Raw genomic sequence first — 57,671 nt, forward strand, 5'->3', positions numbered from 1 at the left:
GCCGTCGGTGGTGCTGGCGCCGGGGACGTCCAGGCAGCGGCCCGACCCGGTGCCCTTGATCTGTCCGGAACCCGGAGGGGGCGTGGAGGAACCGCCGTTGAGGGCGTTGAGGACTGCGGTGTAGGCGGGCTTCTTGCTGCCGTTGTTGTTGAACAGCAGGGGCGTGTGCTGCGGTCGCCAGGAGTCGGAGTCGCGCACACCCCAGACGGTGATGCCCAGGCAGCGCGGGACGGCCAGACAGTCGTTGGTCACGGCGGCGTAGGTCGAGGCCGAGGCGCCCTGGATGTCGAGTTCGGTGATGGCGACGTCGACGCCGAGGGCGGCGAAGTTCTGGAGAGTGGTGCGGAAGTTGCTGTTGTAGGGACTGTCGTTGTTGAAGTGCGCCTGGAAGCCGACGCAGTCGATCGGAACGCCGCGCTGCTTGAAGTCCCGGACCATGGCGTACATGGCCTGGGTCTTGGCCCACGTCCAGTTCTCGACGTTGTAGTCGTTGTAGCAGAGCTTGGCGGCCGGGTCGGCGGCGCGGGCGGTGCGGAACGCGACCTCGATCCAGTCGTTGCCGGTGCGTTGCAGGTTGGAGTCGCGCCGGGCTCCCGAACTGCCGTCGGCGAAAGCCTCGTTCACGACGTCCCATTGGGCGATCTTGCCTTTGTAGTGGCCCATCACGCCGTTGATGTGGCCGATCATCGCCTGGCGCAGCGCGCTGCCGCTGAGAGCCTGCATCCAGCCGGGCTGCTGGGAGTGCCAGGCCAGGGTGTGGCCGCGCACCTGCTTGCCGTTCTGCACCGCCCAGTTGTAGACGCGGTCACCGGCGGTGAAGTTGAACTGGCCCCGCTGCGGTTCGGTGGCGTCGATCTTCATCTCGTTCTCGGCCGTCACCGAGTTGAACTCACGGCCCGCGATCGACGTGTACGCCGAGTCGCCCAGCCTGCCCGAGGCGATGGCGGTGCCGAAGTAGCGGCCGCTCTGCGCCGCCGCTGCGCCGAGTGTGTTCTCGGCGGCGTGTGCGGCCGGCGGCACGATCAGTGCGGCGACCACACCGAGGGCGCCGACGACCAGCAGCAACAGCAGGCTGCGGATCTTCCGGCGAATGGCCGGTCCGGGAAGGGCGTACGAGCCCATGGCTCTGCCTCCAAAGTAGAGATGAGGGGGGACCGCCACGCGGCGTCGCGTATCTCTCCACCTGCGCGACGAGTGCTTCGGGTGCGCTGATCGGTCGTGCAGCTGTGCGTGGATCTGCCGTGCAACGCAGATTGCCCAGGTCGACGCGGTTCGACATTTCGAACCATGACCGGTATCTAGACACGGATGATTGAGGGATTGACGATGCATCGTCAATACTTCCGACAGAGGAAGTTTCGGTTTCCACTCCGAAGGTTTCGGCATCCCGGCGATCCCGCCGACCGCCGCATCAACCACTCCGGCGGGCGCGATATGTGGCCAGATCGGCAGCAGCCCTTGACCAGAGGGCCTCACATTCCTAGCTTGTGGCGGCGAAGCTTCCGGGAATTCCGCGAAATGTTTCGAGCTTCCCTGCCTCCCGGCAGGCGCTCTGCGGTTCATCGGGCTCACCCCCACCCCCGAAGGAGTGCCCTCTGATGTGGTTTCGCCAGACGTCCCCGGTCCGCCCAAGACGGTTACTCGCCGTCCTCGCACCCTTGCTGCTCGTGACCACCTTCCTCGGCGCCCAGCCCGCCGACGCGGCCACGGTGGACCCCAACTCCTCGTACGTGCTGGTCAACCGCAACAGCGGCAAGGCCCTGGACGTCCACAACATGGCGACCGGCGACGGCGCCCGCATCACCCAGTGGACCAGGAACGACCAGGCCCAGCAGCAGTGGCAGTTCGTCGATGCCGGCGGCGGCTACTACCGCATCAAGTCCCGCCACTCCGGCAAGGTCCTGGACATCCACAACTGGTCCACCGCGAACGGCGGTTCGATCGTCCAGTGGGCCGACCTGAACGCCACCAACCAGCAGTGGCGGCTGGCCGACAGCTCTGACGGCCACGTGCGGCTCATCTCGCGCCACAGCAACAAGGCCCTCGAAGTGCAGGGCGCCTCCACCGCCGACAACGCGAACATCGTCCAGTACGACGACTGGGGCGGCACCAACCAGCAGTGGCAGCTCGTCAAGGTCGGCGCCGACAACCCCGGCCCGTGCGGTCTTCCGTCGACATACCGCTGGACATCGACGGGCGCGCTGGCGCAGCCCAAGCCGGGGTGGGCCTCGCTCAAGGACTTCACCGTCGTCCCCTACAACGGCAAGCAGCTCGTCTATGCGACGACGCACGGCGCCGCGGGAACGGGAAGGGCCTGGGGCTCGATGAACTTCACCCCGTTCACCAACTGGTCGGAGATGGCCTCGGCCGGCCAGAACACGATGTCGAATTCCACGGTCGCGCCCACGCTCTTCTACTTCGCGCCGAAGAACATCTGGGTGCTCGCCTACCAGTGGGGCAGGACCGCCTTCGTCTACCGGACGTCGAGCGACCCCACCAACCCGAATGGCTGGTCGTCCGAGCAGCCGCTCTTCTCCGGAAGCATCGCCGACTCCGGAACCGGACCCATCGACCAGACGCTCATCGCCGACGGGACGAATATGTACCTGTTCTTCGCCGGCGACAACGGCAAGATCTACCGGGCCAGTATGCCGATCGGGAACTTCCCGGGCAGCTTCGGCTCGAACTCGACCGTGATCATGAGCGACACGAGGGAGAACCTGTTCGAAGCCCCTCAGGTCTACAAGCTCCAGGGCCAGAACCGCTACCTCATGATCGTCGAGGCGATCGGCTCGCAGGGCCGCTACTTCCGCTCGTTCACGGCCACCGGTCTGAACGGCTCGTGGACGCCCCAGGCCGCGACCGAGAGCAATCCCTTCGCCGGCAAGGCCAACAGTGGCGCCACCTGGACCAACGACATCAGCCATGGCGAACTGATCCGCACCAGCGCCGATCAGACCATGACCGTCGATCCCTGCAATCTGCAGTTGCTCTACCAGGGGCGCAGCCCCAACTCCGGTGGCGAGTACGGTTTCTGGCCCTACCGTCCGGGTCTGCTGACACTGCGGCGCTGACGGTGTGACGCGGCTGCGCGTCGTGTCTCAGCTCCGACCGAGGGCCTCCCACGCCCGGGAGGCCCTCGGTGTGTCCCCTGACCCGCAGCGGCATCCGGTGCCCATGAACGCCGGACCGGCTCGCCCGGGGCGACCGGATACAGTGCACGGGAGGGCAGCCCGGTCAGGGAGGACCAATCGTGACCGACACGAGCGACACCCGGCCGACCGAGGGTGAAACGCAAGCTCCGCGGCAGAGTCGACTGCACCGCCTGATGCGTTACCTCCCCCTGGTCGCTCCCTTCCTGCTGTGGGCCGTGCCGTGCTGGGTGATCGTGCACACCGGCCAGCACTGGCCGCTGCCCGTCACGCTGGCCGGCACCGCCCTGTTCGTCCTCGGCCTCGTCACCATGCCGCTCGCGATGGCGCGCGGCCACGGGCGGCGCCGGCAGGACCGGGCGGCGATCATCGGTGACACTCTGCTGGGCACCAGCTGGGTCCTGTTCACCTGGTCCGTTCTGCTCGGCGTCCTGTTGCGGCCCGCCCTGACCATGGCCGATGTCGGCGACAGTCAGGACCGGGCCCGAATCGTCACCTGGGCCGTCCTCGCCGTAACCGCCGTACTGCTCGCCTGGGGGTACGCCGAGGCCCGCCGGGTGCCGCGCGTGCGCCGACTCGACGTGCGCCTCCCGCGGCTGGGTGCCGGGTTGGACGGGCTGCGCGTCGTCCTCATCACCGACACCCACTACGGCCCACTCGATCGCGCTCGCTGGTCGGCACGGGTGTGCGAGACGGTGAACACCCTGGAAGCCGACCTGGTCTGCCACACCGGCGACATCGCGGACGGCACGGCCGAACGCCGTCGCGCCCAGGCCGCACCACTCGGAACCGTGCGGGCCACCCGGGCCCGGGTCTACGTCACCGGCAACCACGAGTACTACAGCGAGGCCCAGGGCTGGATCGACCTGATGGACGAGTTGGGCTGGGAGCCGCTGCGCAACCGCCATCTGCTGCTCGACCGGGGAGGCGACACCCTCGTGGTCGCCGGAGTGGATGACGTCACCGCCGCGTCCTCCGGCCTGGCGGGGCACCGCGCCGACCTGGCCCGCGCCTTGACCGGAGCCGACCCCCACCTGCCCGTCCTGCTCCTGGCACACCAGCCCAAGTTCATCGACCGGGCAGCAGCCGCCGGCATCGACCTCCAGCTCTCCGGCCACACCCACGGCGGCCAGATCTGGCCCTTCCACCACCTGGTCCGCCTCGACCAGCCCGCCCTCGCCGGCCTCAGCCACCACGGCTCCCGCACTCTCCTCTACACCAGCCGCGGCACCGGCTTCTGGGGCCCGCCGTTCCGTCTCTTCGCCCCCAGCGAGATCACCCTGCTCGTACTCCGCTCCCCGCACCCGCCCAGCTCGGCCTAGCGGTTGGCGCCTGCACCGTGCGCAAGGCCCCGCCCGGCTCAGGAAAGGAACCGGACCCGCGCCGGGCTGACGGTTGTGACCCCGGTGCACAACCGCACGTGAAGGGGACTCCCGTTCGACGGACGCATTTCCGATCGGACGGGAAACCACGGGAGACAAGATGCGGATTCCCGTGATTCCCGGCCTCGATCTTCATTCATCTGCTTGGATTCATTATCGGTTGGCGAGCGTTCAGGGGCTGCTCTGCGCTCACTCGGTTATGCAAGGAGCAGGATTTGCCGCTACCTGTGATCGTCGGTGCCGTCGTGTTGTCGGGAGCGATCGGGACGGCTCTCACGATCCGTCAGCTCAAACGCCCAGCGAAGATCATCCTGCTCGGTGAAGGCATGAGCGGCAAGACCACGCTGCTCAACACCTGGCAGGGCAAGTGGGACGAGCCGGTGCACCGGACCCATCCAGCGGGCGAGTTCATCGGAAAGATCCGGCTGGACACGGGGAAGAAGGTTCTCTGGATCGACAAGCCGCTCACGTTCAGGAACGTCAAGGACTTCAGCGGGATGGACGAAATCCTGGACGCCTCGCGAGACGGCGTGGAGGCAGCCCAATACATCCTCTACCTCATCAAGGCACCGCAGCTCGAATCCGATGAGGAAAACCCCGGAGCGTCCGAGGCTTATGAACGGCTCATCGCTGACGCCGCTCGTATCAAGAGATACAGCACAAAGATCAAAAAGGTCATCCTCGTGATCACCTTTACCGACAAGGACTCCCGATACGAACTCCTGGGGCAAGCCGCCTATCTGACTCGTGTACGCGGCCAGCTCAGTGACCTCATCAGCCTGCTGAGCATGCGCAACAAGACCAAGGTGGTGGCCGGCAGCCTCGCCACACGTGAATCCGCCGAGGCTCTCGCGGGCGAAGTCGTCCAGGCGATGCTATGAGTGTCCACCTGCAACTGGTGTACGCGGAGTACGAGAGCGGCGAGCCGCCCTTCGTCTGGCTCAAAGGGACGCGCCGGCGGTCCGAAGAGAAGCGAACGGCGATCCAGTGGATCGGCACGGTCTGCCGGCGGGGGCGAGAGCGCCGGGGCGAGCCCGGCCTGGTGGTCCGCTACCGGGAATGGCTGTTGATCCAGACGACAGTCGGACTGGGCCACGACGGCAACGGGCCTCAGGGCGTCGTCTGCATCGTCAAAGGTCCCGACTCCGCGGTCGACTGGGAGTCAGCGGTCACAGAACGGATCACCGAGGTACTGCTCGACGGCGGGATCACTGTGGATCGTGAGGAGTTCCGCTCCGTTCTCGCATGGGCCGCCAGATCGAGGGTCGACGGCACGAAGCAGGCTCTGAAGACCATGCTGGGGGGCCAATTGGAGGCCGCCAGGACCAGAATGACGCGTAGCGACAAGAAGACAGATGGGGAACATGCGGATTCCGGATGAACTGGCCGATCGGCTGCTGACCGTATCGCTGGAGGATTTCGTTCGCATCTCCGACGATGATCCGGAGCGGCTGCGCGATCATCGCATCACGATCGTGCCGGTTCCGCTGTTCGGTCGTTGGAGGCGCTTCCCCGAGCTGCGGGAGACCGTCCTGCACCCCGATCTGGCTTATGTGCGCGACCGCGATTCCGCCCACCGGTACGTGGCGGCGGACAACGCGATCCAGGGTACGGCGTTGCGGAAGTGCCGGCTCGCACTCAAGGTGTGCAAGGAACTCGGGGCCACATCGCTGCACGTCATGGAGTCCCGGGCGGACTCGGGGAAGTTCAGCGTCGACAACGAGTACACCGCTCAGGCCCGGGCCAGCCGCAGCGGGGAGGCCCGGAAGAAGCCGCCGGGCGCCGGCCTGTCGGTGGAGGAACAGAGTTCGGTCAATCTCGCCGCCCATCTGCGTCACGATCTGAAGCTGACCATCGAGGCGGAAGGCAACTGGCCGGGCCATGTGCCTTCGGTCGCAGGAGCCCTTGAGGTCCTGGATGGATATGACCCGAGCGACGTCGAAGACCTGCGCATCTTCATCGAGCAGCGGGACGGGGCGCACAACGTGTCCACGAGCCTGTCGCTCGTGGTCAACCTACTCAGCGAGCTGCATCGCGATTTCGATCTGTTCTGCAAGACCGCCGCCGGTCTCGAGGCTACGCTCGGACGCCGGCACGCGACGGCTGAAGCGAGTATGAGCAACACCTTCAAGATCCAGTTCGAGAGAACGAGAATGGTTTCACTCGCCCTCAAAGTCGAGTTCTGAACGCGAAGTTTCTCGCCGGCGCGCCCCGGCAGGGTCGCGCGGACCGACGGCGTGCGGCTCCCGGGTCTGCCGGGACCGGGAATGAGCCCGGCCCGGCAGACCCGCCGTGCCCTACCTTCGGTGTCCGACGGTGACGATCCCCTGCGTCTTCGCGCCGGTCCTGTTGTCGTAGACGACATCCCCGGTGGACTTCTTCCAGATCCTGATGCGGAAGGTGTCCGGGCCGTCGGTGGCGGTGACTCGGAAGGCGTAGCCGCTCTTGCCGCCGACCGTGCCGCTGCCCTGGTACACGGCCCGGGAGTCGTTCACCACGAGCCAGTCGGAGCCGGTGGAGCGGAAGGTGAGCTTGGCCGGGCCGAAGACGAACGTGGCCTTGCCGGCGGGGACGGTGGCTCCCTTCCGGTACTGGGCGGCCAAGGTGAACGCCGCCTTCCCGGTCAGCCCCGGCCGGGCCGGGTAGGCACCGGCCGGCGAGGTGATCGTGCCGGCGCCGGCCACGGGACCGGCGCTCCGGTCGTACACGATCAGTTCCGGGAGTGTGGTCGTGTCCGTGCCGCCGTCGTCGTCGGTGACCGTGACGACCGGGCGGTGGATGCCCGCGTCGTCGTAGACGTGTGCGGCCCGGCAGCCGGAGTCGGTGACCGTGCCGGTCGTCGGCCGACTGCCGTCCTTCCAGTCGACCTCGCAGGTGTGGCGGTCGCTCGTGCCCGGGTCGTCGAAGGACGCGGTGACGACGGCGGCTTTGCCCACCGAGAGGGGCGAGCCCGGGCCCTTGGCGGAGGTGATCGACGGGGCGGCGTTGGACACCTCGACGGTCGCGGTGTCGCTGCCGCGTCCGCCGGTCAGGGTGACCTGGAAGGTGCTGTCGTCGGTGCAGGTGAGGGTCGTGCGGGCCGCGGCAGGGTCCTCGACGGTGCACGGGGCGCCGTCCTGGACGGTCCACTTCGGGCTGCCCGCCCCGGAGACGGTGCCGGCGAGGGTGATCGCCTCGCCCTCGGCGCCGGTGGCGTCCGGCCCGGCGTGGACGACGGTGACCGGGTCGATGCCGCCCAGGGTCGGAACGACCTTCTCGATCAGGCCGTCGGAGCCGAACTCCAGCTTGTCGATGGTGGTTTCGCGGTGGGTGCCGTCACCGCCGGGGATGGCGAAGCGGTGGTAGGCGATGTACCAGTCGTCGGTGTTCGGGACGTGCACGACGGAGTGGTGCCCGGGGCCCTTGATGCCCAGGGACAGGTCCTTCTCCAGGATCACCCCCTGCTTGGTCCACGGGCCGGTGGGCGAGGGGCCGGTCGCGTAGGCGACGCGGTAGTTCTCGTCCCGGGTGTCGTTCTCCGACCACATGAAGTAGTAGGTGCCCTTGCGCTTGATGAGGAAGGTGCCCTCGTTGTAGCCGCTGGGGGTGATGTCCTCGACCTGCGCGGTGTCGATGGAGGTCATGTCGTCGCCCAGCGGGACGACGTAGGCGCGGCCGTTGCCCCAGTAGAGGTACTGCTTGCCGTCGTCGTCGGTGAAGACCGCCGGGTCGATCATCTGGCCGCGGAAGTCACCGGCCTTGAGCAGGGGCTTGCCCAGGGCGTCCTTGAACGGCCCGGTGGGCGAGTCGGAGACGGCCACGCCGATGTTGGCGTCGGCGCAGAAGTAAAAGTAGTACTTACCGTCCTTCTCCGTCATCGCGGGGGCCCAGGCCCTGCTGTCCGCCCAGTCGACGTCCGGGCCCAGGTCGAGGATGACGCCGTGGTCCTTCCAGTGGACCAGGTCCTTCGAGGAGTAGGCCTTGAACTGCGTGCCGCTCCAGCCCTCGAAGCCGTCGGTCGTCGGGTAGATGTAGAAGGTGTCGCCGAAGCGCACGATGTTCGGGTCGGCGTTCAGACCCGGCAGGACCGGGGTCTTCATGATCAGCGCCGAGACCTTCCAGGTGCGCTTCTTGCCGTCCGAGCCGGTGACCTCGTACGTCACCGGCTCGGTGAAGTCGCGCACGCTGCCGGAGGCGGGGCTGATCGTCGCGCCCTCGGCGAGCGTGAACTCCGGTGCCAGCGTGGTGAGGTCGGTGTCCGCCTTCATGGGCAGGGTGATCGTGCCGGCCGCGTTGTCGACGAGCGCGTCGACCTTGAGCGCCGGGTGCGTCACCTTGGCGATGCCCGCGGTGTTGCCGCTGAGCCGCATGACCTCGGTGCCCGTGAGGGCACGGTCGTAGATGCGGAAGTCGTCGACCTCGCCGCCGAAGTAGGGGTCGGCCGCGTACAGGGAGCGACCGATGTAGCCGCTGTGGTCCTTGGCCGCGTCGTACAGCTCGGACGGCTTGATGGTGGTCGTCGTGCGGGCCGCCTCGATGCCGTCCGCGTAGAGGACCATCGTGCCGGTGGCGCCGTCGAGCGTCACCGTGACGTGCCGCCACTGGCCGGGCGTGAGCTGCGAGCCGGCCGTGAGCTTCGACTCCGCCGACCAACTCGCCTTCGTGATGGCCGAGTAGAGGCTGGACCCGCCGTTGGACGGGGTGGCGAACAGGTACTTGTCGCTGTCGGGACCGAGCCCGAACAGCCACTGGAAGCTGCTGCCGCCCTTCCACTTGGCGTACGTCGACACCGTCACGCTGCCGGCGTTCTTCAGCACGCCGTTGGGGATCCTCACGTACGGCGAATCGGAGCCGCCGGACATCTTGAACGAGCCGCCCTCGACACCGGTGCCGAAGTCGGGCGTGCGGACGTACGTGCCGTGGTAACCGTGCCCGCTGGAGTCACGGGCGATGCTGCCGCCGGTCTCGTCGAAGTCGTAGTGCAGCAGCAGGTCAGCCGGGACGTCCGGCCCCTCGTCGGACACGGTGACCTCGGCCCGTACCGGGATCGCCGCGCCCCCCGGCAGACTGCCGGTGACGGTGAAAGTGCCGGGCTGGGCGTACTTCGAGGCCGGCACGTCCTCCCAGTCGACGGAGACGGGCCGCTTGGCGCCGTCGGCGTACTCGGCGATCACCGTGGCCGGCAGGACCGGCGCGTCGCCGACCCGGGTCTTCACCGACACGTCCTCGACGCTCTTCACGATCTGGTCGGGCTGGTAGGCGCGCAGCAGCCGGTCGTACTCGGCCTGGGTGACCGGCAGCACGGTGCCATGGCGGGGCTTGGCGGGCAGGTCGTAGCCGGTGGAGGGGGTCCAGGTGCCGGAGTCGAGGTCGGTCGTCTCGAAGGGGATGTAGCCGCGGCCGCCGAACTCGTCGAGGAACGCGTACCACTTCTCCTCGGTGTTGGACTTGAACACCAGCGGTCCCTCGGCGGCGTTCATCGCGCCCTTGCCGATGCCCTCGGCGACCGGCGTCCAGGACGGGTCGAGGATCGAGTCGCTCTTCTCCTGGAAGATGAACTTGCTGTTGGGGGTGGAGGAGCTGTTGTTCCGCTCGTCCTTGGACAGCCGGTAGTAGGTGCCGTCGTGCCGGATCATCGTGGAGTCGATGACCGAGTAGCCGCGGTCGATCCAGACCTTGGGCTCGCTGAAGGTGTAGAAGTCACGGGTGGTGGCGTACATCATGCGGTTGTACGTGTCGCCGGAGTGGTCGGCGTTGTCGTACAACTTCGACGCCCAGAAGACGACGTACTCGCCGCGCTCGGCGTCGTAGAACGCCTCCGGCGCCCAGGTGTTGCCCGCGCTGTCGGGCGAGACCCTCACCAGGCGCTGGTTCGTCCAGTGCACCAGGTCGGTGGACTCCCAGACCATGATGGACTTGCTGCCGGTGCGCTGGGAGGCGTCCCAGTCGCCGTTGCCGTAGATCCTGAGGTCGGTGGCGATCTGGTAGAACTTGTCGCCCTCCGGGGAGCGGATGATGAACGGGTCGCGCAGGCCCTTCTCGCCGAGCGTGGAGGTCAGGACCGGCTTGCCGTCGTTCAGTTCGCGCCAGTGCAGCGGGTCGTTGCCCTTGCTGAGGGCGGCGTAGAGCTGTTCGCCGTCCGAGGTGCCCTCGCCGGTGAAGTAGCTGAACATGTAGCCCTTGAGGGCCGCCTCGGCGGGCAGTTCGGGCACCTTGGCCGTCATGGCGCGGGTGGACTTCGCCTCGCCCTTGGTGACGGTGGCGGTGAGTTCGACGGTGGTGGCGCCGTCGCCGTGCGCCGGGCGGTGGACCTCGCCCTCGGGGGAGACGACGTCCGGCTTCGCGGAGGACCAGGTGACGGCCGTGCCGTACTTGCCGGTGCTCGGCAGGGTGAGGTTGCCACGGGCGTCGTCGAGGTTGTGGACCGTGAGGGCCTCGGCGGCCTCCCGCGTGGCGGCGGCGTCGTCGAGCGCGGGCCGGACCGTGACGTCGAAGGTCTTGGTGCCCGTCACGGTGCCCTTCTTCAGGGTCGCCGTGAGCGTGGCGCGGCCGTCCGGTGAACCGGCCTCGGGGCGGGTCACCTTGCCGGTGGCGGACACCACGGAGGGGTTGTCGCTGGCCCAGCTGACGGAGGAGCCGCCGGCCGGGCCGGTCTTCGGCAGGTCCAGGTCCGAGGTGACGCCGCTGGTGTCGCCGAGGCTCAGCGCCTCCTTGTCGGCGGCGACGCCCTGCGTGGCGACGGGGAGGGAGAGTTGCTCGACCTCCGGACCGTCCAGTGCCCGGTCGTATACACGGAAGTCGCGTATCCGGCCCTTGAAGAGCTTGTCGCCGTCGTAGACGGACTTGCCGATGTAGTTGGCCTTGGTGGTGCCGGAGCCGATGGCGCCGGGCGTGGTGGTGACCGAGGTGTTGCGGCCGACCTCGACGCCGTCCTCGTAGAGCACGCCCGTGGAGCCGGTCTGGGCGTAGGTGATGTGTTTCCACACCCCGCGGGTCAGGTTGTGGGAGTCGGACGGCTTGGTGGTCTGCTCGGTCGACCAGTTGCCCGTCGCGACGGAGGTGCGGAAGGAGTTGCCGGTGGTGAACAGGTAGCCGTTGCCGCTGCCCGCGCTGGTGTTGCCGAAGCCGTAGAGGAAGTAGGGCGTGCTCTGGGCGGAGTCGATCAGTACGTCCATGGAGACGGTGATCGCGTTCATGCCCTTCATGACGTCGTCCGGCACCTTGATGTAGGTGTCCGACCCGTTGAAGGCGAGCCCCTGGCCGGACGCCGACCAGCCGGGGGTGCCGCTGATTGTGCCGTTGCGGCCGTTGCCGGAGGCGTCGGGCACGGTGCCGCCGGAGTCGGCGTCGAGCTTGTACCACAGCGCCAGACCGTCGGTGATGTCCGCGGCTTCGGCCGCCGGGGCGGCCGGTGCGGCCTGTGCGGAGGTGACGGGTCCGGCAAGGGTGAGCAGCATCGACGCGGCGGTCAGGCCGGCGAGATGGCCCGCCCGGCGTCTCGCGCGGCTGCGAAGTCGTGCGGCGTGCGTCATGTCGAGGTTCCCTGCTGAGGCATGGCTGATGACGGACAAGGCAGCGGTACGGAAGGGGAGGAGGAGCCGACGAGGCGACGGCACGTCCTTGCCGTGGGCCTGCCGTTACACGCACGTGCAGTGTGTTGCGAGAGTTTCAGTCGGCACCGGGGCCAGCGTCAAGAGGTTTCGAACAATGTCCGACTGGTCGAACAGCGCCGTCCGACTCGTGGTGGTTCACCGGGCCGGACGGAGCGGGTCAGTCCTCCTCGCCCCTCGTGGCGACAACGGCCCAGGTGCGGTGCGGGACTTGGATCACCTCACCGGGGAAGCGGTCGTCCAGCACCCGGCCGAGGGCTTCGTCGAAGCGTTCCACCTCGTCCGGCGGCAGGGTGGCGCCCACCCCGGCACTGGCCCGGATCCGCCCCCGCCACGCCTGCGGCGGATAGGGCACGGACAGGTCGAAGGAGAAGGTCTCGATGCCGGTGAAGCCCGCGGTGGCCAGGTCGGTCAGCCAGCGCGGGTGGAGACCGGTGCCGCCGCCCAGCGTCCAGGCCGGGTTGAAGGAGAGGATCAGCTCCTCGGTCGCCTCGACCACGTTGCCCGGCAGGGGCAGCCAGTCGAAGTGGGCGACGACCACCCGCCCGCCCGGCCGCAGCAGCCGCCGTATCTCCGCCGTGGCCCTCGGCGCGTCGAACCAGTGCCAGCACTGGCCGGCAGCGACCACGTCGTACGACCCGTCCGGCAGCCCCGTCGACTCCGCCGTGCCCACGCGGTAGCCGGTCTCCACCCCGGCCTCCCGGTCGAGCTCCCGGGCCTGCTCCAGCAGCGGCGCGGCCGGGTCGAGGCCGGTCACCCGCGCCCCCGCCTGCGCGAACAGGCGGGCCAGGGCGCCGGTGCCGGTCCCGAGGTCGAGCACGTCCTTGCCGGGGAAGGCGATGCCGTGCCGGTACAGGTGGGTGACGATCTGTGGTGGGAAGCCGGCGCGGTGGCGGCCGTAGTCCTGTGCGGTGAGTCCGAAGTCGGGGCGGAACGTGCTGGTCATGACAGGTCTCCAATCCTCTGGGGGTCGCGGTTCCATGATCCGGCAACGATCGGGGCCGGTAACCCGGGTTCTCCGGACGAGAACTGATGTCCCGTGATCATCGCCTGGGCGACGCGCTGCCCCCGGCTGTGTCGAGCGGCCGGCGCGGAGAGGTTCAGCCATGCTGGGGCAGGTGGCACGCCTCCCCCACGACAAGGAGCCCCGCATGAGCACGGATTCCCTCGCCCGATTCCTGGCGGCTCTGGACCCGGAGCACCGCGAAGCGGTCGGCACCAGGCCCCGCCAGGAGCAGGAACGGCTCGCGGCGGCCTGGGAACGGGAGCTGGAAGCGGACGACGAACTCGACACCCTCGACGAGCTCTCGCCCCCGGCGGCAGAGGCCGAAGCGGCCCGCCGGGTGCTGGACCGCGAAACCGGCTGAGGCGCCCTGGGCCAAACCCACCAACGCCCCGCCACCGGCCCGCCAACGCCCCACCAACCCCCCGCCACCGGCCCGCCAACGCTTCGAGAGCGCCGCAGGGCCGTCGTGATACCGCCGGGCAGCGGGATTGTCCGTGATCGGTAACAGCGGGATCCGCCGGCCGTCGGCCGCCCTCTTGCCGTATGCACGGGCACCACGGCGACGGCGAAGGAACAGCGGACATGGTGGGGAACAGCGGACGGGGATGGTACGCCAAAGTGCTGGCAGCGGCGCTCGGGGTGACCGCGGTGGCCGGCCTGGCCTCGTTCTGGAACGCGCAACTGGATTCCGGCGCGGACCGGCCCGACCGGGGCGTCGCGGCGCCTCCCGCCCCGTCGCAGGGCCGGAAGGCGGCGCCCGTGCCGACGGGCATCGTGCACGCCTCGGACGCCGGTGCCCGGGGCGTCAACATCACCATCGACGACGGACCGGACCCCGTGTGGACACCTGAGGTGCTCCAGGTGCTGCGGGACAACGGTGTGAAGGCCACGTTCTGCATGGTGGGCACGCAGGCTCGCGCCCACCCCGGCCTGGTCAAGGCGGTCGTGGCGGCCGGGCACCGGCTCTGCGACCACACGGTCTCGCACGACGTCACCATGGATCACAAGTCCGAGGCCTACCAGTCGGAGCAGATCAAGGACGCCGAGCGCATGATCACCGAGGCCTCCGGAGGCGTCCGGCCGCTGTACTACCGGGCTCCCGGAGGGGCCTTCACCCTCGCCGGCCGTCACCTCGCCGCGTCCCGCGGCATGCGTCCGCTGGGCTGGAACATCGACTCCAAGGACTTCGAACGCCCCGGCACGAACGCCATCGTCGCCACGGTCAAGAACGAGATCTCCAACGGCCCGACCCTCCTCTTCCACGACGCGGGAGGAGACCGCTCGCAGACCGTCGCCGCCCTGCGGCAGCTCCTGCCGTGGCTGAAGGAGCAGGGGTACTCCTTCGGTTTCCCCGTGCGTTGAGGGGCCTGTGGCTTGTCGGTGACTTGCAGCCGATGGGGACGGCGCGCCGCTCGGCGTGGCCCGCCCGGCCGGGGCGGTACCGGCCTTCGGGGGAATTCCGGGCTCGTCCCGCGGTTCGCCGGGCCCTGGGTGGTACGGGCATGAGATGTCGCCGCCCCCCGATCCACCCGCCTCGGCGCTGCCGCGCCCGAACGACGCCGAGTCGCGCGTACCGGACGTGCTGCGGACCGCCGCCGCGTACGCGTGGCGGCTGATCGCGGTCGGCATCGTCGTCCGGTTCGCCTTCTCCGTGCTCGGGGAGTTCCACCGGGTCGCCGTCGCCGTGTTCCTCGGTCTCGTCATCACCGCCGTGCTCCGGCCGGTGGCCGGTCTGCTGGCGCGGTTCATGCCCCGGCCGCTCGCCGTCGCCGCAGCGCTCATCGGCGGCATCGTCCTCGTCCTCGGGGCGCTGGCCCTGGTGGGTGAGACCGTGGCGGACCAGCGGACGGGGCTGGAGAAGGAGTTCGTGACGGGGATCGACAGGATCGAGCGACGGCTGGAGGAACCGCCCTTCCGGCTGCCCGCGGACGCGTTCGACGATCTCCAGTCCCGGATCGGCAAGCTCCTGTCCGACCACCGCTCCACCATCATCAGCACGGCGGTCAGCGGCGCGAGCCGGCTGGTCGAGGTGCTGACCGTGCTCGCGCTGGCCCTGTTCTGCGCGGTCTTCTTCACGCACTCCGGCGAGAAGCAGTGGCAGTGGCTGTGCGACCAGCTCCCCGCCCGGGCCCGGCAGCGGTTCGCGGTCGGGGCCGGGGCGGCCTGGCGGACCTTCACCGGTTACACGCACGGCATCCTGCTGGTGGCGGCGACCAACGCGGTCCTCGTGGGCATCGCGCTGTTCGCCCTCGGGGTGCCGCTGGCCGTGCCTCTGGCCCTGCTGGAGTTCCTCGCGGCGTTCATCCCGCTGATCGGCTCGCCCATCGCCCTGGCGGTCGCCGCCGTCGTCGCCCTGGCGTCGAAGGGGCCGCTCATCGCCCTGGTGGTCGTGGCCCTGATCGTGGTCATCGGCCAGATCGAGGGCCACCTCCTGCACCCCATCGTGATGAGCTGGGCCGTCCGGCTGCACCCGGTGGTGGTCGCTCTGGCGGTGGTCGGCGGGGCGGTGGCGGCGGGGGTGATCGGTGCGGTGGTGGCCGTACCGCTGGTGGCTGTCGTGTGGTCCGTTCACCAAGCGCTGCGGGGCAGTACGGGTGGTCCGGGCCCTGCTCCGGCGGACTGAGCCGGAGCCGTCTCGGCGTCGGCCCCGGTTTGTCCAAGGACTGCTCCTCTCAGGGGAGTTGTTCCTTCAGCCACGTCAGGACGTCCGGCGTCACGGGTCGGTGATGTCGGCGAATCCGTCATTGCGCCTGGGGTACGACGCGACGTACGGGCAGGCCGACGCGATCCGCTTGCCGACGGCGTCGTCGATCCCGGCGTGGAAGAAGACGCGCCGCTCCGCGCGGTCGTGGTGGCCGTCAGCCCGGCACGGCCACCGTCGGCCAGGATCGCGTACAACTGCTCGGTGTCCGACCGCCGGACGGAAGGAACGGCGGAGGAGTGACTGATCGGATGCCTTTCCTGTGGCCTCGCAGGGGAGTTGGGCGGCGGGGGCGCCCGGGCCCGTCGGGAACTCAGCGGTGGACGGGGTTCCGGCGGGGTGTGATGACGGCGTTCGGCAGGGCCGGTGCGGGCAGGCGGCGTCCAGCGTGGCCTTCGACGGCGCCGAAGCGGTCGGAGCCGGCCTGCCAGTCCTCCCGGGCCCGGACGATGTCCTGGTGGCTGCGGCCGATGAAGTTCCACCACATGACGATCTCCTCCTCGAAGGGAGGGCCGCCGAGCAGGACGGTACGCGCGGGAGCGTCGGACTCGTTGGACACCGTGAGGGTGTCGGTGCCACGAGGGACGTAGCCCAGTTCCGCCGGGCGCAGCGGGGTGCCGAGGAGGCGGGCGTCCCCGCTGTCGACGAGGAGGCCGTGCTCGTAGGCGGTGTCCACGGCGAGGGTGAGCGTCGCGTGCGGTTCGAGGACGATCTCGGCGCCGAGCAGGGGTGTGAACGTCCGCACCGGTGAGGTGCTGCCGGCGAGCGAGCCGAGGAAGACCTTGATCTCGGCGCCGTCGGCCCGCACGGGCCGCGGGACGTGGTGCTGGAAGTCGCGGGCGGCGTTCCGGTGCTCTTCGGGCAGTGCCACCCACAGCTGGACGCCGTGCAGGACGGTGGTGTCCGGGGTGGAGACCTCCGAGTGGGCGATGCCGTACCCGCCGGTCATGAGGTTCATCTCGCCGGGCCGGACCAGGGCGTGGGTGCCGAGGGAGTCGCGGTGTTCGATCTTCCCGCTGAACAGCCAGCTCACCGTCTGCAAGCCGGTGTGCGGATGCGGGGGCACGTCCATGCCCGTCGCACCGGCGTCGACCGGGCCGTAGTGATCTGCGAAGCACCAGGCTCCGATCAGTGTCCTGGCCCGCTGCGGCAGTGTCCGGCGCACGAGCAGGGCCCGCGGTCCGCCCAGGGGCACTTCACGCGCCGACAGCACGTCCACCCGGGATGCCGTGGCCGGACGGTCGCCGTCGGCGGCCGTTCCGCACCTCAGCGCGGCCGGGTCGGTTTCGACATTGCTCACCGGGACCACCTCTCCCCCACTCTAGTTGTCACATCAACTATGATGCCACGGAGGCACACTGGCGGCCACAGCGACCTGCACACCGGCAAGGCCCAGCGCGCGGGCGAGTCGCCACAGCGGCCGGCGGTGCTGCCGGCCTGGCGGGACACCAGCGTGTTCACCCCCGCCGAACGCGCGGCGCTCGAACTCGCGGAGGCGGCGAACGATCCGGCGGACACCCCAGCACAGGCGGACGCCTGCGCGACAGCCCGGCAGATGCTGACCGAGGATCAGATCTCCGCCGCGATCTGGGTGGTGATCACCATCGGCGCGTTCGACCGGGTGTCGATCCCGAGCCGACATCCGGTACGGCCGCACGCGGCGGATCGGCCCTGAGGGCACCGACGTCGGGGCGCGGACGGCGCCACGCTCATCCGCCCTGCTCCTGCCGGCTCAGGACGGGTCCTCGTCCATCGCGCGGATGACGCGCTCGGAGATCTCTGCCAGCACCCGCAGTTCGGCGGGCGTGACATGGTCCAAGAACAGGTCACGCACCGCCTCGGCGTGGCGGGGCGCGGCGGCCTCGATCGCCTCGCGCCCGGCGTCCGTGATCACCACGAACGCGCCGCGCCCGTCCTCGGGGCACTCCTCCCGGACGACCATGCCCCGTGCGGCCATCCGCGCGATGTGGTGGGACGTCCGGCTCTTCTCCCACTCCAGCGCCCGGGCCAGGTCCTGGTGGCGCCGCCGCCCGTCCGGACTGCCCGTGAGAAGCACCAGCACCGCGACATCCGCAGGCGACACCTTCGACTCCGACTGGAGCACACGCCCCAGCCGCCCCCCGAGCCGCTCGTGCAGCCGGACGAAGCCGCGCCACGCGCGCTGCTCCTCCGGTGTCAGCCATCCCACCGTCTCTCCCATGGGGGAAGTGTAGGCATGGTTGATACATCACCGAATGAGAAGGCGTCATGGGCCGGACGTATCATCGCGCGGTGGGCACTGGGGTGGGGATCACGGCGCCGTTCGGCCGGCTGCTGCGCACGCTGCGGCACAGCCGTCGCGTCCGCGGGCAGTTCGACGCCCGCGGACGGCACAAGCAGGCGGGCCAGGTGCACCTGCACCTGGCCCACGCGCTGGCGTGTCTCGGCGAGCGGGCCGAGGCGGCAGCGGAGTACCGGGCCGCGCTCGCCCTGGAGGACCGCGCGCCCGCGGACGTGCGGGACGAGGCCCGCGCGGGTCTCGCCGCGCTCACCGCGGGGAGGCCGGCGCCGCTCACCCGGTTCGCGCAGTGACGGGACTCAGCCCCGACGGCCCGTCGTGGAGGCGAAGCCCAGCCACGTGTGCCGGTTGTTCCACCAGCACCAGCCGACCTTGGGCGCATTGCGGCGCTCACGGCCGTCCCGGCCGGTGCCGTTGCTGATCCAGATGGCGGGAGTGCGGGCGTCGAAGCTGCCGTTGGGCTTGCGCAGCCGGGAGCCGATGGTCATGAAGCAGAGGTTCCGCTCCAGGGCCTCGGGCTGCTGGAGCACCCAGTGGATGCCCTCGGTGAGCACCAGCGGGGTGCGGTCCTCCTGGGTGAGGGCGGGCAGGGCCTCGTCCGGGGACCAGTTGGCCATGTGGTCGCCGCGGTCGATGCCGTGGACCAGGTAGAGCGGGGCGTCCGGCAGTTCGAGGGAAGAGGGGGCGAACTCGTCGACGTCGGGCATGTCGACGACGACGAAGCCCGGCTTGCCGTCGCGGCGGAGCAGCGGCGCGAGGGCCGAGGCGGGGGCCCGGTCCGGGTGCACGGCCAGCAGGGCATCGCGGCCGTCGGCCCCGGCTTCGGCCCGCGCGGCGAACGTGCGGATCTCCTCGGCGGACAGGCCGGCGATCTCGTGCACCCCGAGCTCGATCAGCCGCTCGGCCTGCGCGCTCAGGGCCGGGGGCGCGGTCAGAACGGTGGACGGGTCGGGCGTGGTCTCGGGCACGATGCTCCCTGGGTCGGCGACACGGGCGGACTCGGACGTGGGCGAACTCAGGGGCAACGAGCCGCTCCGCCGGGATGTTCCCGCTCCCCCGCATCTGTCGTCGCGCCGCCGGCCAGTCCGTGGAGCCGCCATTCGCGGGGCGCCATTCCGTAGGCCGCGCGGAAGGGCGCGGCTGAAGTGGCTGGGGCTCGTGAACCCCCAGCGCCGGCCGACGGCCGCGACCCCGTCCCCGAGGGCCGGGGAGCGCAGCAGATCCCGGCGGCACCGCTCCAGCCGCTGCGTCCGGATCCACTCCCCGATCGTCACGCCCTCCGACCGGAACAGCTTGTGCGGGTAACGGGCCGAGACGAAGTGCGCGGCGGCGATCGCGGGCGGTGCGAGGCCGGGGTCGGCGAGGTGGCGCAGGATGTGGTCGTTGACGCGCACCAGGGTGGCCGCCGCGGCCTCCGGGGCCTGGGGGGTGAAACGGCCGGACCGCTCGGCGATCAGCAGCGCCAGCAGGTCCAGCGCCGTGGCGGCGTACTGCCGACCGGCGACGGCGTCGAGGTGCGCCGCTTCGCGGGCCAGCCGTGCGAAGTAGGTGGCCACCAGGGCGGCGCTGCCCTCCCGGCCGGAGAACGCCGTGGCGGTCAGCGCCCGCGGGTCCGCGTCGCGCACCCGGAGATCCTGGCGGGGGAAGTGGAAGGAGGTGAAGCAGAACGCGTTCTCCACCTTCTTCCGGAACAGCCGGGAGGAGTCGGAGAGGGAGAAGTCGCCCGGTCCGATGCGTGCCTCCCTGCCGTCCTGCTCCTTGAGAGCACCGCCCCGCCGTTGCAGGGTCAGGATGAGGAACTCCTTGCCGTCCCGGGCGATCAGCTTCCTGCTGCGCGTCACGACCTGCGGACCGGCCTCGACCTGCGAGACCTGCAAGGAACCCAGACGGTTGCTGACGATGCTGCCGGGCGACGGATCGTCTTCGAGGAGTCGTACGTCGAGCGGGATGAAGGTGCGGCTCACCTGCCAGCGCTCCCCCCGTTCGGCCGCGGACAGTGACGCGGTGGAGCCGGTGCAAGGGACCAGGCCACGCTAGGGCGGGCCCGGGCGGGCCGATTGCCCCGCAGCGCACCGGTTGTTGATCCGGGGCGCACAGCCGGCGCCGGGTCTTAACCGGATGCGTCGCCGGTGTCCGGCGTGACAGCATCGGCGCCATGGAAGGGTTCATGACACCTGATCAGATGTCCGCCCGCACCTCCCGTGCTCTCGCCGCCGCCGTCGCCGCGGGGCGCGATCTGGGGCTCGACGTGGCCGACGCGAGGGTCGTCTACGACGTGTTCTCCGTCGTGGTGCACCTGGCTCCGTCACCCGTGGTGGTCAGGGTGCCGACCGTCCTGCCGTCGTACGCCGACGCCGGCTCCCAGGCCGCCCGGCAGCGGCAGGAGCTGGCCGTGGCGGGGTGGCTCGCGGATCAGGGACACCCGGTGATCCCGCCGAGTCCGCTGGTCCCGCGGGAGCCCGTGCTGCGGGACGGGTTCTCGATGACGTTCTGGCAGTTCGTCGAGCTGGACCAGAGCGCCGAGCCGGATTTCGTGCGTCAGGCCGGCCTGGTCGCCGACCTGCACGCCGCGCTGCGCTCCTACCCGGGTGAGCTGCCGTTCCTCTCCGCGGCCGAACCGAGGTTCGTGACCGAGGGGCTTGCCGCGCTCGCAGCCCGCCCCGATCTCCTGGAGCCGGCCGATCTGGACCGGGCGCGGCGCGAGTGGGAGGTGCTGGAGCCGGTCGTCGCCTCACGCGCGGGGTTCGAGGCGGTGTTCCCCGGCATCGGGTTGCAGCCGGTCCACGGGGACGCCCCGGCGGCCAACATCGTCTCCGGCCCGGACGGCGTCCTGTACTCCGACTTCGAACTGACCACGCTCGGGCCGGTCGAGTGGGACCTGGCGGCCCTCGGCCCCGAGTGCGAGGCCGCTTACGACGCGGCGGCCGGGCGGCTGGGGCTGCGCCGGCTGGACCAGGACGTGCTGCGGGTCGTCAACGCGGTGGGCATGTCCCGCGCGGTGGCCTGCCTCGCACTCGCGCCACAGCTGCCCCTGCTGGTGGACGCGCTCAAGCCGGCGGTCGAGCAGTGGCGGTCGATGCCGTTCGCCGGGGGACTGGGCGGCTGAGGCGCACCGCCCGCGCGATGGCCGCCGGCCGCTCACTCGGGCAGCGGGCGGTCGTCGACGACGTGCTTCATGACGAGGGTGGAGTTGAGGCGCTGGACGCCGGGGAGCCGGGCGAGCTGCTGGTCGTAGAGCCGTTGGAAGGCGGTCAGGTCGGTGGCGGCCACCCGCAGGAGGTAGTCGGGGTCGCCGAACAGCCGCTGGGCCTGGAGCACGTGCGGGACGGCGGCCACGGCCTCTTCGAACGCGGAGACCGTGTCGGCGTCCTCCAGGCGCATGGTGACGAAGACGAGCGCCTCGAAGTCGAGGCCCACGGCGGACGGGTCCACCACCGCGCGATATCCGCGGATCGCACCCTCGCGTTCGAGGTCGCGCAGCCTGCGGTGGCAGGGCGAGACGCTCAGCTTCACGCGCGCGGCCAGCTCGGTGACCGTGAGACGGCCGTCCAGCTGAAGCTCGGTAAGAATTTTCCGGTCCAGGGCATCCATGGAGAAGATTCTGCCTCAGAGACCGCGATCAAGGAGAAAAGAAGGGAACACCTTCGGTTCGATCCGGCCTAACCTTCCTCTCGCACCACCGCATGTGAGAGGGAACGATCGATGGACACGACCACGCTGGCGGCCTTCCTGGCAGTGGATCTGCTGCTGATATTCACCCCCGGCGCGGACTGGGCCTACGCGATCACGTCCGGCCTGCGGGACCGGTCGGTCGTGCCGGCGGTCGCCGGGCTGGTCGCCGGATACGCGGGCTACACCCTGCTCGCCGTGGCGGGGCTTGTGGTGATCGTGGCGAGCTCCGCGACGCTGCTCACCGCGCTCACCGTGGCCGGCGCCGGTTACCTGGTGTGGCTCGGCTGGGGAGTGCTCCGGCAGCCGGCCGCCTTGACGGCCTCCGGGGCGGAGGTGGCCCCCGAGGGCACCTCCCGTGCGCGGGTCATGCTCAGGGGCATCGGGATCAGCGGACTCAACCCCAAGGCCCTGCTGCTCTACTTCTCCCTGTTCCCGCAGTTCATCGACCCCGCGGGGGCCTGGCCGGTCGCCGGCCAGACCGGCCTGCTCGGCTCGCTGCACATGACCGCCTGCGCCGTCGTCTACCTCACCGTCGGCGTCCTGGCCCGCACGGTCCTGAGGACCAGGCCCGCCGCGGCCCGGGCGGTGACCCGTCTCTCCGGCGCGATGATGATCGTCATCGGCGGGTTCCTGCTGGTGGAGCGCCTGGCCGGCTGACGGTCCCGGCGGGTGCTCGATCAGGCGATCCGCACGGCCGTCCGGGTGTTCGGGCTGGTCACCGCAGCGCCTCTCGGCAGACGAGCCTCAGCGAGTCGGGAGCGGGACAATCGGTGCAGGGAAGCGTGAGCAGACTGGGGCGGCACACCCGGAGGCACCGTGGAGGGACGCGTACCGGAGGACTTGGTGGTCGTCGTCGACGCCGACGGGGCGATCATGGTGTGGAGCGACGGCGCTCGCCGTCTGCTCGGCTACGAACCCGCCGAGCTCCTGGGCAAGCCCGTCACCGACCTGCTCGCCGCCCGGCTCCCGGAGTCCACGCGGCGGCACGCGGCCGACGGGCGGCGCTGGGCCGGAGAGGTGGCCCTGCGGCACCGGGACGGCAACCGCGTCGTAGTCCGGCTCCAGGGGACGCCACTGGCCGACGGCGAAGGCGGGCGGCTCTGGCTCGTGACCGGCACCGTGCCCGTCTACACGGCGGCCCCGGCCGAGCACGGGAGCCTGCCGCCGCTGTGGGACCTCACACTCGCCCAGCTCCCCGTGCCGGTGGCGGTGTACGACCGGAACGCCCGGCTGGTGGCCGCCAACGAGATCATGACCCGGGTCATGGGCAGGTCCGTGGCGGACATGAAAGGCCTGACCCTGTGGGAGATCGAGCCGAACCCGCCCTTCGACGAGTACGACCGCCTCCAGCGCGAGGTCCTGCGCACCGGCGAGATGATCTTCCACGAGGAGCACGCGAAGGCCCCGGGCCAGACCCGGCCGCACGCCTGGTCCATGTTCCTGTCGCCGCTGAAGGACGAGACCGGCGCGGTCCACGGCATGTCGGCGACCGTGTTCGACACGACGGAGCAGTACTGGGCCCGCCGCCGGCTTGCGGTGCTCAACGAGGCCAGTCTGCGCATCGGCAGCACCCTGGACGTGACCCGCACGGCCGAGGAGATGGCCGAGGTGGCCGTGAGCGGGGGCTTCGCGGACTTCGTGACCGTGGATCTGCTGGAGTCCGTAGCCCTGGGCGACGAGCCGGGACCGCTGCCGCCGGACGCACCGGTCACCGTGCGGCGCACCGCACAGCGGTCGGTGCTCCAGGGCTGCCCGGAGTCGGTGGTCGCCTCGGGCGAGACGACCCGCTACCCGGTGGGGACGCTGCCGCTGCGGACGCTGAGCGCCGGCCGGGGCGTCCGGCACCGGCCCGGGGACCCGGAGCTGCGGGAGTGGCTCGAGTCCTCCCCCGCCCGCGCCGAGACCGTGTCCCGGCACCTGATCCACTCGGTGATGATCGTGCCGCTGCGCGCCCGGGGGGTGACGCTGGGCCTGGTGCACTTCCTCCGGCACCGCACGCCGGAGTGGTTCAGCGAGGACGACCTGCTGCTCGCGGAGGAGATCGTCGCCCGGGCCGCGGTGAGCGTGGACAACGCCCGCCGGTACACCCGCGAACGCCGCACGGCGCTCGCCCTCCAGCGCAGCCTGCTCCCCGAGCGGCCCCCGCAGCTGGCGGCGATGGACGTCGCCTACCGCTACCTGCCCACCGGGGCCGGCGCGGACATCGGCGGCGACTGGTTCGACGTGATCCCGCTGTCGGGCGCCCGCGTGGCCCTGGTGGTGGGCGACGTGGTGGGCCACGGCATCCAGGCGTCGGCCACGATGGGCCGGCTGCGGACGGCCGTGCGGACGCTCGCGGACGTCGATCTCGCGCCCGACGAGCTGCTCACCCAGCTGGACGACCTCGTCATCCGGCTGGACCGGGAGGAGGGCCCGGAGGTGCGCGGCGAGCGGGAGGCCTCGGGACAGGTCGGCGCCACCTGCCTATACGCGGTGTACGACCCGGTGTCCCGGCGTTGCACCATGGCGCGCGCCGGGCATCCGGCGCCCGCGCTGGTCACCCCTGGGGGCGCCGTACGGTTCCTGGATCTGCCGGCCGGGCCGCCGCTGGGTCTGGGCGGCCTGCCGTTCGAATCCTCCGAGGTGCAACTGGAGGAGAACAGCCTGCTCGTCCTCTACACCGACGGTCTGATCGAGGCGCCCGACCATGACATCGAGGTCGGGATCGGCCTGCTGCACCGAGCGCTGAGCACCCCCGGGGGCACGCTCGACGAGACCTGCGACCGGGTGCTGCGCACGGTGCTGACCGGCCGGTCCGAGGACGACATCGTGCTGATGCTGGCGCGGACGGCCGTTCTCGACCCCGCGAAGGTCCACACCTGGCAGCTGCCGCCGGAACCGGCGGCCGTGGCCCGGGCCCGCAAGATGGCGGGTGAGCAGCTGGCCGAATGGGGCCTGACGGAGGCGGAGTTCGCCACCGAACTGATCGTCAGCGAGCTGGTCACGAACGCGCTGCGGTACGGCGGCGCGCCCATCGAGCTGCGGCTGATCCGCGACTCGACGCTCATCTGCGAGGTGTCCGACGGCAGCAACACCGCGCCGCACCTGCGCCGGGCCCGGGTCTTCGACGAGGGCGGCCGGGGCCTGCTGCTCGTCGCCCAGCTCGCCGAGCGGTGGGGCAGCCGCCAGACGGCCACGGGCAAGACCATCTGGGCGGAGCAGCCCCTGCCCGCCGCGCTGTGAGCCGGACTGCCGCGTGTCGACGATGCCGCCGGTCACCGCGATGACCTCGCCGACGGTGTAGCCGGAGTCGGCCTCGGAGGCGAGGTAGCCGTACGTCCCCGCGATCTCCTCGGGCTGGGCCGCGCGCTCCAGCGGGGCCTCGCTGCCGACGTGGGCGAGCCCGTCCGGCGGCATGTGCGGATCGGCCTCGTTGAGCGGTGTCCATGTCGGGCCCGTCGCGACCACGTTGGCCCGCACCCCGCGCTTGGCCAGACGCGTGGGAACGGACTTGGTCAGCGTGATCAGCGCCGCCTTGGACGCCGCGTAGTCGATCACCGTGGTCGGAGTCGGCGCGGCCCGCTCGACCGGACGCGCCCTCCTTGCCCGGGCCGCGTTCCCAGGACGGCGGCGGGCATGTCCCGGCCGCCCGGAACGGGTGCGATGCCCGGACCGGAATGCCGGCAGGCACGACGGGTACTCCGAGGATCTTGCAAGCCGGCCTCCGGGCCGTACTTCGCCGGAAGGAGAACCGTGTCTGACGAGACGGTGAAGAACGTCTTCGTGATCGGACTCGACGAGGCCAATCTGCCCACGCTCCAGCAGGTCCCGGGAGCCGACCGGCTGCGTTTTCACCAGCTGCTGACGATCGAGGAGCTCCAGGTCGGTGAAGTGCACCTGCCCACGCTGCTCGACAAGGCCCAGGGCGTGCTCGACGCGTTCGACGGCAGCATCGACGCGATCGTCGGCTACTGGGACTTCCCGGTCAGCACCCTCGTCCCGATGCTGAGCGAGCGCTACGGCACCCGCAGCACCAGCCTGGAATCGGTGGTCAAGTGCGAGCACAAGTACTGGAGCCGGCTGGAGCAGCAGAAGGTGACCGACCGGCACCCGCGTTTCGGGCAGGTCGACCTGTCGGCCGAGCCGCCGCGCCCGCCGGATGACGTGACCTTCCCGATGTGGCTCAAGCCCGCCCTGTCGTATTCCTCGGAACTCGCCTTCGGCGTCGGTGACGAAGAGGAGTTCCGCAAGGCGGTCTCCGAGATCCGCGAGGGCATGTCCCGCATCGGCCGCCCCTTCGAGCACATCCTCGAACGCATCGACCTGCCGCCGGAGATGAACGGCGTGGGCGGCCGGGTCTGCCTCGCGGAGGAGTCCATGTCCGGCGTCCAGGTGGCCGTCGAGGGCTACGTCCATCAGGGCGAGGTGACGGTCTACGGGGTCCTGGACTCCATCCAGTACCCGGACTCCCCCTGCTTCCTGCGCCACCAGTACCCCTCGACACTGCCACCGCCGGTCATCGCGCAGCTGCACGACGTCAGCGAGCGCGTGATGCGGCAGATCGGGATGGACTCGGCCACCTTCAGCATCGAGTACTTCTACGACCCGCGGACCCAGGAGATCAACCTGCTGGAGATCAACCCGCGGCACTCCCAGTCGCACGCGGAGCTGTTCCAGTACGTCGACGGCGTGCCCAACCACCACTGCATGGTCCGTCTCGCCCTGGGTGAGGACCCGCACATGCCGCACCGCGAGGGCGAGTACGCCATGGCGGCGAAGTGGTACCACCGCTGGTTCACCGACGGCGTGGTGCGCCGGGCGCCGGGCCCCGAGGAGATCGCCCGCATCGAGCGGGAGACCCCGGGCGTGCGCATCGAGGTGATTCCCACGCAGGGCGACCGGCTCTCGGACCTCCCCGGTCAGGACAGCTACAGCTACGAGCTGGCGCACATCTACACCGGCGGCGCGGACGAGGCGGAGCTGCGGGAGAAGTTCGACCACTGCGTGGCGGCCCTGGGCCTGGCCTTCGAGGACGCCCCGGCCGAAGCCGACGCAGCCGAGAAGTGAGGAGCACGTGGGTTCCATGCGTTACGTGACCAATCTGCCGTACGAGACGAAGGAGGAGGAGCACGTCACGATCCCGATGTCCGACGGGGTCCGGCTCTCCGCGCACATCTGGCGGCCCACCTCCTCGGACCAGGAGCCGGTGCCGGCGGTGCTGGAGTACATCCCGTACCGCAAGCGCGACCTGACGGCCGTACGGGACTCGGTCCACCACCCCTACCTCGCCGGGCACGGCTACGCGTGTGTCCGCGTCGACCTGCGCGGCACCGGCGACTCCGAAGGCGTGCTGCGCGACGAGTACCTGGAGCGGGAGCAGGCGGACGCCGAGGAGATCCTGGCCTGGCTGGCGGAGCAGCACTGGTGCGACGGCGGCACGGGCATGATGGGCATCTCCTGGGGCGCGTTCGCTGCGCTCCAGGTGGCGGCCCGCCGGCCGCCGAGCCTGAAGGCCATCGCCATCGCCTCGTTCACCGACGACCGGCACGCCGACGACATGCACTACATGGGCGGCGCCCTGCTGTCGGACAACCTGGCCGAGGCGGGCACCATGTTCGCCTACGGCACCTGCCCGCCCGACCCGGCCGTGGTCGGTGACCGCTGGCGCGGGATGTGGCACGAGCGGCTGGAGAACACCGAGCCCTGGGTGCTGGAGTGGCTGCGTCACCAGCGGCGCGACGACTACTGGCGGCACGCCTCGGTGTGCGAGGACTACACGAGCGTGCGCTGCCCGGTGCTGGCCTCCAGCGGCTGGGCGGACGGCTACTCCAACGCCGTGACCCGGCTGCTCGGGAACCTGGACGTACCCCGCAAGGGGCTGATCGGACCCTGGTCGCACAAGTTCCCGCACCTCGGGGAGCCCGGCCCGGCGATCGGCTACCTCCAGGAGCTGGTGCGGTGGTGGGACCACTGGCTCAAGGGCGTCGACAACGGCGTCATGGACGGCCCCATGCTGCTGGCCTGGATGCAGGACAGCGTGCCGCCCTCCACGTCCTACGAGGAACGGCCGGGTCGCTGGGTCGGCGAGCCGGACTGGCCGTCGCCGCACATCCGGCCCGAGACGCACCCGCTCACGCGGCACACGATCGGTCCCGCGCAGGACGCCACGGCTGTGCCCGCCGAGGGCGGCGCGGCGATGACCGTGCGCTCGCCGCTGTCCGTCGGCCAGTTCGCGGGCAAGTGGGCCTCCTACAACGCGCCCCCGGACCTGCCCTACGACCAGCGGGAGGAGGACGGCGGCTCGCTCGTCTTCGACAGCGAGCCGCTGACCGAGCCGGTGGAGATCCTCGGCTCGCCGAGCGTGGAGCTCGACCTGACGGTCAGCGAGCCGGTCGCCCTGGTGGCCGCGCGGCTGTCCGACGTGAGCCCCGACGGCGCCGCGACCCGCGTCTCGTACGGCATCCTGAACCTGACCCGCCGTGACAGCGCCGAATCCCCCGAGCCGTTGGAGCCGGGCCGGCGCTACCGGGCCACCATCCCGCTGAACGGTGTGGCGCAGGCGTTCCCGCCGGGCCACCGCATCCGGCTTTCCCTGTCGACGTCCTACTGGCCGCTGGCCTGGCCCGCGCCCAAGCCGGCCCTGCTCGGCGTCCACGAGCACTCCAGCACGCTCACCCTGCCGGTGCGGCCGGTGGACGAGCCCGACGAGGTGCCGTCGTCGCCCTTCGGCGAACCCGAGGGCACTCCCCCGCTCGCCATGACCCAGGTGACGCCCCCGGAGGAGCGCTGGGACGTCAAGCGGGATCTGATCGGCTACCGCTCCGAGCTGGACATCGTGAAGGACCGGGGCACGGTCCGCTTCGAGGACATCGGCCTGGAGGCCGGCCGCCGCGCCCACGAGCGCTACACGGCGGTCGCCGACGACTTCACCTCGGTCGGCGGCGAGTCCACGTGGACCATGCGGTTTTGCCGGGACGACTGGGACGTGCGGGTGGTCACCAGCACCCGGCTCACGTGCGACGAGACGGACTTCTTCGTCGACGCGACCCTCGACGCGTACGAGGCCGACCGCCGGGTCTTCTCCCGCACCTGGAACGAGAAGGTCCCCCGAGACCTGCTGTAGCCGGCGTCGGTTCGGCCGGGGCGGTACCGCTTCCGCCCTGTGGCCTCCTGCCCGCCCTCGGGCGGATACTGGACGACTCGCGATCCGGACCGGTCACCGACCCCGCCGTCAGGAGGACCACATGACCGTGCGCACAGGACGTGTCGAACTGACCCCCGCCGCCGAGGAACTGCTGCGGCGGCTGACCGGGACGCACGGGCCGGTGATGTTCCACCAGTCCGGCGGCTGCTGCGACGGCAGCGCCCCGATGTGCTACCCGCGCGGCGAGTTCCGGGTCGGCGCCTCGGACGTCCTGTTGGGGCACGTGGCCGGGGACACCCCGTTCTGGATGAGCGCGGACCAGTTCACGTACTGGTCGCACACCCATCTCACCGTGGACGTGGTCCCCGGCCGCGGCAGCGGCTTCTCGCTGGAGGCCCCGGAGGGCGTTCGCTTCCTGCTCCGCTCCCGCCTCCTCACCGACGAGGAACTGCGCCGCCTCGACACGGAACCGCCCCTGCCGAACGGGGCGGGCGACGGTGCTTAGGGAGTTTCGTTCGATCAGTCGGGCGTTGGTCCGGGTGTGCCGTTGACTGACGCACAGTGGGCGCGGATCGAGCGGTCGCCACCGGACCGGACGCCGCAGCGGGGTGGTCGCTGGCGGGATCACCGGGATAAAGCCTGCGGGCATGATTCCAGGTGATGTCGCGTGTGAGCGTTGGTGGGTGCGCGAGTGGTCACCGAACCATGTCGAACACGCTTTTCTGCAGGCCGTTTGCGTACGTCTCATGTTCGACAAGCCTCAACTTCTGGGTGTCTTTGTCAGTGGCGCTGAACAGGCGCTTGCCCTTGCCCAGCAGGAGCGGGAAGACGAGCAGGTGGTAACGGTCGATCAGGCCGGCATCCGAAAGAGCCTGGTTCAAGGAGGCGCTGCCATGGACGATGATCGGGCCGCCCTCGGTCTCCTTCAGCGCGGCGACGTCGTCGAGTGAGCGCAGGATCGTGGTCTCGCCCCAGTTCGACACCAAGGTGTCCTCGATGAGGGTGGTGGAGACGACGTACTTGGGCATCACCTTGTAGTCGGCGAAATCCTCCATGTCCGGCCACACAAGGCTGAAGGACTCGTAGCTGACCCGGCCCATCAGCATCGCGGTGGCTTGCTTCTGCTCCTGGCCTTTGATCTCGAATGCCTCCGGGAGGAACTCCATGTCCTTGAACGTCCAGCCCGAGTTCCGGTAGCCGGGCTCGCCGCCCGGTGCCTCCACAACGCCGTCGAGCGAGACGAAGGCAGTGCTGATCAAGGTACGCATCCAAAGTCTCCAATGGGTCTGGGCAAGGCTTGGTCGCGGCTTCACGAAACGGTCGGAGCCCGGCAGACGGTTGCGTCAGCTGCCTGCCTGAAGACGATCTCCTGCCGGACCGGTACGCATCAACGTAGGATCCGCGAAGAACTGTTTAGTCAGGTTCAACGATGAGGATGCTGTGCTGGAACGACAGGAGACCGAGGTCTTCCTGACACTCGCCGAGGAGCTGCACTTCGGCCGTACCGCCGATCGACTGCGGTGCAGCCCGGGCCGGGTCAGCCAAGTCGTCAAGTGCCTGGAACGGCGCATCGGCGCACAGCTGTTCCTGCGTACCAGCCGCCGCGTCACACTCAGCGCGATCGGTGCGCAGCTGCGTGATGACCTCCTGCCCGCACACCGGCAGATACAACTGGCATACCGGCGGGCCGTCGTAGCCGCGCGTGGCATCGCGGGCCCCCTCCGGGTGGGTTACTCCACCCCGTGGGTGGCCGACGCCGTCCTGCGTGCGGGTGCGGTCCTTTCCGCGCGGCACCCGAAGTGCACCGTCGAGGCCCAGGAAACCCAGTTCGCCGACCCGTACGGGCCGCTGCGCTCCGGTGAACTTGACGTCCAAATCAGCGAGTTCCCCGTACGCGAGGCGGATCTGACGGCCGGACCGGTGCTCTTCACAGAACCAAGGGCACTCATGGTCCCCGCACAGCACCCCCTGGCCCGGCAGGACACTGTCTGTCAGGAGGATCTCGCGCGTGCCCCGCTCATCACGTTCGCGGCCGAGTTCCCCTCCTACTGGCTCGAGTGCCACCTGCCCACCCACACACCCGGCGGGCAGCCCATCGCGCGCGGACGCGCCGTGCGCTACTGGGCCGAGGTCCTCTCCCACGTCGCCGCCGGACACGGCGTAGCACCTGTGGCCGCCCGTGCCGAGGCGTATCACGCTCGCCCCGGTATCGCGTTCGTTCCGTTCCGCGACGCACCTACCATCGATTACGGCCTGCTGTGGCCCACCGACCGCGCCACGCCCGCCGTCCAGGCCCTGGTAACCGTCCTGTGCGAAACGGTTACGGCTGAGCGTTCGCCGGGTTCCGCCCGGATCGGCCAGGCGCATCCCGGCGTCTGAGTCGCGCAGCGGCCAGCCCAGCTATTGAACTCTCAATTACGAAGTAGTCGGCTCGCTGCCTGGCGCAGATCGTCAGGGTGGCCGCGATACCGGCGAAGGCCAGAAAATCCTCGGCCTATGGGGGACTGTGGCGCGAACGGTGGCGTGGCGGTCTGGGTGACGTCGCCTGCACCGCCGCTATAAGCGCCAGGCCGAGCACTTCCTCGCCTTCACCAGCATCGCCTGCACCCTCATCTGGTATCGGCGGCTCGTCTGCTGATGTGGGCCTGCAGCAGTTTCACGGCCACGTCGTGGCCGTAGTGATTGGCTGTGTCCATGGGTGTGCGGCCGTCTGGGTCTGCGAGCTCCGGATCAGCTCCGAAGGCCAGCAACACGGCCGTGGTGTGCACCGTCAACGGCTGCCCGCTCTGCAGGGAGCCGTCACCCTCGGCGTCGATCGCGTGCGTCAGCAGCGTCATGTTGCTGAAGACCTCGTCGGGATCGGAACCAGCGGCCAGCAACCGGGCCAGGGCCTCGGCATCCTCCTGCTCAACCGCTTGATGCGCGGGTGTCCAGTAATCGCTCACCACGACATCCGACCCTCCCCACAGCACGCCTGCCAGCGCCTGTCTATGCCATGAGTCACCGCTTGAGATGACGTCTTATTCCGTGCCCAGCGGGACTGGCGACTCGGAGGCGGCACTCCGGTTCAGTCCAGCTCCAGCACCCCCACCGTTTCACCCTCGCTGATCTCTCCAGTCTGTCGAAATCCGAGTGCCAGGTAGAAGCCTGCTGGACCATCCGCTCCGGGGACCCAGCTGGTGGTCAGACGTGTGCCGCCCCTGCGCCGGATCTCGGCGGCCACGGACTCCACCGCGAAGCGTCCGTAGCCCCGGCCCTGCTTTCCGTCTGCGATGTTGAGACGCCACAGGCCGGAGCGAAAGTCGATGCCTTTGCCGCTCCAGTCGCTGTCGAAGAAGGCCATAAGAAACCCCACGACCTCGTCGTCATCACTGATGAGCCGGGGCCACGCGATGCCGGGATGAACATATGCCTCGGCGAGCGACTTCACCACGGGCGCTACCGCATGTTCCTGGTCGGGGCGGACCCTCAGGTTGATCGCAGTCTCAAAGTTGTCGGGGGTGATCTCTCGCAGGCGCAGTGAGAACGGCATATCCACAGGCTAATGAGAGGTCATCTCGACAGGCAGGCAGTTTCTCGGAGCACCCTGCCAGCTGGGACGCTCTGTGCAGGTGCGACGATGCGGGCATGCGTGAGTTGAGCCAGCTGATCGATGTCGAGGAACCCGCCTGGCCGGAACTCAGGGCGACACTCGAGGCAAGTTCGGTGTCTGTAGAGGTGCTCCCGCCCGATGGCGATCTGGGTAGGGCGTCGATTCTTCAGCTGCAGGTCACGGCCGGGTCGTACCTGGGTGCGGTGGTACTGCACTGCGGTGGTCTGCTGGTGGACGATGGATGGCTGCGGGTCTTCGGCAGCCCCGCCGGTGGGGCTGCGTACGAGGTGATGAACCTGGCTCGCGTGAATCAGTTCCCCGCAGCGTTCGACCCAGCGTGGCGACCGGAGACCGGGCTGGTGGTCGCTCACGACGTGCTGGGCGGCGTCTTCGCTCTCAACGGCGCTGCTCCTGCCGGCGTCGGCCGTCCCGGCGGCCCTGGCGAGGTTGTGTACTTCGCCCCGGATTCCCTTCGCTGGGAGGCTTTGGGTGTCGGTCACTCGACGTGGCTGGCCTGGCTGGTGTCCGGCGCACTCGATGAGTTCTACACCAGTCTGCGCTGGACCGGATGGAAGGAGGAGGTCCGGGCGCTGAACAGCAATCAGGGCCTGTCGCTGTTCCCGCCGTTGTGGTCTGCCGAGGCGCGCCAGGACATCTCCGCGACCAGCCGGCGCGCCGTGCCCATGAAAGAGCTGCTCGGCGTCGCCCGGGACGCACACCGACAGTTCGATGGGGCTGATCCGGGCTTTCTGGGCACCGTGTGAATCGGCCGCCACGTCCAGCCGGCGGTAGCAGATCAGGATGGCAGCGATCCCGGCGAAACCCAGGAAGTGCTCGGCCTTGCGCTCATAGCGACGATGAAGACGGCGGCACCCAGCCCTGACCAGGCGCCTCGCCCAAGGGCGCAACCCCCGGCTGGCCGAGGAAACCGACCGCTGTCGATGGCTGACCGGCCAAGGCCAGTTTGACGACGGAAGCCTCAGCCCATCGCCTTGAGCAGGGCGACGTCAAGCCTGGCCATGTGCCATCAGGGCTGCGTGAGGCAACGCGAATCCACCGCCCGGACCGGCAAACTCCGATTCCGGAGCCGCCAGCGCGGCCCGGACGACCATCCCGGGCTCGGCATCCACCGCCGTCACCTTCGCTCCCCGCTCAGATGCACCTGCGGCGGCGGCACCCGTGCCCGTCCCGACATCGAGGACGGCACAGGCGCAGCACGGTGCGGCCTCAAGGCCCTGTCCGAACAGAACGAGCAGGGCCTTGCGGCCGGGTCATCAGCTCAAATCCGTCCCCGGGTCTATGGCCCAGTGGTTGGTCAGGAAAGTCCGGCCTGCGAAGGTCACGTCGGCCTCTGAGAGGAACCGGAAGCCGACAGAACGGCAGATGCCGTTGGACGCTGCGTTCTGGATGGCCGGAAAAGCGTGCACGACACCCCAGCGGCCCTCGTCTCGGGCCTGCTCCAGGAGCGCGCGGACCGCACGCTTACCCACCCCCTGCCCTTGGAATTCAGGCAGAACCATCCAGCCGATCTCGGACATCGGCCCCTCACCGATGTCACGGAACCGTATGGTCACCGTCCCCGCCACCACGTCCGGGGCAACCGGATCGGGAACGATCATCTTGACCCACGCAAGGTCGGCTGCCGCCTGCTGGGCGTCCCGGCGGACCGTGTCGGCCATCCCCGCTCGCGGCAGAGCCCCGCCGAGGTCGGCCATCATGACGGGATCACACCGCATTCGAACATAGGCGTCGATATCACCCGGTAGCACGTTGCGTAATTGCACTGGCCGCTCCCTCGGATCCATCGGGGATGATCCCACAGCTCGCCAAGTCGATCACCAGCGGCTTTGGACGCATCACAAGCTTTTCCGAGCAGCGGACCCGGCAGACGAGCCGGGGAGCCATCTCGTACTCCTCGGCGTGGCCCGGCCAGGTGTCGGCCAGGCTCTCGCCGGTGCGTCGCACTTCTTCTCTCGCCGGGTCATCGCCACGAGAGCGGTACAGCGCGTGCGTTGATCTCGGTCAGCCGGAGCGCCACCGTGATCACGAAGTGGCGGCAGAACTCGAACTCCTCCTGGTAGGGGGCGTATCCGGGCTCCATGACCACATGCGGCGTCTCCGGCTCACCGAAGGTGGAGCTCACGCCAGGAGTGAGGTGGGTGAGCGGCGGTTTCGGTGCGTGCCGGGCGTCGCGACGCCGCCGGGATCCGTCAGGAGCCCCGTAGGGTGGGCTCATGTACACGTCCCGATCCTCCGGTCATGTCGACGCTCCCCGAGCCGCCGTGTACCGGGCACTGGTGAGCGCTGAGGCGATCGCGCGCTGGCGCGTGCCGGACGGGATGAGCGGCGAGGTGCACGAGTTCGACGCCCGCGAGGGCGGCAGGTTCCGGGTGTCGCTCACCTACGAGGCGCCGGACGCCTCGGGGAAGTCGGCCGCGCACACCGACACCTACCACGGTCACTTCGCGCGGCTGGTGCCGGACGAGCAGGTGGTCGAGGTGCTGGAGTTCGAGTCCGTCGACCCCGCGTTGCGCGGCGCCATGACGCTGACGACCACGCTGACCGACGCTCAGGGAGGCGGCACCGACGTGCTCATGGTCCACGAGGGCATCCCCGACGCCGTGCCCGCCGCCGACAACGAGACGGGCACACGCATGGCCCTGGCGAACCTGGCCCGGTTCGTCGAGGCCGGCGGTTCTGCCTGACGGACGAGGCCTACCTGGGCCCGGCGCACACCGACGGCAACGCCCGCCCCAGTCCCTCCAGGTGCAGGACGTCGAGCCGGTGGGTGTACGCGGACCAGCCGACCGCCGTGGCCAGGCGCGGGCCGCACGACGGCCCGGTCCGGGTCCGTTCCGTGTCCCGCAGCGCGGCGAGCAGCCCGGTGGTGATGCGGTCCAGGGCCGGGCGGACCTCCCTTGCCAGGTCGGGGCGCTCGGTGGGGCGCTCGCCCGGGTGCGCGTCCCAGCGGGCATGCAGAGCGCGCTGCACCAGCTTGTTCGCCTCGATCTGGTCCCGGAACGCGGCGGCGACGGCATCCGGTTCGAGCCCGAGGGAGGATGCCCGCGCCCGGACGTCGTCCAGGATCTGCGCCTCGCGCGCGGGGTCGTCGATCGGGGTGTCCGTGCCGTACTTGGCGGCGGCGACCTTGTCGGCCAGCAACAGCCGTTCGACGAGCAGGTCGGTCACCGGAGTGAGGCCGTGGGCGGCGGCCGTCCGGCCGGCAGGTACGGGGCGCTGGGTTTCGGCGGTGGCCGGGCCGGCCGGGCCGAGGGCCAGAGCGGTCGCCGTCGCCATGGCGCCGAGGGCGGTGAGAGCGGAACGGAGTCGTCGAGGGCGCACCGGGTTGACCTTCCGTGGGGGGCGAGGCAGCCGCCAACTTACCGATCATCCACGGGGCGCGCGACGGCACCAGATGCGTCAAGTGCCGCCGCCCAGCGGGCAGTCGGCGAGTGCCGACGTGCCGCGGCGGTCCCACGGCCCCCATCTGGACGCCCTCCCACGGCCTCGCCTAGGGTGCCGTGGCAAGCGCTTTCTAGCCTGCCCATGCCAACCCCCTGTGCGCGCAGCCCGCCGACGGCCCGTACGAGGAACCGCCGCGGAGCCGGCGCGGAAAGGCAGTGCCCAGTGCCGCAGAGACCGTCGTTCCCGTCCGTGACCCGCAAGTCCTTCTTGCGGGGAATGGCAGCCGCCGGAGCCGCCCCCCTCCTCCCCGTCGCCGCCGCCGAGGCCGCCCCCTCGGCCCGCCGCCCCGACTTCCCCCTGCTCCGGGACGGCACCGCCGTGGAGGTCTTCGTGGACGCGGCGGACGACCCGGCCGTCCTCCGCGCGGCCGGTGACCTCCAGGCCGATGTGGAGCGCGTGGGCGGCGTGCGGCCGCGGCTCGTGCACACCGTACCGCCGCGCACCGAACTCCTCGTCCTGGTGGGGACGATCGGCGCGAGCCCGGTGATCGACCGCCTCATCGCACAGCGGCGCCTGGACGTATCCCGGGTGAAGGGCCGCTGGGAGGCGTCCGTCACCCAGGTCGTGGACCGCCCGCTGCCCGGCGTGGGACGCGCCCTGGTCATCGCCGGAAGCGACCGCCGCGGCACGGTCTACGGCGTCTACGACACCTCGGAACGCATCGGCGTCTCGCCCTGGTACTGGTGGGCCGACGTCCCCGTGGTCCGCCGGGACACGGTGACGGTCCCCGCAGGCCCCTTCGTCCGCCGGGAGCCCGCCGTCCGCTACCGCGGCGTCTTCATCAACGACGAGCAGAACCTCACCACCTGGTCCCGCCGCACCCAGGAGCCGGACAAGAACATCGGCCCGAAGACCTACGAGCGGGTCTTCGAACTGCTGCTCCGCCTGAAGGCCAACTACCTCTGGCCCGCGATGCACCCCTACTCCGACTTCTTCAACAAGCACCGCGAGAACCCCGAACTGGCCGAGCGCTACGGCATCGTGGTCGGCTCCAGCCACCCCGAGGCCATGTTGCGCAACGGCGTGCACGAGTGGCAGCCGTGGGCCGAGGAGCACCGCAACCCCGACGGCACCCTGCCGGTCTACGACTACACGGTGAACCCGGCCGTCATCTCCGACTACTGGCGGGCCCGGGCCCGCCAGAACGCCGGCTACGAGAGCAGCTGGACGATCGGCATGCGCGGTCTGCACGACTCCGCGCTGGAGACGAAGTACGCCACCACCGTCCCGGAGAAGGTCGCGGTGATGAACGACATCATCGCCGACCAGCGCCGCATCCTGGCCGAGGAAGTGGGCCCGGCGGCCGAGCCGCAGATCTTCATCCCGTACAAGGAGGTCCTGGAGCTGTACAACGCGGGCGTCGAGGTCCCGGGCGACGTCACGCTGATCTGGCCGGACGACAACCACGGCAACATGCGCCAGCTCCCCGACGAGTCCGAGCGCCGGCGCCCCGGCGGCAACGGCATCTACTACCACCTCTCCTACTGGGGGCGCCCACGGAGCTACCTGTGGCTGGACACCACCCAGCTGAGCAAGGTGTGGCAGGAGCTGCGGCGGGTCCACGAGCACCGGGCGGACCGCATGTGGATCTTCAATGTGGGTGACATCAAGTCGATCGAGACGGGGCTGTCCTTCTGCCTGGACATGGCCTGGGACGTGGACCGACGGGGCCCCGGCGACGTCGAGGACTTCCTCGTGGAGTGGGCCGGGCGCCAGTTCGGCCGGAGGTACGGCCCGGAGATCGCCGCGATCCGCACCGAGTACTACCGGCTGGCGGCACAGCGGCGCCCGGAGTTCATCGACAAGGCGGTCTTCTCGACGGTGCACCACGGCGACGAGGCGGGCCGGCGCATGTCGGAGTACGAGCAACTGCTGGACCGCACGCGGCGGCTGGGCTCGAAACTGCCCGAGGCGTACCGGGACGCCTACTACCAGCTGGTCGAGTACCCCGTCCACGGCGCGTACCTGATGAACGTGAAGTACTACTGGGCGGACCGCAACGCGCTCGCGGTCCGACAGGGCCGTGGCGCCGGAACGAACCGCTTCGCGGACCTCGCCGAGGCGGCGCACGCCGAGGAGCAGGCGATCACCCGTCGCTACAACACCGGCATCGCGGGCGGGAAGTGGGACGGGATCGTCAACCCCTACCCCTCCGAGATCCCGAAGGCGCCGGGCCGCCCGGCCGTGACCAGGATCCCCCGGCAGGAGACGTCGGGCCTCGGAGTGGCCGCCGAGGGCAACGAGACGGGTGCCGGCCGCCCGCTGTCGTTCTCTTCCTACACCCGGGACCGGCGTTTCGTGGACGTCTTCAACACCGGCTTCCTCCCGCTGGAGTGGCACGCCGAGCCGAGCGCCCCGTGGATCCGGCTGAGCACGACGGGAGGAGAACTCACCGACCAGGTCCGGGTGTGGGCCGAGATCGACTGGCCACGCGTGCCGGAGGGCACGCACCGTCCGACGCTGACCTTCACCGCAGCGGGCCGGAGCATCGAGGTGCCGCTGCTCGTGGTCGACGACGGGGAGCGGGCCCGCCGGCGGGCCCGCGGCTTCGTCGAGGCCCACGGCTACGTGTCGATCGACGCCGCGCACTTCGATCGCGCAGTGCCGCGGGGCGGGGCGCGCTGGCGGATCGTCCGCGGGCTGGGCCGCCGTACGGCCGCCGTCGAGGCGGTGCCGACGACGGCACCCCCGATCACCGAGGACCTCACCGCCCGCTCACCGGAGCTGCGGTACCGGGTCCGCTTCACCACGGCCGGCACGTTCCCGGTGACGGTCTTCCGGCTGCCCTCCCTGGACGAACGCGGCAAGCGGCGTCTCGCGGTCGGCCTCGACGACCAGCCGCCGGCGGTTCTGTCCGGCCAGGCGATCGCCACCGGCAACCGGGGCGACGCGTGGGCCCGCAATGTGGAGGAGGGCGTCGAGAAGCTGACGGCCCGGGTGACGGTGTCCGCGCCCGGTGAGCACGTGCTGAGGGTGTTCATGGTGGATCCGGGAATGGCGGTCGACCAGATCGTGATCGAGACGGGTGGGGCGGCGGGCGGGTACCTGGCGCCGCCCGAGAGTTACCGCCGTACCTGACCCGAGCCCGTCGGCATCCCGTCCTTCCGTCGGACGGGATGCCGACGGATCACTCACAACGGCATTCCTCACCGGATCCGTGTATACGGAAAAGACGTCGGGACACGCTGGGTCGGTCGAGTGGCGGAAGCAGAACACCAGTTGCGGGACGTGCATCGGAAGTGATTCCCCCAGCGCCTTCCCCGTGCACCTGTGCGCCCCCCTGGAGAAAGGGTTCGCCTAGTCGGCGGCAGGCTTGGACTGGGCAGGACATGGGGCAAGCGCCACGTCGGTGAAACGTCACCGTTTTTCCAGGTCGACTGAAGCAGGTGGTATTCCATGAACGGCTGCGTTCCTGAATCGGAACAGGCATGGACGGTTGGTACTGCTCCAGGCATATTCCCATCCATCGGCCACGGTATCGCCTTGTTCCGTCGGCCGCTGGAGTTTCTGAATTCTCTTCCCGCGCGGGGCGATCTCGTCGAGATACGCCTGGGACCCCAGCGGGCGTGGATGGTGTGTCACCCGGACCTGGTGCACCGGATGCTCCGGGACACCCGCACGTTCGACAAGGGCGGGCCGCAGTACGAGAGGCTGCGGGCGCTGATGGGTGACGGTGTCGTGACCTGCCCCCATGCGCAGCACCGGCGCCAGCGCCGACTGCTGCAACCCACCTTCCGTCCCGCCCGGGTCGCCGCGCAGACGGATGTGATGGCCGAGGAGGCGGAGTCGCTGTGCCGGGACTGGCGCACCGGGCAACGGGTCGATGTCAGTGCGGCCACGCTGGGTCTGACGACCCGGCTGATCAGCCGTCTCCTGTTGTCCGACTCGCTCTCCCCCGCCGCGGCCGACGAGGTGCGGCACTGCCTCGCCGCCATCGTCCGCGGCCTGTTCGTCCGCACGGTCGTTCCGGTCGACGCCCTGTTCCGTCTCCCCACGCCCGCGAACCGCCGCTACCGGCGTGCGGTGGAACGGGTGCGCGAACTCATCGACGCAGCCGTCGCCGAGCGCCGCCGGGGCGCCCCCCGCGACGATCTGCTGGGGCTCCTGCTGGCCGCCGCCGAGGCCGAGGACGGCGGGGTCCCGGTCGGCGACCGTGAGGTGCACGACCAGTTGGTGTCCCTCCTGCTCACCGGTTCCGAGAGCCCCTCGATGTGTCTGGCCTCCGCCTTCAGCCTGCTGGCCCGGCACCCGGACGCGGAGCGGCGGCTGCACGCCGAGGTCGACACCGTTCTCGACGGCCGGTTACCCGACGCCGACGACCTGCCGCGCCTGGTCTACACCCGGTCCGTCCTCACCGAGACGCTGCGCCACTCCCCGCCCGGCTGGCTCTTCACGCGGGTCACGACCCGGCAGACGGAGCTGGCCGGACGGCTGCTGCCGCGGGGGACCACGGTCCTTTACAGTCCTTATCTCCTGCACCACGATCCCGCGTCGTTCCCCGAGCCCGACCGGTTCCTGCCCGAGCGCTGGCTGGAGGGTGAGGCCGCCGCCGGTCCGCACGGGGCTCTGATCCCGTTCGCCGTCGGCAGCCGCAAGTGCATCGGCGACCTGTTCTCCATGGCCGAGATGACGGTGGCCCTCGCGACCGTCGCAGGCCGCTGGCGGCTACGGCATCCGGCCGGGCGCGTCGCACCTACGCGCCCCGGGGCGACGCTGGGGCCTAGGTCGCTGACGATGATCTGCACCGCACGCGCGGACGCACCGGGCGGCACCGCGCCGCACGCCGCGGCGCTCGCGCCCGGCTCCCCGACGGCGGAGTCCGGGCCGGAGAAGACCCGGAGGGACGGTGACAACGGTGTCCACCACACATGAGGAAAGGGCGGCGGTCGCACAGGCGGTGATGCCCGCCACCACCCTGGGGGAGCTGATCGACGCTCACCTCTACATGCCGTTCCCGTTCCGGCGCAGTCCTCACGAAGCGGCCGCCGCGGCAGGGGTCGACCCATGGCTGCACGCGACCGGGCTGAGCGAGGAGCCGGGAGTCCCGGCCATGATCTCCCACACCCGCCCGGCGGAGCTCGCGTCCTACATCAGCCCTGACGCGGATCCCGGCGTCCTCCAGCTCGTCGCCCTCCAGATCGCCTACCAGTTCGTCTTCGACGACCGGGCCGAGGAGGTCGGCCGGCACCGGCCCGGCCAGTTGCTGCCCATGCTGTGCGAGAGCATCGCGATCCTGCGGGACGGCGCACCGCCGGGCACTGCGCTCGGAGCGGCCCTGTCCGACCTCTACCGGCGGGTCCGTGAGCGGTGCACACCGGCCCAGGCCGCGCGCTGGGCCTGGAAGAGCCGTGAGTACGTGCACGGACTGCTGTACGAGGCGGTGGCCCAGACCCACCCCTCCCCCCTGCGGTCCGGGCTGTGCACCTCGATACGGTCCCTCACCGCCGGCGTCGAGCCCTTCCACCCGCTGTGCGAGGCCGCCCAGCCGTGCGAGCTGACCCCCGGGGAACTCCATCACCCGCTCATGCGACACCTGAGCCGGCTGTCGGCCGACGCCGCGGTGTGGATCCCCGACCTCTTCTCCGCGGTCAAGGAGCAGCGGTCCGGCGGCATGATCAACCTTGCCCTCGCCTACCAGCGGGCCCACCAGTGCCCCCTGCCGGTGGCCGTCACCCTGGCCATCCAGCAGATCAACCGCACGATCCGCGAGTTCGAGAGGGTCTACGCCGAGATCGAACCGGAGTTGAGCCCTTCGGGCGTCGGCTACGTGGAAGGCATGGCCGGCTGGATCCGCGGCTGCTACTACTGGTCCCGCACCGTGCCTCGTTACGCGGACCCCGCGGCCCCGGCCCTGGGGTGAGGGGGCGCTTCGCCGGGCGGCGGGGCGGGTGCCCATTCGAGCCACGGTACCCGCGGAATCCGCACTTCACGCGGCTTCGGCAGGTCATTCACCCTTCTTCGTCGTGCTCGTTCCAGAATCCGGAACGGTGGTCACCGGGAGGCGTACGCTCGCGCTGCCTCCCGATGGCCGACGACAGGAAGCGGTACGGCACATGGCGAATGAGCTGCGGCAGCCCATGCCCGAGACCCGGCCGTTGCTCGAGCGCCGCAAGGAGCTCCGGGCGCTCGACTCGGCGCTGAACGCCCTGCGGGACACCGTCGACGGCGTGCCCCAGGCGCCGCGCGGGGGGCTCCTCGCCTTCACCGGGCCCGGCGGGATGGGCAAGACGGCCCTGCTGACCGAGGCCCGGGCCCGCGCCCGGGCGCAGGGGTTCACCGTGCTGTCGGGCAGGGGCGGTGAGAAGGAGCAGGAGCTGGCCTTCCACGTGGTGCGCCAGGTGGTCCAGCCCGCCCTGGCGTCGATGGACGGGCAGGAGCTCCGTGCGTTCCTGGGCGGCTGGTACGACATCGTCTCCGCCGCGCTCGGCCTGGTCGCCACGCCGAGCGGCCATGTGCCGGACCCGACCGGGGTGCGTGACGGTCTGGACTGGGTGATGACGCGCCTCGCGGTGATGAAGACGCCCGTGGTCCTGCTGCTGGACGATCTGCACTGGGCCGATGTCGAGTCACTGACCTGGCTGGCCTCGTTCGCGCCCCGGGCCGTGGACCTGTCGCTGCTGATCGTCGTCGCCTTCCGGCCCGAACTGCCCCTTGAGGCAGCGGCGTTGAGCGCCCCGTCCGCCGACCTGGGGAACCGTCCCTTCACACTGGCGCCGCTCAGTGCGACGGCCGTGGCGCGGATCGTCCGGGACGAGGTGGGACAGGAGGCCGAGGACGCGTTCTGCGAGGAGTGCTGGGAGGCCACCGGCGGGAGCCCTTTCGAGGCGGTGGAACTCTCCATCCGGCTCGGCGAGCGCAATCTGAGGGGCACCAGCGAGGACCTGCCGGCGATGCGCGATCTGGCCGCCGCCGTGAAGGGGCCCGGGCTGATCGAGCGGCTGCACGGGCTCGGCACCACGACCGTCCGCTTCGCCTACGCGGCGGCCGTTCTCGGGCAGGCCTTCTCGCCGGAACTGGCCGCCCGGATCGCGGCGATCGGCGGCACGGCGGCGGCCGAGGCCACGGAGAAGCTGCGCACCGCCCGCTTCCTGGCCGACGGCGAGGGGCCCGGCGAGAGTCTGGAGTTCCTCCACCCGCTGATCGCCACCACGATCTACCGGTCCATCAGGCCGAGCCTGCGGGAGGGGATGCACAACTCCGCCGCCGAGGCCGTGCGGGCGGCGGGGTTCGGGCAGGCCGCCGCGGCCCGGCACCTGCTGGAGGTGCCCTGCGAGGGCAGCAGCGAGGCCGTCGCCTGTCTGCGGCAGGCCGCCCGTGAAGCCCTGCACTCCGGTGCCCCGGAAGCGGCCCGGCGGCTGCTCGGCCGGGCCCTGCTGGAGCCGCCGCTGCCGGAGGAGCGCGCCGCACTGCTGCACGAACTCGCCTGCGCGACCTTCCTCATCAAGCCCACCGCCACCGTGGCGCATCTGCGGGAGGCGCTGGCGGATCCGGGCATCGACCCCGAGCTGCGCGCCTCGATGGTGTACCGGCTGACCCAGGCGCTGGCCCACACCGACCGGATGGCGGAGGCCGCGACGGTGGCCGCCGACGAGGCCCGGCGGGCCGACGCCCACCCCCGGATCCGGCTGCGGATGCAGGCCGACCACTTCGTGTGGAGTGCGTTCCGCACCGACGAGGCGGATTCGTCCGGCCGTTCGCGGGCGCTGGCCCGGCTCGCCGACCGGCTGCCCGGCCGCGGTCTGGAGGAGCGCTACATCCTCGGGCTGCGCGCGTGGGACGCCATGATGTGCGGCGAGCCCCGGCAAAAGGCCCTCATGTACGCCGGCGAGGCCCTGCGCGGCGGGCTGAGCTGGACCCATGAGAACCGGGGCTTCGAGGTGCCCGTCTCGGTCGCGCTGGTGTTCATGTACTGCGACCAGCCGCGGCGGGCCGAGGAACTGTTCGCCAAGGGCATGGCCGAGTGCGAGTCGAAGGGCTGGCGCGGCTCCCATCTGGCCCTCGGCCAGACCCTCTCCGGGTACATCCGGTACCGCCGCGGCTGCCTGGCCGAGGCCGAGAACCTGGTGCGGGAGGGCCTGGGCATCGCCGACCGGGTGGAGGGTGCGGTGCCCGCCCAGTGGTTCGCCATCGGCATCCTGATCCAGACCCTGCTGGCCCGCGGCCGCGTGGTGGCGGCACGCCGGCTCGCCGACAAGTACCGCTACGGTGACGTCATCCCGAACGCCGTCATCTACCCCGACCCGCGCACCGTCTACGCCGAGCTGCTCCTGGCGGAGGGCCGGCCCGAGGACGCCGCTCCCCTGCTGTCCGGCGTCGGCGAGTGGCTGGAGAGCCGGGACTGGCGCAACCCCGCGTGGTGCCCCTGGCAGCTGGGACTGGCCTCGGCCCTGTCCCGCAGTGCTCCCGACCGGGCGGTGCGCCACGCGCGGGACGCCGTGAAGCGGGCCCGCGACTTCGGCGCGGCATCCGCGATCGGCCAGGCGCTGCACACCGAGGCTGAGGTGACGGGCGGTGAGGCGGGCCTCGACCTGCACGCGCAGGCCGTCGACCATCTACAGCGGTCGCCCGCCGCGTACGAACTGGCCCGTGCCCTGGTCGGTCACGGCGCCGCGCTGGCCCGGGCCGGCCGCCTGCACGACGCCGCCGACCGGCTCTACCAGGGTCTGGAAGGCGCGGTGCACTGCGGCGCCGAGGGCCTCGCCGCCCGGGCCAGGCGGGAGTTGTCCGCGGCGGGACTGCGCCCGTTGCCCCTGCGGTACGCGCAGACGGACACGCTCACCGGGCAGGAGCGCAAGGCCGCCGAGATGACGGCGGCATGCCACACCCCGGCCGTCGTCGCCAAGGAACTGCACCTCACGGAGCAGGGCGTGCGGCAACTGCTCTCGTCCGTGTACCGCAAGATCGGCACGGACGCGGCGGGTCTGGCCGAGGCCCTGGAGACGTTCCCCCGGCCCCGGCCGTGACAGGTGCCGGCGACGGGACGGCCACCCCGGTGGGCACCGGTCGTCGGCGCCTCAACTTCCTTTCGTGTCCTATCACTTGACGTTGAACCGTTTCACTGCTTCTCTCGGAAGACTGCCTTGGGAGCGCTCCCCCCCCCCCACGTGAAGGGAACCCCGTGCAGACATCCCCCCGCACCTCCCCGAGACGCGCCCTGCCCGCCCTGCTCGCGGCCGCGCTCATGGCATGCCTGCTGTCCTGGGCCGGCGCCTCCCCCGCGCAGGCCGCGCCGGGCGACGGCTCGGTGTCCGATCCCAACATCGCCTACGTCGGGCGCTGGGACACCTCCACGGACTCCGCCGCGGTGCCCAACTGGACCGGCGCCTATGTGGAGACCGGCTTCACCGGCACCACCGTCAAGGTCAGGGCCAGGAACGCGGTCAACTTCTACGCGAGCATCGACGGCGGCCCCGACGTGTTCCACGCGGGCGTGCGCGGCACGGTGAACCTCACTCCCCGGCCGCTGTCCTCCGGCCGGCACACTCTGCGCCTGACCTACCGTTCCGGCGACACCGTCTTCCAGGGCCTGGTCCTGGACCCGGGGGCCCGGACCGTCGCCGCCGCTGCCCCGGCCGGGCTGGTGGAGTTCGTCGGCGACTCCATCACGGCCGGGGCCCTCACCGACCGGCTGGCGCTGGACTCGTACGCCTGGAAGACCGGCGAGCGGCTGGGCATGCGGCACACGCAGATCGCCCGGTCCGGGTACTGCCTCGTCGCGCAGTCGGGGTGCACCGGCCTGAGCGGGCAGTTCTTCAGGACCGCGAGCACGGGCGGCACGAACTGGGACTTCTCCCGGTACCGCGCCGACGCCGTCGTCATCAACCTCGGCACCAACGACATCGGGCACGGCGTGTCCGGCGCCGCCTTCCAGTCGGCGTACACCACGTTCCTGCGCGACGTGCGCGCCAAGTACCCCGCGGCGCATCTCTTCGCGGTGCAGACGCTCAAGAAGCGCTACGCCGGCGAGACCAGGGCAGCCGTCGCTGCCCGCAACAGCGCCGGTGACGCGCGGGTGCACTTCGTCGACACCACGGGCTGGCTCACGGACGGCGCCGATTACGAGGACGGCAACGGGCATCCGAACGAAGCGGGTCACACCAGGTTCGCCGAGCGCCTGGCCCCGGTCGTGCGCGCCCGGCTCGGCTCCGGCGCCACGGTGAAGGCGGCGGCCCCCGGGCAGCCCGGCGACCCGAACATCAGGTTCGTCGGCCGCTGGGACACCACCAGCTCCAGCACGGCCTACACCCCGTACTGGGCCGGCGCGTACTACCGGGCCGGCTTCACCGGCCGGACGGTCAAGCTGAAGCAGCGCGGCACGATCGACCTGTGGGCGCGGATCGACAACGGTCCCGTGAAGTTCTACGACGACGTCAAGGGGACGGTGAACCTGACCCCGACGGCCCTCTCCCCCGGCAACCACACCCTCCAGGTCAACTACCAGGTGGTGGCCGGGTCGTACAAGGGCGACGCGGTCTTCCAGGGGCTGGTCCTGGACAGCGGCGCGACGACGTTCGCACCGCCGGCCCCGGCCAGGACCGTCGAGTTCGTCGGCGACTCGATCACCGTGGGCACGACGAGCTCGCAGAACGCCCGTACCGCGTACGGCTGGCTGATCGGGGAGCGGCTGGGCGTCGAGCACACGCAGATCGCGCAGGGCGGGGCGTGCCTGGTGGCCGCGGCGGACGGATGCGTGGGGCTGGAGCGGCAGTTCACCAGACTCAACCCGAACGCGGCGACGCCCGACTGGGACTTCTCCCGCTACCGGGCCGACGCGGTCGTCATCAACCTCGGCACCAACGACGTCGGGCACGGGGTGAGTACGGCGCAGTTCCAGTCGGCGTACAGCAGCCTGCTGCGCAAGGTGCGGGCCGCGTATCCGCAGGCGTGGATCTTCGCACTGGAGACGTTCCGCGGGCGGTTCGTCCCGCAGACCGAGGCCGCGGTGAAGGCCGCCGTCGCCGGGGGTGACGCGCGGGTGTCCTTCGTCGACACCACCGGCTGGCTGGGGTCGGGTGATCTGTCGGACTCGGTGCATCCCAACGACCGGGGGCACCGGGTCATAGCCGACCGGCTGGCGCCGGTGATCGCGGCGAGGATCGGGGCGTAGCGGCTCCGGGGGCGGGCCTCACATCGGGCCGGGGCCCGCTCCGCCCTTGAGACGTTCGAGGTCCGAGGGCCGGACCTGGATGACGAGCAGGGCGATCAGCGCGGCGACGGCGGTGAAGATCGCCGCCATGATGAAGGCGGCCGAGACACCGGCGGTGAGGATCTCGTCGGACCAGGGTTTGGGCAGTTGCCCGGTGCGTTCGAACCGGATGCGCTCGGCCGGGGTCGCCTGCTGGAGGAAGTCCGGGATCTGCCGGTCGGCCTCGTTGGCGCTGGCCGTGCCGTACATCGTGACCAGGATGGACAGTCCGAGGGAGCCGCCGACCTGCTGGGTGGCGTTGAGGAGTCCGGAGGCCGCGCCGGTCTCCGGTGTGGGCACGTTGGACAGCGCCATGAGGGTCAGGGACACGAACTCCATGCCCATGCCCAGACTGAAGACGAGCATCGGTCCGAGGACGCTGCCCGCGTAGGTGGAGTGGACGTCGGTGAGGGTCAGCCAGGCCAAGCCCGCCGCCGCCAGGATCGCGCCCACCACCATGAACGGCTTGGGCCCGTAGACGGGCAGGAACCGTGAGGCCAGACCGGCGCCGACGGCGATGACCGCGCTGACCGGCAGGAAGGCCAGTCCGGCCGCGAGCGGGCTGAACCCGAGCACGTTCTGCACGAAGAGCGTGAGGAAGAAGAACATGCCGAAGATGGCGGCTGCCAGGCACAGCATGATGCCGTAGGTGCCCGCGCGGTTGCGGTCGGCGAACATGTGCAGCGGCGTGATGGGCTGTTTCGAACGTCGCTCGATCAGGATGAAGGCCGCCAGGACGATGACCGCTCCGGCGAACGAGGCGAGGGTGAGCGGGTCCCGCCAGCCGTCCTGAGCGGCTCGGATGAAGCCGTAGACGAGCAGCACCATGCCCGCGGTGGAGGTGAGCGCGCCGGTGATGTCGAAGCGCCCGGGGTGGCGTTCGGACTCCCTGATGTAGCGCGGTGTGGCGAGCACGATGAGCAGGCCGATGGGCACGTTGACGAACAGCACCCACCGCCAGTTGAGCCACTCCACCAGCATGCCGCCGGCGAGCAGGCCGATCGCGCCGCCGCCGGCCGAGACCGCGGCGAAGACGCCGAAGGCGCGGTTGCGTTCCGGTCCCTCGCGGAAGGTGGTGCTGATCAGGGCGAGGGAGGTCGGGGAGGCGATGGCGCCGCCGACCCCCTGGAGAGCGCGTGCGCCGAGGAGTTGGCCGGCGTTCTGGGCGAATCCGCCGAGCAGGGAGGCGAGCACGAAGAGCAGCACGCCGAAGATGAAGACGCGCCGCCGGCCCAGGATGTCACCGGCGCGGCCGCCGAGCAGCAGCAGGCCGCCGAAGGTGAGGGTGTAGGCGTTCACCACCCAGGACAGGCTCGTGGTGGAGAACTCCAGTGAGCTCTGGATGTGCGGCAGCGCGATGTTCACGATGGTGATGTCGAGGACCACCATCAACTGGCACGAGGCGATGACCAGCAGCGCCATCGCGTTGCCGCCACCACCGGATTCCCTGGTGGTGGTCGCCTGTGGTGAAGCCGGCTGCGGGCTGCTGCCTGCGGTGTCCACCGTTCGACGGTACGCCCGGCTCCGGGGCCTCACCACTCGATCAGTCGTACCGCGGCCCGACCTGAAAATCCCGCGGTGTGCGGCGATAATCCGTTCAAGGTGGCCCTGCGGGCCACGTACGGCGGAGAGGGAGCGACCGTGATCCGCGTTCTTCTCGTCGAGCACACCCGTCTCGTGCGGGGAGCGTTCGCCGCTCTGCTGTCGCGGGAGGACGACATCGAGGTCGTCGCCCAGGCCGACGGCGACGGCGACGTGCTCACGCGCGCCGTGGCGTGCCGGCCGGACGTGGCGGTGATCGGCGTGGACTCCAGGGAGGGCGAGGAGATCGCCGTCCGCGGTGAGCTGCAAGCGCGGCTCCCGGAGTGCCGGATGCTGCTGATGATGGCCTCGACGACACCCGAGCGGCTGCGGCGCCTGCTCGACCTGCGCGCCGCCGGTGTCATCAGCACCAACGCCCCGCCGGACCGGCTGGTCCACGGTGTCCGCAAGCTGGTACGGGGGCAGCGGTTCGTCGACCCCGAGTTCGCGCTGGCCGCGCTGGACGCCGGAGCCAACCCGCTGACCCCGCGCGAGGTGGAGGTGCTGCGGCTGACGGCCGACGGTACGCCCACGCGGGAGATCGCCGAACGGCTGTGCCTGTCCGCCGCCACGGTCCGCAACCATCTGTCCGCGATCACCCGGAAGACGGGCGGCCGCAGCCGGATCGACGCGGTCCGGATCGCCACGGAGTCGGGCTGGGTCTGAGCCCCGCCCCCGGCAACGCACGCGCCCCGGTGCCGCCCCCCGTTCCGCCCCCTGACAGAAGAACGGCCGGGCAGGTCATCGAGGTGTACCTGCCCGGCCCCCGCGGGCCCTCGCGCCCTGTCCCGGGATCTGTCACGAGCATCGCAGAGCGGGGACCCTCCGGACCAGCACCTTTTGTCACGTCTGCGGCGTGAAAGCGTCATCCCGGGACCGTGACGAACGCCGGTGCGGGATGGGCGTTCGACTTGGTCCTGCCAGGTCAGCGGCCGCCGCGGATGAGGCCCGTCAGATAGCGCCACAGCGAGGAGCGCTGCCGCGCGGCCGGGTCCGGCAGGACCTCCTCGGCCACGCCCGGGGCGGGGGCGTCCGCCCACGGCCGCGGCGGCGGCACGGAACCGAGTTCGTACCGCACGGGCAGCGAACGCAGACCCCGCATGAACGGCGAGGAGCGCCAGGGCAGTTGGTCGGCGGGCAGGGCCAGATCGAGGTAGTCGAACCGCTCGAAGAGGCGCCCCACGCCGGCCGCCGCGACCGCCGAGGCGAGCTCCCGCGCCGGACACTGGCGCGGTCCGGCTCCCCAGGACAGGTGGGCCCGGGTGCTGATGGCGGTGCCCGAGGCGACGTGGTCGGCGAAGAGCGGGTCCGCGTGCGCGGCACCCGGGGAGACCCACACGGGGTCACCGGCCCGGATGGTGTAGTTGCCGAGCGGTGTGTCCCGTGCGGCGAAGCGCGGGACGAAGTTGACCAGGGGCGGCTTGCGCATGACCACTCGGTTCATGCTCTCCCGGACCATCCCGGCGGACAGGCTGGCGCGCACACTGCCCTCGCCCGAGATGACCTCCACGACGGTGTTGGAGATGAGGATGCCGACGTGGTCGGAGGTCATGCCCAGCAGCATGAACAGCTCGCGGGCGAGCTGGTCGAGCGACAGGTCCGGGTGGGCGGCCAGCAGGTACGAGGGGAAGTCGTCGCCCGGCTTCTCCAGCTTCAGCGCGGCCAGTTCGGCCAGTGTCGCCAGCAGGCGTTCCAGTGCGGCCTCGGCGTCCGGGCCGGCGTCGAGCACCCGCCACATGTCCATCAGAGCGTCGTCGCCCTGCGAGCCGGGGAAGCCCAGCAGATGGCTGGCCACCATCAGCGGCAGCGGCCGGGAGAACTGCGCTGACAGGTCCGCCACTCCGGTCGCGCCACCCTGCCCGACGAGGGTGATCAGTTCGTCGGCGTAGGCGGTTACGGCGGACTTCAGACGCTTGGCCTGCGGGTGGCGGGGGTCCTGGAACGGCTTGAGGGCGACGTCCCACGCGGTGCGCAGCGGCCGGTAGCCGGGGCCGCCCTGGATCAGGATGTGGTTGACCTCCAGGGAAGGCCCGAGCGGCCAGTCGGAGGGCACCCTGCCCTCGGTGCGGGCCCGCCAGTTCTCCAGACCCTTGGGCCATCCCTCGTCGTCCTGGAGCACCTGGAGCGACTCGCGGTAGCCGAGGACCAGCCAGGCCGGCACCCCCAGCAGATCGACCGGCGCGACCGGGCCGTGCCGCTCACGCAGCCGCTCGTACACGAGCGCGGGGCGCACCTCGTAGTCCCTGGTCAGCAGCGGTTCGGGAGCGAGTGTCTCCAGGCTCGCGCCGTCCAGGTCCACGGATCCGCCGTCACCCCGCTGGGATTCCATCGTCTTGCCACCCTCCGACACGCCCTGTACCGGCGCACCATCAGCCGGTAGCCGGAAACGGTGGGGACCCTACCCCAGGCTGAACTCGCGGGTAACGACGGGGTGGGGTGGCGGGAGGCCCGGCCCGGCGGGTCAGGCGGCCGTGTAACCGAGTTGGCGGCGCATGTACGGCGTCATGAGGCTCTTCGCCTTGGTCAGGGTGGTGGTGCGGCTGCCGAGGACGGCGGACTCTCCGCCCGGTACGGGCAGCACGGTCAGTCCGTCGGCGGGACCGAACGGCACGATGAGCGGGGTGCGACGGAGCGGGCGGTAGACGCGCGGTTGCTTGCGGTGCCTGCCGGAACTCTGAAGGTAGCCGCGGATGTTGTGGGCGGCGATGTCCGCCTGGGCCAGGGCGACGGGGGTGATCTTGAGTTCGCTGACGTCGTTCACGTCGCCGACGGCGAACACGTCCAGAATGCCCTCGACCCGGAGCGTCCGGTCGACTTTCACGTGCCCCGATCGGTTGAGCCAGTCGCCGTGTCCGGCCAGCCGCAGCCAGAGCGTGTTGGGAGTGGTGCCGGTCGCCCAGAAGGACAGGTCGGCCTCGACGACGGCGCCGCGGGCGTCGCGGTAGGTGCCGAAGTCGTTGCCGGGCGACATGAAGGAGTCGAGCCGCACCTCCACGTCGTGGGACTCCAGCCAGGCGAGGGCCTTGCGTCCCGGACGGGCACTGCCCGTCGAGTCCAGCAGGGCGGACCCGGAGTGGGCGAGGGTGACCCGGGCGTCCGGTCGGGCGAGGCGGATCTCGGCGCTCAGCTCGACGCCGCCGGGGCCGCCGCCGACGACCAGGACGTGTTCGGCGGTGGCGACGCTGCGCTGGTGCTCGGCGAAGGACTTGGCCGCTTCCTCGGTCGTGGTGCCGGTGAAGCGGGCCGGCTCGGGGTAGTCGGCGCCGGTGGCGATCACGACCACGTCGTACGGCAGCCGCTCGCCGGTGGCGAGGACGACCTGCCGCTCGGTGGTGTCGATGCGGACGGCCTTGCCGGTGGCCACCCGGCCGTGGCGCAGCAGCCGGTCGTAGGGGATGAAGGGCGTGTGCGTCCACTCGGGGCGTACGCCCGCGCGCAGGGAGGCGACGCGGTGGAAGAAGACCTCCTTGCGGTCGATCAGCGTGACCCGGGCCGTGTCGTCCAGCCGACTGGCCAGTCGGACACCGGCGTAGCCGCCGCCGATCACCACTACGTCGCCGTCGTACACAGCAGGGTCTCCTGTGCTGGTGGGGGGAGCGAGGGCCGCCGCGGACGGGCCCCGCTCGGATCGGCCCCCGGCGGCCACTCGACTGACGCGACAGTAGCCCTTGAAAGTTGAAGAGATCCCGAGGTTCCGTGCATGTTCCGTGAAGGGATCGGCACCTGACCGGCCGTCACCTCCCCCAGATCTTCCGGTAGGCCTCGCGGTAGCCCGACGGGTCCCAGCTGGTGGCGCCCACACTGTTGTCCGCGGTGGCGATGTGCACGGGGGCCACGTATCCGCTGTCGGGACGGCCGGCGAAGGCGCGGTTGAACTCGTCGACGATCTGCCAGCCCTGAAGGGACAGCGGCTCGGGCACGGTGGCCGCCTGGTACTGCCGGCTGCTGACGCGCTGGAAGGCGGACGGGTCGCCGTCGCCGGCCCCGATGTTGAACGGCGGCCCGGAGCCCTTCTCACCGGCGGCGCGGAAGGCGGGGGCGGCGTCGGCGAAGTACAGGTCGTTGATGGCCACGGAGTGCGTCCAGCGGTCCTGGAAGCGGGAGAGCAGGGAGGAGATCTCCCGGGGGGTGCGGGTGCTGGCGTCAGGGATCGGGATGTTCTCCACCGAGAGCAGCCGCACCCCCTGGCAGCTCGTCAGCTCCTTGCGGATCAGGTCGGACTTGTTGCGCGCGAAGGGGATCGACGCATCGGTGATGAGCACGACGCCGGCGCGGCCGTCGGAGTCGGAGATGATCCACTGTGCGCTGATGCGGGCCACGTCCTCGACGCGGGTGGTGACGTTGGTGAAGAGGTCGGGCTGCCGGCTGGGGCCGGGGTCGGGGACGGCGTGCCAGCCGATGAGCGGGATGCGCTGCGCGTTGGCCCGGGCTGCCTGCTGGGCCGTCGAGTCGGGGTCGAACCCGCCGATGACGATGCCCGAGGGCCGCAGGGCGACCGCTTCGCTCATGGCGGCCTGGATGCCGGCCGGGGTACCGCCGCCGTCGATCACCCGGACGTTCCAGCCGATGGCCCGCGCGGCCTCCCGCACGCCATTCGCGGCGCCCGCGACTCCGGGATTGGTCATGGTCTGGGCGACGTAGACGATGCTCTTGCCGGACACCGCCTCGGGGCCGCTGGTGGGTCCTCCCCAGGGGATGCCGGTCCGCTCGGCCCGGGTGACGGCTTCCCGGGCCCGGGCCTGGACGGTGGGGCAGCCGCTCGGCCCCGTCGCGGTCTCGTCCGCGCCGTCGGACGAACCGCGTTCGCAGCCGGTGAGGGCGGCGGCCGTGGCCAGCAGGGCACAGGAGGCGAGCCGCGCGGTGCGGACTGCGGGGGCGGCCTTGCGGGTGCGGTGCACGGGGACTCCAGTGAGGGGGTCGACGCGGCGGGGTGTGCCGAGAGGGGTCAGGGCGGCGCCGTGCCGTCCACCCCGGCCGGGGAGGACGGGGGCGGCGCGGCGGGCGCGTCGCGGGCCGCGCCTCCGCGCAGCCGGCGGCGGGCGGCGTATCCGGCCAGACCCACGGCGATGAGCAGCGTCCCGCCGTTGAACAGCGGGACCGTCCAGAACTCGGCGCCCAGCTGGGCGATGCCGGTGAGGCCGACGGCGAGGACGGCGACGGCCACGACGGTGCCGAGGGCGTTGGGCCGCCCGGGTTTGATCGCCGTGGAGCCGAGGAGGGCGCCGACGAAGGCGGGCAGCAGGTAGTCGAGGCCCACGCTCGGGTTGCCGATCTGCTGCTGGGCGGCGAGCAGCACGCCTGCGAAACCGACGATCAGGCCCGAGGCGGCGAACGCGTAGACGGTGTACCTGCGGGTCGGGATGCCCACGAGGTCGGCCGCGCGCGGGTTGGACCCGACGACGTACAGGTACCGGCCCAGCGGCAGCCGCTCCAGCACCAGCCAGAGGACGGCCGCGAGGGCGAGCACGTAGAAGGCGGGGACCGGGAGGCCGAGGAACGAGGAGTCGTAGAGGTCGGTGAACGCGGGCGGCAGGCCCTGCGGCCCGGGGACGATCCGGCCGCCGTCGGTGATCCAGCCGGTCACGGCGTACATCATGCTGCCGGTGCCGAGGGTGGCGATGAAGGAGTCGATCCGGCCGAACTCGACGATGACGCCGTTCAGGACGCCCACCACCAGCCCTCCGGCGAGCACGACGACGCAGGCGAGCGGCCAGGGCCATCCGGCGTTGACGACGAGCTGAAGCACCATCACATGGGCCAGGCCGAGGCCGTAGCCGATGGAGAGGTCGAACGCGCCGGTGACGACGGGCACCATGGCGGCGAGCGCGAGGACGGCGGGGATCGACTGGGTGGACAGGATCGAGTCGACGGTGTCCAGCGTGGGGAAGGTGTCCGGCAGGGCGAGGGAGAAGACCAGGTAGAGCAGGGCGGTGAGGACGAGCAGGCCGTAGGCGCCGATGTGGTGGCCGCCGGGGCGGTGGCGCGGCCGGGCCGGCGTCACGGGTGACCGGCCGTGGACGGGGGCATGGCGGAGGCCGCCCGGGTCAGCCCTGCGACGGTGAGGGCGGGGCCGCTCAGCTCGGCCGTCACCGCTCCCCGCACGAAGACCAGCGTGCGCCGGCACACGCTCGCCACCTCCTCGAAGTCGGTGGACAGCAGCAGGACGGCGAGGCCGGCCTCCAGCGCCTCGTTCAGGAGGCGGTGGATGGCGGCCTTGGCTCCGACGTCGACGCTCGCGGTCGGCTCCTCCAGGATCAGCAGCCGCAGGTCCGTCCGCAGCCAGCGGCCGAGCATGACCTTCTGCTGATTCCCGCCGGACAGCGTGGCGATGGGCGTCTCGCTGTCGCGGGGCCGCACCGAGAAGCGGTCCATCAGGGCGGCGGCCCGGGCCCGTTCACCACGGGGGCCGATCCAGCGCGCGGCCGCCGCGCCGCCGGCGCGGGGGTTCGCCAGGAGGTTCTCCCGTACGGTCAGCTCGGCGAGACAGCCCTCCCGCAGCCGGTCGCCCGGCACCAGGCCGACCCCGAGGGCGACGGCCTCCGCGACCGTGCGCGGCCGGTACGGCCGCCCGTGCAGGAAGACCCGCCCGTCCAGGAGGGGCCGGGCGCCGGCGAGGGCGCGGCCGAGGTCCATGTGCCCGGCGTCGGAGAGGCCGACCAGGCCGAGGACCTCCCCGGCCGCGAGCTCGAAGCGGACGGGTCCGGCCCGGGCGGTGCGCACGCCGTCGAGGGTCAGAACGGGCGGTGTGCCGGCCGGGGTCCCGGCGGGGCGGTGGACGGCCGGTTCGTCCGTCTCGCCGACGATGTCGCGGACCAGACGTGCGGGGCTGTGCCCCGCCAGCCGGCCGTGGCTGACGACGCGGCCGTCCCGCAGGACGGCGAAGAGGTCGGCGACCCGGTACACCTCGTCCAGGCGGTGGCTGACGTAGAGGACGGCGTGTCCGCGGTCGCGCAGGTCGTGCAGTACGTGGAAGAGCCGGTCGCAGTCCGCGGCGGGCAGGCGGGCGGTCGGTTCGTCGAGGACGATGAGTCGCGCGCGTGCCGCGAGGGCCCGGGCGACGGCGACCAGCGAGCGGTCGGCCGGAGCGAGGGCGGAGACCGGCGTGTCCGGGTCGAGGTGGGCGGCGACGATCCGCAGGGCCTCGACACAGCGCGCACGGGTGCCCCGCCAGGAGATCAGTCCGGCCCGGCGCCCGTACCCGGTGGTCAGGGCGATGTTCTCGGCGACCGTCATCCACTCCACGAGGCCGAGGTCCTGGTGGATGAACGACATGTTCCGGGCGGCGGTGGGGCTGCCGAGGGGTTCCCCGGCGACGGTGATCTGCCCCGCGTCGGGGTGGTGGACTCCGGCGAGGATCTTGATGAGCGTGGACTTCCCGGCGCCGTTGGGCCCGAGCAGGGCGAGGACGCTGCCGGGGTGGACGTCGAGGTCTGCCCCGGCCAGCGCGACGGTGCCGCCGAACCGCTTGGTGAGTCCGCGGATCCGGACCAGGGGTTCCGGCCCGAAGGGTGAAGCCGCCTCCGGGGGCGTGTCGGGAGCGTCGCGCACGCGATCAAATTACATCATTTCGGGCATTTTTCGGCTCGCTGCGACGCCGATGGGGCGTGGACTCCGGGGTGACCGCCTGCGCTGGACCGGCGGACGGCCGAACCGGTCCGGCGGCCGCGTCACGCCGCATCAGCAGGTGTCACGCCGCATCAGGCGGTGTCAGGCCGCATCGAGATCGCATTCGGCCCAGATGACCTTGCCCTCGGGCAGGTAGCGGGTGCCCCAGCTCTGCGAGAGCTGGGCGACGAGGAACAGACCGCGTCCGCCCTCGTCCGTACTGGCCGCCCGGCGCAGGTGCGGTGCGGTGTTGCTGGCGTCGGAGACCTCGCAGATCAGCGTCCTGCCGTAGAGCAGCCGTACCCGGATCGGCGCGGCTCCGTGCCGGATGGCGTTGGTGATCAGCTCGCTGAGGATCAGTTCCGCGGCGAAGCCGGTCTCGTCGAGGCCCCGGTCGGACAGCCACCGCATGGCGGACGCCCGGACCTCGCCGACGAGGGCCGGGTCGGCGGACAGTTCCCAGGTGGCGATCCGGCGGGGGTCCATGGCGTGGACGCGGGCGACGAGCAGGGCGATGTCGTCGTGCGGGTGCGCGGGCGCCACGGTGTCCAGGACCGCCTGGCACGTCTCCTCGGGGGCGCGCTCGGGATGGGCCAGGGCCTCGCGCAACTGCTCCAGGACCGCGTCGACGTCGCGGTTCCGGTCCTCGATGAGCCCGTCGGTGTAGAGGACCAGCTGACTGCCCTCGGGAAGGTCGACCTCGACGGCGTCGAAGGGCAGGCCGCCGAGGCCGAGCGGGGGCCCGGCGGGCAGGTCGGGGTAGGTCACGGTGCCGTCGGGATGGACGACGGCGGGCGGCGGGTGGCCGGCGCGGGCCATCAGGCACCGCTGCGCGGTCGGGTCGTAGACGGCGTAGAGGCAGGTCGCGCCGATGACGCCGGCGCCCTTGCCGTCGGGGTCCTCCCGGTCCAGGCGGCCCACCAGGTTGTCCAGGTGGGTGAGGACCTCGTCGGGTGGGAAGTCGAGTTCGGCGAAGCTGCGGGCGGCGGTGCGCAGCCGGCCCATGGTGGCCGCGGAGAGCATGCCGTGGCCGACGACGTCGCCGACGAGGAGGCCGACGCGGGCGCCGGACAGGGGGATGACGTCGTACCAGTCGCCGCCCACGTCGGACTCGGCGGGCAGGTAGCGGTGGGCGACCTCGACGGCGTCCTGGTCGGGCAGGCCGTGCGGGAGGAGCCGGCGCTGGAGGGCCAGGACCATGGTGCGCTCATGGGTGTAGCGCCGGGCGTTGTCGATGGACAGGGCGGCGCGGGAGGCGAGCTCCTGGGCCAGGGAGCGGTCGTCGTCACCGTAGGGGCTGCCCGCGCGGTAGAAGGAGGCGACGCCCAGGACGACCCCGC

At 71.0% G+C, this 57,671-nt stretch carries 45 protein-coding genes and 5 pseudogenes (2 of these 50 running past the window's edge); 26 read left to right on the plus strand and 24 right to left on the minus strand.

Translation table 11 applies throughout. The annotated features are described in order from the left end of the window. On the minus strand, positions 1-1,122 hold the 5' portion of the coding sequence (locus tag AB0E85_RS10305; protein WP_361924600.1) for an endo-1,4-beta-xylanase. 309 nt of this gene lie to the left of the window's left edge; only the first 1,122 of its 1,431 coding nucleotides appear in the window; the start codon lies at positions 1,120-1,122; its stop codon lies off the left edge, out of view. 476 nt (positions 1,123-1,598) lie between these two features. On the opposite strand from AB0E85_RS10305, the gene AB0E85_RS10310 reads away from it, so the two are divergent. From AB0E85_RS10310 to AB0E85_RS10330, 5 genes are all read left to right on the plus strand, one after another. Beyond that, the gene (locus AB0E85_RS10310; protein ID WP_361924602.1) at positions 1,599-3,074 is read left to right on the plus strand and encodes a non-reducing end alpha-L-arabinofuranosidase family hydrolase; all 1,476 of its coding nucleotides are present in this window, start codon (positions 1,599-1,601) and stop codon (positions 3,072-3,074) included. A 179-nt stretch (positions 3,075-3,253) separates the two neighbouring features. Beyond that, entirely contained in the window at positions 3,254-4,474 is a 1,221-nt protein-coding gene (locus AB0E85_RS10315) for a metallophosphoesterase (protein WP_361924604.1), read from the plus strand. Between the two features lie 287 nt (positions 4,475-4,761). Beyond that, positions 4,762-5,415, plus strand: coding sequence for a GTPase domain-containing protein (locus AB0E85_RS10320; RefSeq protein ID WP_361924606.1), 654 nt, complete (start codon positions 4,762-4,764; stop codon positions 5,413-5,415). Continuing rightward, complete coding sequence (locus tag AB0E85_RS10325; protein ID WP_361924608.1) at positions 5,412-5,915, plus strand: hypothetical protein; 504 nt, start codon at positions 5,412-5,414, stop codon at positions 5,913-5,915. Before AB0E85_RS10320 ends, AB0E85_RS10325 begins: the two co-directional genes overlap by 4 nt. Further along, positions 5,899-6,720 carry a hypothetical protein gene (locus AB0E85_RS10330; RefSeq protein WP_361924610.1) on the plus strand — a complete coding sequence of 274 codons (822 nt, stop codon included), beginning with the start codon at positions 5,899-5,901 and terminating at the stop codon, positions 6,718-6,720. The genes AB0E85_RS10325 and AB0E85_RS10330 overlap by 17 nt, the downstream gene beginning before the upstream one ends. Positions 6,721-6,831: 111 nt before the next feature. Here the strand turns inward: AB0E85_RS10330 and AB0E85_RS10335 are convergent, their stop codons facing one another. Next, positions 6,832-12,045 carry a family 43 glycosylhydrolase gene (locus tag AB0E85_RS10335; protein WP_361924612.1) on the minus strand — a complete coding sequence of 1,738 codons (5,214 nt, stop codon included), beginning with the start codon at positions 12,043-12,045 and terminating at the stop codon, positions 6,832-6,834. Between the two features lie 238 nt (positions 12,046-12,283). Next, positions 12,284-13,069 carry a class I SAM-dependent methyltransferase gene (locus AB0E85_RS10340; RefSeq protein ID WP_361924614.1) on the minus strand — a complete coding sequence of 262 codons (786 nt, stop codon included), beginning with the start codon at positions 13,067-13,069 and terminating at the stop codon, positions 12,284-12,286. A gap of 205 nt (positions 13,070-13,274) precedes the next feature. Here AB0E85_RS10340 and AB0E85_RS10345 point away from each other — a divergent pair, with 205 nt between their 5' ends. The 3 genes from AB0E85_RS10345 (at position 13,275) to AB0E85_RS10355 (ending at position 15,752) form a co-directional block, all read left to right on the plus strand. After that, entirely contained in the window at positions 13,275-13,490 is a 216-nt protein-coding gene (locus AB0E85_RS10345; protein ID WP_361924616.1) for a hypothetical protein, read from the plus strand. A 221-nt stretch (positions 13,491-13,711) separates the two neighbouring features. Then, positions 13,712-14,491: a polysaccharide deacetylase family protein gene (locus AB0E85_RS10350; RefSeq protein ID WP_361924618.1), complete on the plus strand. Its 780-nt coding sequence runs from the start codon at positions 13,712-13,714 to the stop codon at positions 14,489-14,491. A gap of 145 nt (positions 14,492-14,636) precedes the next feature. Continuing rightward, on the plus strand, positions 14,637-15,752 hold the full coding sequence (locus AB0E85_RS10355; protein ID WP_361924620.1) for an AI-2E family transporter: 1,116 nt from the start codon (positions 14,637-14,639) through the stop codon (positions 15,750-15,752). A gap of 391 nt (positions 15,753-16,143) precedes the next feature. On the opposite strand, the gene AB0E85_RS10360 is transcribed toward AB0E85_RS10355, so the two are convergent. Continuing rightward, positions 16,144-17,130, minus strand: coding sequence for a pirin family protein (locus AB0E85_RS10360; RefSeq protein ID WP_361924622.1), 987 nt, complete (start codon positions 17,128-17,130; stop codon positions 16,144-16,146). A 72-nt stretch (positions 17,131-17,202) separates the two neighbouring features. Here AB0E85_RS10360 and AB0E85_RS10365 point away from each other — a divergent pair. Then, a pseudogene (locus AB0E85_RS10365) lies at positions 17,203-17,505 on the plus strand (carboxymuconolactone decarboxylase family protein); the annotation flags it as partial. 57 nt (positions 17,506-17,562) lie between these two features. Here AB0E85_RS10365 and AB0E85_RS10370 read toward each other — a convergent pair. Beyond that, positions 17,563-18,030 (minus strand): MarR family transcriptional regulator, encoded by a 468-nt coding sequence (locus tag AB0E85_RS10370; protein WP_361924624.1) that lies wholly within the window; start codon positions 18,028-18,030, stop codon positions 17,563-17,565. Positions 18,031-18,101: 71 nt separating this feature from the next. On the opposite strand from AB0E85_RS10370, the gene AB0E85_RS10375 reads away from it, so the two are divergent. Next, positions 18,102-18,401 carry a hypothetical protein gene (locus AB0E85_RS10375; protein WP_361924626.1) on the plus strand — a complete coding sequence of 100 codons (300 nt, stop codon included), beginning with the start codon at positions 18,102-18,104 and terminating at the stop codon, positions 18,399-18,401. Between the two features lie 6 nt (positions 18,402-18,407). Here the strand turns inward: AB0E85_RS10375 and AB0E85_RS10380 are convergent, their stop codons facing one another. Both AB0E85_RS10380 and AB0E85_RS10385 read right to left on the minus strand, forming a co-directional pair. Beyond that, positions 18,408-19,076: a DUF5701 family protein gene (locus tag AB0E85_RS10380; RefSeq protein WP_361924722.1), complete on the minus strand. Its 669-nt coding sequence runs from the start codon at positions 19,074-19,076 to the stop codon at positions 18,408-18,410. 225 nt (positions 19,077-19,301) lie between these two features. Further along, positions 19,302-20,072: pseudogene (locus AB0E85_RS10385) on the minus strand (hypothetical protein); the annotation flags it as partial. Positions 20,073-20,275: 203 nt separating this feature from the next. On the opposite strand from AB0E85_RS10385, the gene AB0E85_RS10390 reads away from it, so the two are divergent. Further along, on the plus strand, positions 20,276-21,214 hold the full coding sequence (locus AB0E85_RS10390; protein ID WP_361924628.1) for an aminoglycoside phosphotransferase family protein: 939 nt from the start codon (positions 20,276-20,278) through the stop codon (positions 21,212-21,214). 32 nt (positions 21,215-21,246) lie between these two features. On the opposite strand, the gene AB0E85_RS10395 is transcribed toward AB0E85_RS10390, so the two are convergent. Then, on the minus strand, positions 21,247-21,699 hold the full coding sequence (locus AB0E85_RS10395; protein ID WP_033307166.1) for an Lrp/AsnC family transcriptional regulator: 453 nt from the start codon (positions 21,697-21,699) through the stop codon (positions 21,247-21,249). A 111-nt stretch (positions 21,700-21,810) separates the two neighbouring features. Between AB0E85_RS10395 and AB0E85_RS10400 the strand changes: the two genes are divergently transcribed. Then, on the plus strand, positions 21,811-22,437 hold the full coding sequence (locus AB0E85_RS10400; protein WP_361924631.1) for a LysE family translocator: 627 nt from the start codon (positions 21,811-21,813) through the stop codon (positions 22,435-22,437). Between the two features lie 159 nt (positions 22,438-22,596). Beyond that, positions 22,597-25,002: a SpoIIE family protein phosphatase gene (locus AB0E85_RS10405; RefSeq protein ID WP_361924633.1), complete on the plus strand. Its 2,406-nt coding sequence runs from the start codon at positions 22,597-22,599 to the stop codon at positions 25,000-25,002. Positions 25,003-25,035: 33 nt separating this feature from the next. On the opposite strand, the pseudogene AB0E85_RS10410 reads toward AB0E85_RS10405, so the two are convergent. Continuing rightward, a pseudogene (locus AB0E85_RS10410) lies at positions 25,036-25,614 on the minus strand (SDR family oxidoreductase); the annotation flags it as partial. Between AB0E85_RS10410 and AB0E85_RS10415 the strand changes: the two are divergent. The 3 genes from AB0E85_RS10415 (at position 25,513) to AB0E85_RS10425 (ending at position 29,408) form a co-directional block, all read left to right on the plus strand. After that, the gene (locus AB0E85_RS10415) at positions 25,513-26,826 is read left to right on the plus strand and encodes an ATP-grasp domain-containing protein (RefSeq protein ID WP_361924635.1); all 1,314 of its coding nucleotides are present in this window, start codon (positions 25,513-25,515) and stop codon (positions 26,824-26,826) included. The pseudogene AB0E85_RS10410 and the gene AB0E85_RS10415 overlap by 102 nt on opposite strands. A gap of 16 nt (positions 26,827-26,842) precedes the next feature. Next, entirely contained in the window at positions 26,843-28,882 is a 2,040-nt protein-coding gene (locus AB0E85_RS10420; RefSeq protein WP_361924637.1) for a CocE/NonD family hydrolase, read from the plus strand. Positions 28,883-29,003: 121 nt separating this feature from the next. Beyond that, positions 29,004-29,408, plus strand: a complete 405-nt coding sequence (locus tag AB0E85_RS10425) for a DUF779 domain-containing protein (RefSeq protein WP_361924639.1) — start codon at positions 29,004-29,006, stop codon at positions 29,406-29,408. A 190-nt stretch (positions 29,409-29,598) separates the two neighbouring features. Here the strand turns inward: AB0E85_RS10425 and AB0E85_RS10430 are convergent, their stop codons facing one another. Further along, positions 29,599-30,171, minus strand: a complete 573-nt coding sequence (locus AB0E85_RS10430; RefSeq protein WP_361924641.1) for a dihydrofolate reductase family protein — start codon at positions 30,169-30,171, stop codon at positions 29,599-29,601. Positions 30,172-30,343: 172 nt separating this feature from the next. Between AB0E85_RS10430 and AB0E85_RS10435 the strand changes: the two genes are divergently transcribed. Both AB0E85_RS10435 and AB0E85_RS10440 read left to right on the plus strand, forming a co-directional pair. Continuing rightward, positions 30,344-31,282 (plus strand): LysR substrate-binding domain-containing protein, encoded by a 939-nt coding sequence (locus tag AB0E85_RS10435; RefSeq protein ID WP_361924643.1) that lies wholly within the window; start codon positions 30,344-30,346, stop codon positions 31,280-31,282. 127 nt (positions 31,283-31,409) lie between these two features. Further along, positions 31,410-31,541, plus strand: a pseudogene (locus AB0E85_RS10440) (IS5/IS1182 family transposase); the annotation flags it as partial. Here the strand turns inward: AB0E85_RS10440 and AB0E85_RS10445 are convergent. Continuing rightward, positions 31,513-31,848, minus strand: coding sequence for an ankyrin repeat domain-containing protein (locus AB0E85_RS10445; RefSeq protein WP_361924645.1), 336 nt, complete (start codon positions 31,846-31,848; stop codon positions 31,513-31,515). The pseudogene AB0E85_RS10440 and the gene AB0E85_RS10445 overlap by 29 nt on opposite strands. Positions 31,849-31,970: 122 nt before the next feature. Next, on the minus strand, positions 31,971-32,435 hold the full coding sequence (locus tag AB0E85_RS10450; protein ID WP_361924647.1) for a GNAT family N-acetyltransferase: 465 nt from the start codon (positions 32,433-32,435) through the stop codon (positions 31,971-31,973). A 95-nt stretch (positions 32,436-32,530) separates the two neighbouring features. Between AB0E85_RS10450 and AB0E85_RS10455 the strand changes: the two genes are divergently transcribed. Then, a complete protein-coding gene (locus AB0E85_RS10455) occupies positions 32,531-33,259 on the plus strand; it encodes a DUF2625 domain-containing protein (protein WP_361924649.1) in 729 nt (242 codons plus the stop codon). A gap of 15 nt (positions 33,260-33,274) precedes the next feature. Here the strand turns inward: AB0E85_RS10455 and AB0E85_RS10460 are convergent. From AB0E85_RS10460 to AB0E85_RS10475, 4 genes and pseudogenes are all read right to left on the minus strand, one after another. Continuing rightward, a pseudogene (locus tag AB0E85_RS10460) lies at positions 33,275-33,373 on the minus strand (IS5/IS1182 family transposase); the annotation flags it as partial. Positions 33,374-33,502: 129 nt separating this feature from the next. Next, positions 33,503-33,751 carry a methyltransferase domain-containing protein gene (locus AB0E85_RS10465; RefSeq protein ID WP_361924724.1) on the minus strand — a complete coding sequence of 83 codons (249 nt, stop codon included), beginning with the start codon at positions 33,749-33,751 and terminating at the stop codon, positions 33,503-33,505. Between the two features lie 18 nt (positions 33,752-33,769). Continuing rightward, on the minus strand, positions 33,770-34,279 hold the full coding sequence (locus AB0E85_RS10470; RefSeq protein ID WP_361924651.1) for a GNAT family N-acetyltransferase: 510 nt from the start codon (positions 34,277-34,279) through the stop codon (positions 33,770-33,772). Positions 34,280-34,476: 197 nt separating this feature from the next. Beyond that, entirely contained in the window at positions 34,477-34,638 is a 162-nt protein-coding gene (locus AB0E85_RS10475) for a hypothetical protein (RefSeq protein ID WP_361924653.1), read from the minus strand. 91 nt (positions 34,639-34,729) lie between these two features. Here AB0E85_RS10475 and AB0E85_RS10480 point away from each other — a divergent pair, with 91 nt between their 5' ends. After that, positions 34,730-35,200, plus strand: a complete 471-nt coding sequence (locus tag AB0E85_RS10480) for an SRPBCC domain-containing protein (protein WP_361924655.1) — start codon at positions 34,730-34,732, stop codon at positions 35,198-35,200. A 10-nt stretch (positions 35,201-35,210) separates the two neighbouring features. Here AB0E85_RS10480 and AB0E85_RS10485 read toward each other — a convergent pair whose 3' ends face one another. Next, positions 35,211-35,837 (minus strand): chorismate mutase, encoded by a 627-nt coding sequence (locus AB0E85_RS10485; protein ID WP_361924657.1) that lies wholly within the window; start codon positions 35,835-35,837, stop codon positions 35,211-35,213. Positions 35,838-36,176: 339 nt separating this feature from the next. Here AB0E85_RS10485 and AB0E85_RS10490 point away from each other — a divergent pair, with 339 nt between their 5' ends. The 5 genes from AB0E85_RS10490 to AB0E85_RS10510 all read left to right on the plus strand — a co-directional run bounded on the left by AB0E85_RS10490 (position 36,177) and on the right by AB0E85_RS10510 (position 47,067). Next, positions 36,177-39,038: a glycosyl hydrolase 115 family protein gene (locus AB0E85_RS10490; protein WP_361924659.1), complete on the plus strand. Its 2,862-nt coding sequence runs from the start codon at positions 36,177-36,179 to the stop codon at positions 39,036-39,038. A 318-nt stretch (positions 39,039-39,356) separates the two neighbouring features. Next, the gene (locus AB0E85_RS10495; protein WP_361924661.1) at positions 39,357-40,832 is read left to right on the plus strand and encodes a cytochrome P450; all 1,476 of its coding nucleotides are present in this window, start codon (positions 39,357-39,359) and stop codon (positions 40,830-40,832) included. Beyond that, a complete protein-coding gene (locus tag AB0E85_RS10500) occupies positions 40,816-41,820 on the plus strand; it encodes a (-)-alpha-amorphene synthase (protein ID WP_361924663.1) in 1,005 nt (334 codons plus the stop codon). The genes AB0E85_RS10495 and AB0E85_RS10500 overlap by 17 nt, the downstream gene beginning before the upstream one ends. A 193-nt stretch (positions 41,821-42,013) precedes the next feature. After that, positions 42,014-44,923 carry an AAA family ATPase gene (locus tag AB0E85_RS10505; protein WP_361924665.1) on the plus strand — a complete coding sequence of 970 codons (2,910 nt, stop codon included), beginning with the start codon at positions 42,014-42,016 and terminating at the stop codon, positions 44,921-44,923. A 155-nt stretch (positions 44,924-45,078) separates the two neighbouring features. Next, positions 45,079-47,067 carry a GDSL-type esterase/lipase family protein gene (locus AB0E85_RS10510; protein ID WP_361924667.1) on the plus strand — a complete coding sequence of 663 codons (1,989 nt, stop codon included), beginning with the start codon at positions 45,079-45,081 and terminating at the stop codon, positions 47,065-47,067. Positions 47,068-47,085: 18 nt separating this feature from the next. Here the strand turns inward: AB0E85_RS10510 and AB0E85_RS10515 are convergent, their stop codons facing one another. After that, positions 47,086-48,567: an MFS transporter gene (locus tag AB0E85_RS10515; RefSeq protein WP_361924726.1), complete on the minus strand. Its 1,482-nt coding sequence runs from the start codon at positions 48,565-48,567 to the stop codon at positions 47,086-47,088. A 219-nt stretch (positions 48,568-48,786) separates the two neighbouring features. Here AB0E85_RS10515 and AB0E85_RS10520 point away from each other — a divergent pair, with 219 nt between their 5' ends. Continuing rightward, entirely contained in the window at positions 48,787-49,392 is a 606-nt protein-coding gene (locus AB0E85_RS10520) for a response regulator transcription factor (RefSeq protein ID WP_361924669.1), read from the plus strand. Positions 49,393-49,651: 259 nt separating this feature from the next. On the opposite strand, the gene AB0E85_RS10525 is transcribed toward AB0E85_RS10520, so the two are convergent. The 6 genes from AB0E85_RS10525 to AB0E85_RS10550 form a co-directional block, all read right to left on the minus strand. Beyond that, entirely contained in the window at positions 49,652-51,055 is a 1,404-nt protein-coding gene (locus tag AB0E85_RS10525) for a cytochrome P450 (protein WP_361924672.1), read from the minus strand. A 132-nt stretch (positions 51,056-51,187) separates the two neighbouring features. After that, a complete protein-coding gene (locus AB0E85_RS10530; RefSeq protein ID WP_361924674.1) occupies positions 51,188-52,294 on the minus strand; it encodes an FAD-dependent oxidoreductase in 1,107 nt (368 codons plus the stop codon). Positions 52,295-52,460: 166 nt separating this feature from the next. Beyond that, on the minus strand, positions 52,461-53,624 hold the full coding sequence (locus tag AB0E85_RS10535) for a substrate-binding domain-containing protein (RefSeq protein ID WP_361924676.1): 1,164 nt from the start codon (positions 53,622-53,624) through the stop codon (positions 52,461-52,463). 47 nt (positions 53,625-53,671) lie between these two features. Then, positions 53,672-54,727 carry an ABC transporter permease gene (locus tag AB0E85_RS10540; RefSeq protein WP_361924678.1) on the minus strand — a complete coding sequence of 352 codons (1,056 nt, stop codon included), beginning with the start codon at positions 54,725-54,727 and terminating at the stop codon, positions 53,672-53,674. Further along, positions 54,724-56,274: a sugar ABC transporter ATP-binding protein gene (locus tag AB0E85_RS10545; protein WP_361924680.1), complete on the minus strand. Its 1,551-nt coding sequence runs from the start codon at positions 56,272-56,274 to the stop codon at positions 54,724-54,726. The genes AB0E85_RS10540 and AB0E85_RS10545 overlap by 4 nt, the downstream gene beginning before the upstream one ends. Positions 56,275-56,433: 159 nt before the next feature. Next, on the minus strand, positions 56,434-57,671 hold the 3' end of the coding sequence (locus AB0E85_RS10550; RefSeq protein ID WP_361924683.1) for a SpoIIE family protein phosphatase. It continues 1,843 nt past the right edge of the window; only the last 1,238 of its 3,081 coding nucleotides appear in the window; its start codon lies beyond the right edge, outside the window — the gene reads right to left on this strand; the stop codon is at positions 56,434-56,436.

The sequence above is a fragment of the Streptomyces sp. NPDC029044 genome, from assembly GCF_040637495.1.
Lineage (GTDB): Bacteria > Actinomycetota > Actinomycetes > Streptomycetales > Streptomycetaceae > Streptomyces.

Coding starts and splice junctions, on each gene's coding strand:
- AB0E85_RS10310 (WP_361924602.1), top strand. CDS start 1,599: ATGTGGTTTCGCCAGACGTCCCCGGTCCGCCCAAGACGGTTACTCGCC.
- AB0E85_RS10325 (WP_361924608.1), top strand. CDS start 5,412: ATGAGTGTCCACCTGCAACTGGTGTACGCGGAGTACGAGAGCGGCGAG.
- AB0E85_RS10330 (WP_361924610.1), top strand. CDS start 5,899: ATGCGGATTCCGGATGAACTGGCCGATCGGCTGCTGACCGTATCGCTG.
- AB0E85_RS10335 (WP_361924612.1), bottom strand. CDS start 12,045: ATGACGCACGCCGCACGACTTCGCAGCCGCGCGAGACGCCGGGCGGGC.
- AB0E85_RS10340 (WP_361924614.1), bottom strand. CDS start 13,069: ATGACCAGCACGTTCCGCCCCGACTTCGGACTCACCGCACAGGACTAC.
- AB0E85_RS10345 (WP_361924616.1), top strand. CDS start 13,275: ATGAGCACGGATTCCCTCGCCCGATTCCTGGCGGCTCTGGACCCGGAG.
- AB0E85_RS10350 (WP_361924618.1), top strand. CDS start 13,712: ATGGTGGGGAACAGCGGACGGGGATGGTACGCCAAAGTGCTGGCAGCG.
- AB0E85_RS10355 (WP_361924620.1), top strand. CDS start 14,637: ATGTCGCCGCCCCCCGATCCACCCGCCTCGGCGCTGCCGCGCCCGAAC.
- AB0E85_RS10370 (WP_361924624.1), bottom strand. CDS start 18,030: ATGGGAGAGACGGTGGGATGGCTGACACCGGAGGAGCAGCGCGCGTGG.
- AB0E85_RS10390 (WP_361924628.1), top strand. CDS start 20,276: ATGACACCTGATCAGATGTCCGCCCGCACCTCCCGTGCTCTCGCCGCC.
- AB0E85_RS10395 (WP_033307166.1), bottom strand. CDS start 21,699: ATGGATGCCCTGGACCGGAAAATTCTTACCGAGCTTCAGCTGGACGGC.
- AB0E85_RS10400 (WP_361924631.1), top strand. CDS start 21,811: ATGGACACGACCACGCTGGCGGCCTTCCTGGCAGTGGATCTGCTGCTG.
- AB0E85_RS10420 (WP_361924637.1), top strand. CDS start 26,843: ATGCGTTACGTGACCAATCTGCCGTACGAGACGAAGGAGGAGGAGCAC.
- AB0E85_RS10425 (WP_361924639.1), top strand. CDS start 29,004: ATGACCGTGCGCACAGGACGTGTCGAACTGACCCCCGCCGCCGAGGAA.
- AB0E85_RS10430 (WP_361924641.1), bottom strand. CDS start 30,171: ATGCGTACCTTGATCAGCACTGCCTTCGTCTCGCTCGACGGCGTTGTG.
- AB0E85_RS10450 (WP_361924647.1), bottom strand. CDS start 32,435: ATGCCGTTCTCACTGCGCCTGCGAGAGATCACCCCCGACAACTTTGAG.
- AB0E85_RS10455 (WP_361924649.1), top strand. CDS start 32,531: ATGCGTGAGTTGAGCCAGCTGATCGATGTCGAGGAACCCGCCTGGCCG.
- AB0E85_RS10480 (WP_361924655.1), top strand. CDS start 34,730: ATGTACACGTCCCGATCCTCCGGTCATGTCGACGCTCCCCGAGCCGCC.
- AB0E85_RS10490 (WP_361924659.1), top strand. CDS start 36,177: ATGGCAGCCGCCGGAGCCGCCCCCCTCCTCCCCGTCGCCGCCGCCGAG.
- AB0E85_RS10495 (WP_361924661.1), top strand. CDS start 39,357: ATGAACGGCTGCGTTCCTGAATCGGAACAGGCATGGACGGTTGGTACT.
- AB0E85_RS10505 (WP_361924665.1), top strand. CDS start 42,014: ATGGCGAATGAGCTGCGGCAGCCCATGCCCGAGACCCGGCCGTTGCTC.
- AB0E85_RS10515 (WP_361924726.1), bottom strand. CDS start 48,567: ATGGCGCTGCTGGTCATCGCCTCGTGCCAGTTGATGGTGGTCCTCGAC.
- AB0E85_RS10525 (WP_361924672.1), bottom strand. CDS start 51,055: ATGGAATCCCAGCGGGGTGACGGCGGATCCGTGGACCTGGACGGCGCG.